Consider the following 57,671-nt stretch of genomic DNA (forward strand, 5'->3'; position numbering starts at 1 on the left):
AATTGGACGTTTCCGTAATTGTCCATCCCTTCCATTTGAAAAGCCGACAAATTGAAACGTGATAACTGAGCAGGATCGCCCCCTGCCATTAACCAGTTTTCTATTGCATGGTAGGTTTCATTATTGCTGTTGAATAAGCGTGGTGATGAATTTTGAATTTCCGTCACTTGACGATTGAAATCTGGCGCATTTATTGGTCGTCCTTGTACGTTAATTTGATTAACTTGTTGCAAGTCGCTGTGCAATTTACCGTCTTTATATTGTTGTCCTTTATCTGTTGGATGAGATTGACACCCAGCCAATAAAGAAAAGAAGACGCCCGCAATTAACCCTTTCTGCCATGAATTCATCTTTATACCACCTAACTCATATCCAATATGAAGCGCACAATAGCAAACCCAAATTGAGAATGAAACGGCTATAAATATTTAGTGAGGTTATTTTTGGGTTAGAAACCTTTAAAGAACAAAAAAACTACATTTTGTGCGATTTTCAAACGCCAATTAATGAAAAATGAAAAAAAAACACGAAAAAACTTGCATCAGATCTCATCCCGAGTATAGTGCCCGCTATCGGACGCGGGGTGGAGCAGCATGGTAGCTCGTCGGGCTCATAACCCGAAGGTCGTTGGTTCAAATCCAGCCCCCGCAACCAATTTCTTGATTTAGTCAAACTTGATTCAGTCAAAGTAATTTAAGCAGTAAAATCAAAGTAGTATCCCAAAGTAGTGAAATATTCAGGCGCGGGATGGAGCAGCATGGTAGCTCGTCGGGCTCATAACCCGAAGGTCGTTGGTTCAAATCCAGCTCCCGCAACCAATTCCTGATATATTTAACCTCTTCAGTCGCGGGGTGGAGCAGCATGGTAGCTCGTCGGGCTCATAACCCGAAGGTCGTTGGTTCAAATCCAGCCCCCGCAACCAATTCTTTTTTCTTTTCTTATATACCCTTTACTTCATTTTCCTTAGCCATATCAATATTTAATCTGATACTTAATTTCTCTATTTCAGCCAATAAAAAAGGCGACTCACATTGCTGTTTGCCACCTTCTTCGACACGCAAAATATCACAATTAATTACGGATAGCTAACTCACCGCCATTACGGAAATAGGCTTTGATCCCTTCAAAAATCGACTCAGCCATCTGCTGTTGGAACTTAGCGGTTTTGAGTTTACGCTCTTCCTCTAAGTTACTGATAAAGGCGGTCTCCACCAAAATAGATGGAATTTCAGGGGCTTTCAGTACCGCAAAGCCCGCTTGGTCCACTCTGTTTTTGTGTAGCCGGTTAACGCGGCCCATGCGTTTTAAAACTTCATCTCCAAACTTCAAGCTGTCATTGATCGTTGCAGTTTGCACCAGATCTAACATGGTGTGATCGAGATACACATCACCGCTTTTACTCACCCCACCAATTAAGTCAGCTTCGTTCTGCGTTTGAGCTAAGTAACGCGCCGTATTACTGGTTGCCCCTTTCGTGGACAGTGCGAAGACCGATGAACCATTCGCTGAACGGTTGGTAAATGCATCCGCATGAATAGAAACAAACAAATCTGCCTGCATTTTTCTTGCTTTCGCCACACGGACTTTTAACGGAATAAAGACATCCTCATTACGCGTCATATATGCCCGCATTTTCGGATCTTTATCAATCAACGTTTTCAAGCGACGAGCGATTTGTAAAACCACATCTTTTTCACGGGTCTTATATTTACCAATCGCACCGGGGTCTTCCCCACCGTGCCCTGGGTCTATCATAATAACAATTGGCCTATCGGTACCCGCTTTCCCCGGTTTTTTCGCCTGTACTGGCATGCTCTCTTCTAAATCACCTTTGTTGTAATCTTCAAGGAGTGCCAATAATGGATCGTCGTTGGTTTCAACACCTTTACCTGGATAGAAATCCATGACTAAGCGGTGTTTAAATTCAGCGACTGGCGGAAGGGTAAAGAATCGAGGAGACACTTTGTTTTTAACTTCAAAAACCAAACGTACCGTTTTAGGATCAAACTGCCCGACTCTCACTAATTTTAAGTAAGGGTCTCGAGACTGAATTTGGCTTCCCATGTTCTTAAGAACGTTATTTAATTGAACACCCTCTAAATCAACAACAATACGCTCAGGATTGTTTAAAACAAACTGGCGATACTTTAAAGGAATGCTGGATTCTAGAGTAATACGGGTATAACTCGAGGCTGGCCAAATACGAACGGCAACAATACTACTACTGGCAGCAAAACCGAATGGGCTGACACTTAATAGCATTACCGCCGCCGCACCTTGCAATAGGCGACGTTTTGATGGGCTGTGGTCTTGATGACTCATCAATAATTCCGAATCTATATCCTGAAAAGTTTAATAATATCTAAGACAAGAGATAATATATTAGCGACTAATTCGCACTCTATCTAGTTCTTCATCCTTTGTCATTACCAATCTATTCTATTTATATCCCAGCACGCATCTACTCAATGCAATATAAACGCCATACTTGCGTAATTTAAATAGTTAATGATGCTCAATTGTCGAATAACATTTATTGGCAATTATCTGATATGCAGATTGTATTGTTATGATTATAACCATTTATATTTAGAGATATGTAAACCTTAAAAATAAATTTGTTACTTTTATTGTCTTAACTTTTACTTGATATTTTCCGCCAAAAAGAATAAAAATACAGTTATTGCGAATAAAAATTCAATTAAGAGGGTAGTTATGAAAGAGCGCAGCACCGAGTTGGTTGATGAATTTCGCCATTCGGTACCTTATATAAACGCCCACCGTGGCAAGACATTTATCATCATGCTTGGCGGCGAAGCAATTGCGCATGATAATTTTCCAAGTATTGTCAATGATATAGGATTACTCCATAGCCTTGGTATTCGTATTGTCGTTGTTTATGGCGCTCGACCTCAAATTGAAGAGATCCTTGCTGAACATAATTATGATGCCATTTATCATAAACATACCCGTGTCACTGATGCGAATACCCTTGAATACGTTAAGCAAGCTTCTGGAGCATTACAGCTCGATATTACAGCTCGTTTATCGATGAGTTTAGGCAATACGCCATTACAAGGGGCACATATTAACGTCGTGAGTGGTAATTTTGTGATTGCACAGCCTTTAGGTATCGATGATGGAATTGATTATTGCCATAGCGGCCGTATTCGTCGCATCAACGAAGATGCTATCAATGCTCAACTCGATAATGGATCTATCGTTTTAATTGGTCCCGTGGCGGTTTCTGTAACAGGTGAAAGCTTTAACCTCACCTCGGAAGAGATCGCAACTCAGCTTGCCGTTAAAATCAAAGCCGAAAAACTGATTGGTTTCTGCTCATCTCAAGGGGTAGCTGATAAGGACGGTAATATTCTGTCTGAGCTCTTCCCGAATGAGGCGGAAACTCGGATCCAGGAATTAGAGTCTGAAGGGGATTATTATTCTGGAACAGTTCGTTTCTTGCGTGGTGCAGCTGCCGCCTGTCGCCGAGGTGTACGCCGTAGCCACCTACTTAGCTATCAAGAAAATGGCTCGCTGATCCAAGAACTCTTCTCCCGTGATGGTATCGGTACACAGATAGTCATGGAAAGCTCAGAAAAGACTCGCCGCGCGAATATCAATGATATTGGTGGGATTTTAGAGCTAATCAGACCCCTTGAGCAACAAGGTATTCTGGTTAGACGCTCACGGGAACAACTCGAAATGGAGATCGATAAGTTCACGATTATTGAACGCGATAATTTGGTGATCGCCTGCGCAGCACTTTACCCATATCCCGAAGAGAAACTAGGAGAAATGGCTTGTGTAGCAGTTCACCCTGATTATCGTAGCTCCTCTCGGGGCGAAGAGCTCCTACAGCGGGTTATGGTGCAAGCTAAGCAACTAGAGCTCGATAAACTGTTTGTCTTAACCACACGGAGCATTCATTGGTTCCAAGAACGTGGTTTTATTCCAGCCGAAATTGAGATGCTTCCTGTCAAAAAGCAGGCACTTTATAACTATCAGCGTAAATCGAAAATCTTAATGCTGGATATTAAAAGCCAAGCTGCTTGAAATCGCCCTGAAAGTTGGCAAACAAATTAGTTCACCACAAGACCTAACGAGCGCCCATAGACCCAGATATTCAAGTAATATTCTGGGTTTTACTTTAATGCGGCTTAATATTAAGTTAAGCGATTTGCACCACTCGGCATTTTTCGCACAGAGGGTTTTGCTCTAATAGTGGGCGTAAAATCGCTTCCATTTCAGCAAAAGAGCTTCCGTAAAAATAGAATGCAGTTTCTGTTGGGCCATCCCAAACACTGTGGATCCCACCGATATCTTCGACCGCTTCATCAAGCTGATCAAAAAGATCGTTAATATCATTATTTTCATAGACTTCATCAGCTAAATCTGTGCCATTGAAATAAATCGCCAGCCCTTCATCCGCCCCAAAATCAATTTTAACGTCTTCACCATGAATAGTTAAACGAGAGCCTTTAGGGGCTAACATCGCCGAAAACATTTGAATAATTAGGCTGATATTCTCATCACTTGCATCGCTTAGTGCCAATTCAATATCACACTCAGCAACTTCGCCATTTTCACCTAATTGGGTACCACCACCACTGATTTGGATTTGCCCTTCTTTACCTAATTTCTCCATGGCTTCATCAAATGCATCTTCCAAATCTGCACGGCGAGCAGGATCAATTTTAGCATTCAATGTTACTGTCACGGCGGTCATTTGTTGCTGGTTTTCCATATTGGTACCTTAAATGTCTAGGAATTAATTTAACTTTTCAAACTGTAGTGCTAAACCACTACGACGTTTAGTGGGGGTTTCTATCGCACGGCGTAACACTTTTTTACTGCCATACAATGAAAGTTCGTTCTTAGCTCGTGTCATCGCGGTATAGACGAGCTCACGGGTGATCACGGGTGAATATACATAAGGTAACACCAAGGCGGTATGAGCAAACTCCGAACCTTGAGATTTATGAACAGTCATCACATATGCCGTTTCATGTGTTGGTAGTCGATTTGGTTGGATCCCGCGGATCGTACCATCAGGAAACTGGAAGTAGGCTCTCATCTGCCGCTCTTCATCTAACAAGATAATGCCAATATCGCCATTAAAGAGACCTAGCGCACTGTCATTGCGACTGATCATGATTGGCCTTCCAACATAATGCTTATGCTGCAAGTTATACGGTTTTGTAATTAACCCTTGGCGATGGAGTAATTTTTCAAGTTTATCATTTAGACCTGAAACCCCGTAAGCCCCTTCCCTCAATGCGGCAAGTAGACGGTATTGATTAAATTTATGTAGGACATCAGCAGGTTTTTCTCCCGCTTTAACGGCTAATAAATAGTGCTGATAGAACCCGACCGCATCTAATAACATGTTAGCGTAACTTTCGCTAATTTCGGCTTCGGCATCGCTTTCATTATCTAAGTTATTGCTAGAGATAGTGCTAGGAATATAGTTATGAATATCCGTGAAACTCTGCGCAAGAATATCATCCACCCGCATCACATTTCCGGCATTGACAGCGAAAGCCAGCTGACCAATTCCTGAATTGGCAGAAAAACGATAACTGTGTCTTAATAGACATAAGCTATCACGGATAGCAGGCCCTTTATTTGAAGTAAATTCACTTAATGAGCATCCTGCCAATAGCTCCAGCTGAGCTGCTCGCTCAGGGCTATAGCCTTTGTTCGCAAAACGGCAGATATCCCCTAAAACAGCCCCCGCTTCAACAGACGCGAGCTGATCTTTATCGCCTAAAAATATCAATTTGGCTGAATCAGGCAGTGCTTCAATGAGCTTACCCATCATGGGTAAATCTACCATTGAGGCTTCATCAACAATCAAGATATCGAGCGCAAGCGGGTTATCACGATGATAACGAAACTGCTGGCTTTCAGGCTGAGCGCCCAATAGTCGATGTAATGTTTTGGCTTGAGTGGGGAGTAATTCACGCTCATCATCATTTAATGGGAGCTGTTTCATCGCATAACCCAATGACTCTGTTAAACGAGCGGCGGCTTTACCTGTTGGGGCGGCTAATTCAATACGCAAACGATGTTGCTGTTGATGGCCTAACTTAATCAGCGCAGCTAAAATTTTCGCTACCGTCGTCGTTTTACCCGTTCCAGGCCCCCCTGAAATAACCGAGACTCGGCTCGTTAAGGCAACAGCGGCAGCTATTTTCTGCCAATCTATCTGCGCTGATTCAGGGAATAGCTCCGTTAAAATCGGCTGAATTTTAGCATTATTAACCGTTTTAGTATTATTAACATCGGCTAATTCAGTCTCTGAAAAGAAGTGAGCTACGCACTGCTCGTATTGCCACATACGCTGAAAATAAAGGAAATCACCTGATAGCAGCAATGGAGCAACAAACTCTTCCCCTACTTCACACACTGATTCGCTCGATAATAATGCAGCTCTGATAGCGGCTTGATTTGGCTCCCCAATCATGTGCCATAATTGCGCTGTAAATTCAGGATGTCTTCCCATAAATAACACGTCTGGGCGAATATCATCCAATGCTAGACAGACATGCCCAGACATGGTTTCTGCACTAAGCAGTGCCGCCACTAACAATAAAATCGAGTTATCTTCATTCGCAATGTTATAGGCAAATTGCACATCAAGAGGCGTAAATATACGTTCTTCAATAGCTTGATTAAATAACGCTTTCATCATTGTGGCTCCTTAAATTGAGCATCATGAAATAGCGCATCAAACTCACTGATAAATTCAATTGTTGGCCGATAAAAGAAGATGCCATTTTGAGAATCTATGCGTTCCGTTCCCCGTAAAAACAGATAATAAACGCCGCCAAAATGGGTCTCATAATCGTAATGTGGCATCCTTTGTTGTAAAAAACGGTGTAATGCCAGCGAATAAAGCTGATATTGCAGATCATATCGATGGTCAATCATCGCTTCTGCCATCGCCTCTTGAGTATAATAAGAGGCATCTTCACCTAAATAGTTGGACTTATAATCCAATAAATAAAACCGTCCTTTCCAACAGAAGGTTAAGTCGATAAAGCCTTTTAAAATACCTTGTACCTGCTCAAAATTAAGCGGAGGACAATGTTTTGATAGGGGGTCATACTTGTGAGTAACGCGGTCAACATCTTTTGCATTGAGCAAGCTATCAATCGGTAAATAGAACTGCATTTCATCCAGTCTATCTTGAGCTGGAATAGCCGACAAACAGAGCCCATCATCGGCTAATGGTACATTAAGAATGGCATTCAACCAGCCTTGTAACATAGTAACCCATTGAGTATCAAAGCCTGCTATTTGCAGTTTTTCTTCTAACCATTCTGATGAAATATCACCTAAAAAATCAATTTCTTCCATCAAACCATGTAAAAATGTACCGGGGGCAGCACCTTTAGGAAACTGGTGGGGGCTCAGTAGGTTTTCTTGTATTTCTTGTGTCTCTACATCATGGCTGACTTCAATATCCATCTTAGGGGCTAATGAGTTAGCAAATTGCTCAGCCGATAAGGCCTGCTCTTCCTCTCCATGGGATGCGCTATAACTCAGACCCGAGTAGCTTGTTACACGCCAGCTATCATCAAAGCGTCGAGAAACCGCTCTTGCGGATAACTCGTCACTGGTCTCTTTGGTTAAATTCAGCCTCACCATTTCAGGGAAATTGATCGGTTGTACATCAATCACTTCATTACTGAGTGTATTGAGCATGCTGCTGAGTAAAGCACTGTCACCTTCTTGACCTTTTTGCAGCAAATATCCCAGAGCCGATAGATGTAAATCCGTATTACCTGCTTTTTTACGGTTACCTTTGATAAGCGGTGCGACTCCAACACTACAATGATAAATAGCGCGCGTGAGTGCCACATACAATAATCGTAAATCCTCAGCTAAGCGCTCTTCATCTGCTAATTCGACATACTCTTGAGAATCATCAAGGTCGAGCTTCGTAATGTAATCATCACGGTCATGGAACAGGCCTTTTGATTGAGGTAAAAAGTTACTCGCAAACGGCAACCAGACAATTTTATATTCTAACCCTTTGGACTTGTGTATGGTGCTGATTTGCACCAAATGTCTATCGCTTTCAAGGCGCATTTGCTGTGCATCAGATTGATGGTCTGGGTGGGCAATCTGCTGCGCTAACCAACGAGTTAGTGTGTGCTCACCTTCAAGTTGGAGAGACATCTCTTGCAGTAATTCTCCAATATGCATGAGATCCATCAAACGGCGTTCACCTTCAGAACCTGATAACAAGGTTTCAGCGATATGTCGCTTGGACATAATCCCACGTAACATGGGTAAAACACCGCGTTTACGCCAAATTACAGCATAGTGAGCGAACTCATCAACGACATTTTCCCACGCTTTTTCATCGTAATTTAGGTTATCAATATCTTCTGCCGTTAAACCCAATAATCCCGTTGCTAAGGCACTGCGCAACACGCGTTCTTTTTCTGGTGTTAATACTGCCAATAATAGCCAGAGAATTTCTTTGGCTTCTTGAGTCGCAAACACACTCTCTCGATTTGATTGGAACACCGATGGGATATTAAGTTGATTCAGTGCATCACGGATTAATGTCGCCTCACGACGACTCCGAACTAATATGGTGATATCGGAAGCTTCTACAGGCGTTTGCTGCTGTTGGTTTTCAAAGTAAGTAGAACCTTGCTGGCCACCAGCAAGATATTGCCCTATTTGTGCCGCACATTGCTGTGCAAGAGCTTGTTCATATTCCGAAACAGAGACCGCCTCAGCTTGCTGCTGCCAGAAAGTGAGCGCTTTCACTTCTTTCCCATCATGGATCAGCTTTTTGTAGCTATTATGAGCCGCAAAATTAACGCTTTGAAATGGAATTTGTTCAAAAATAAATGGTTTTTCAGCATGATGAAAAACTTGATTTACTGCTTCAACCATACGCTGGGATGAGCGATAGTTTGTCTCCAACGTATAGTGAGCACTAACTTGCTTTTTAGCCGCAATATACGTGAAGATATCCGCACCACGGAATGCATAAATGGCTTGTTTCGGGTCTCCGATAAACAGTAATGCGGTATCGTTAGTTTCCCGATAAATACGCTGAAAAATACGATATTGCTGTGGGTCAGTATCTTGAAACTCATCAATCATCGCAACAGGGAAACGCCTAGCAATTGCTTCAGCAAGTAATGCCCCACCATCTTGATGCAGCGCTCTATCTAAGCGAGTCAGTAAATCATCAAAACCTAACTCACCGCGCGTTTGCTTCTCATGAGCAATAGTTTGGCGAACTTCACTAATCGCCTGAGGAATAATCAAATCTTTAATCGTCAGCGCTTGGGCGAGCAACTCATCAACTAATCTAAAGACTGCATGAGAAGGCCCTGAACCGCTTTTGGATTTTTCATCTAATCGAGATTGAGCAAAACGCTCTAAAATATCTCTCGGCAGTTGATAATCATCAGTGCTTTTCTCTGCCCATTCAGTTATTTTTTCTAACCATGTAGGTAAATAACGTGCGCTGTAGCTGCGTTTGTCTACATCAGAATCAGAGATGAGCTTTTCAAAATCAGCGACATTTTTTGCCCATAAGTCTTTTAAATCCTGAATTAAACCAATCAAACGTTGATGGCGATCTTCAAGGGTTTCAGGTAATTCCGGCTGATTGATAATGGTGGGAATATCCCCTTGCAAGAACGGTTTAATATCGTTCAATAGCGCTTCAGGTCCTTTCCACTCGGCATTAACCACTTTGGTAATCGAATAATCCAGAGGATAAAAATGACGACGCCAAAAATCCGCACATGCTTGTTTCTGGATTGGAAATTCATCTTGGATCATGGTTTGTTCAAACAAAATGCCTGATTCAAACGCATTGTGCGCTAACATTCGTTGGCAAAAACCATGAATGGTGTAAATAGCCGCTTCATCCATTTGACGCTCAGCGGCTAATAGCCAATTCGCCGCAAAAGCGCGTTGTTCTTCGCTCGGTAATTCTGTTAACAGAGTGAGATACTCCGGTTCCGATTCGAATCCCAAACCATTACGTAAACACGCCAAACGCATCTTATGGATACGCTCACGAATACGCCCACGTAATTCATTGGTCGCCGCCTCAGTAAAGGTCACAACCAGAATTTCTTCAACACTTAAAGGTCGAGGGAATGCATTTTCATTCCCTAAACCTAATAATAGACGCAGATAGAGGATCCCTATCGTATAGGTTTTGCCTGTACCAGCCGATGCCTCAATTAATCGCTGTCCACGTAACGGAAGTGTATAAGCATCTAACAATTGGGAACTCATCTGCACCTTATTCACTCAACATTTTCCTTGATAGGTAACATTTTCTGAAGATCTGACGCTTGTGGGTACAACACCCAATTTTTCAGTTTTGCATATCCTGATTTTTCATCAACACCCTGGCCAATAACTTGAGATGCCATCGCTAAACCTCGGTGTTTTAAAACCGCATTTTCATAATAAGCAATCACTTCAGCTTGAGTGGCTGCCTCTAATCTCGATAACACTTTATCTCGAGAGTCAAAACTGAAAATATTACGAGAAAAATCGGAACCGTAGCGCCCTACTTCTTCATAGAATGTTTGTGGGGGCTGTTTCATTTCAGTAATAATCGATTGTTTATATTGCTCAAACTCAGCAGAAGGTAATTTTTTCAGCTTACCCAGCGTGACCTGATAAAAGTCTTGATAGCGAGTATTGAGATAATCTGGTGTTTTGGCATTACTTTGCAGCAAGAAACCAATCCCCCACTGATCACCAAGCCCTACTTTGAAAGCAAATACGGCATAACCTAGTTGTTCATTGGTTCGTAATTGGTCATAAAACCACGGCTGAACAATTTTAGATAAAATACCAGACAGAACCGCACCATCGATACGGTCATAACCATCTGGAATAAATAACTCAGCCAATGCGTTATCACTGCTATTACCTTGCTTATGGAAATTTGCCAGATAGGCCTTATTCACCACAACGATGTCACCACTCCACCAATTTTTACCTTTGCTCTTTAACAGCTTACTGACATCTTGGATAGTTTGAACACTTTGCTGCTGGGTAATATTACCCACAACTAATGCTTGTAAGGCGGCTCCTTCAACGACGGAATTACGGTAGTCCGTAATATCTTTCAAAGTGATCGTGTCTAAAGCCGCTAATCGTTGCTCCTGTTCAAAATAAGGAACACTGTTAAGGCGCTGCAATGGCTGCATGGCTAACTCGTATGCTTTCGCATTGTTTGCCACTTCGATTTGTTCTTTGTACCAAGATTTTGCTTGAATCAACTCTCTTTCTGTTGGCTCAAAACTTAAATACTCTTTGGTCATGGATAAAAACAGCTCCGATAAATGCTGAGTATAGCCGCTCGCATTTAACTGTAATCCAACCCCTTGAGAGACAGAGACGGACATCCCAGCAACGGAGGCTTGATACTGTAATTCATCCATTTTTAACGATGAAATATATTGCAGTAAAGAACCTACCACTTGAGATTTTGCTGTTTTGTCTTGATCGTTATAACGCAGGTCTAACGTAATACTTGCCTTCGGCTCATCAGCAAAATACTGACTTGGCATATACAGCACACGTATATTCCCTTCCTGATAAACCATTTCAGGATGTTTATACGCTTTATCCGTTTTAATCAGTGATAAGTTATCGGGAATATAAGGGTTTAATTTTGGTAATTTAAAGGTCATTTTTGACTCTAAATCAGCCCATTCCGTGAACTGTTTTTCACTAATTTTATCGACTTGATAAGGCGCATCGACAAAGTAAGCTTTTTTATTACTCGGTTCGTTCGGGCTAATAAACCAAATACGTGCATTTTTCGCTGTCAGTTCAGAAAGTCTCTGTTTTATCGCTGTAGGATTATATTTGTCCGCAACATAATCAGAATCTAGAACGTGATTAACGGGCATTGTAATCATTTGGTCAGAAAGCCATTCGATATAGTTCATGTCTCTGACAATGGAGCCATAACGAAATGATAAATTAAGCACTTTGGCTATTTCATCAAAATAATCTTCGCTAACCCCTTGGTTTTTAATCAAATCAATATAAGCAAAAATAGCCGCGATAACTTGATCTCGTTCCGCTAACCCTTTATCAGTTAACGTGACATAGATAGAGAATGAACCATAATTACGATCTGCATTTGGCGAGGCAGATGCGCTAATGCCTTCTGCTAATCCTTGAGAAATAAGCCAATCAGATAACGTTCCAGGGCTACGATTTCCAATTAAGTAGCCAATGTACTCATCGCTTTTGCTACGAAAATCGGCCATATTGTTTTTGATGCTAAACTCGATTTGCAATGCTTTTTGTGGCTGAGAAGGAACATAATGGATCACTATCCCCTTTTCTTTATCCGTCACTGCGGGGATCGTAACCTCTGGTACTGAAGCATTAAAATTAGGAATACGGCCAAAAGTTTCATTGGCAATTTTCGCTAATTGTTCAATAGATTGGTCGCCATACAATACGCCATTCATCAAGTTTGCTGAGTAATAACGTTTGTAGAAGCTCACTAACTCATCTTGGAGTTTGCTATTCGGTTTGTCCTTCAACGTTTCCAGATTTCCGCCCGCAAAGCGAGAGTTTGGATGGGCTGGATTTAGCGTTTCAGAACGAATTTGCCAAATACGCATACCATCACGAGCACGAGCCATGGTGAGTTCAGCGTTGACAGCATTACGTTCTTTGTCTGCATTTATGGGGTCAAGTAACGGCTCCGCGAGTGCATCCGCGAGTCTATCCGTGGCAGCCTCAAGCGCCCCATTTTCAACTTCAAAATAGTAAGCGGTGCGATGAGGTGCCGTGCTAGCATTATGGCTTCCGCCGTGTTTTTGTAAAAACTCCGAGAAGCTACTTGGTTCAGGGTATTTTTTAGAGCCCATTAACACCATGTGCTCTAAGTAGTGAGCAAGCCCTAACTGGCTATTCGGGTTCTCAATACTCCCTACGGGTAATGAAACTGCCGCTAACGACTTAGTCGCCTTAGGGTCTGAAACCAGTAAAACCGTCATATCGTTATTGAGTTTGATAGCTTTATATTCTCGCGGATCACTAACGCTTTTATTGATAGTCTCTGGCAAAACTTGCCAAAGTGGCTGCGCAGCAATGGCACTACCTACAAACAGTAGTGATAACAAGAATAAATGAGCGATATGTTTCGATAATCGTAACATTCTTAGATGCTCTCCCTTATTTTAAGTACTCTGCCATCGGCAGTAAGAAGCGCCGAGTATTACTCAGCAGCGATTCAATCAATGAACTATTTATGCTTCTGCAAGCTCTCAATACATAATCATCTTCCATTTCACCCACTTTCATTTGGCTTCCTTGTAGGCTTTGCAGTAGCGCCGATAACGCCTTTTGCTGCACATCTTCTGACGTAAAGTCATATTCCTTTGTTTTTTTATCAAAACACGCAGAAATCCAATTCCAACCACTCTGGTTTAATAGAATTAGCGGCGTATTCATTCCTTCACAATACCCTTCAATAAGCGTATTCAAGTATACTTTTGCACGCTCTGAGGATATGGCAGAAAAATGCCAAATACTGTTTTCTCGCCCTAATGCGATGCTTTCACCTTCACGGACAAAAGCATTAAAAAACAAATGTTCTATCCATAATTGCACACCATCATTGGCGGTAAGGTAAGCAGGCCGATAACGCAATATTCCTGACTCGTGAACATTTCGCAATAAGCCTGTAATTTTGATCTCATGTATTTCACATTCAATCGGGTAGTCAACACGCCGATCGCCATACTCTTTCACTTTTTCAGCTAATGGAGCAATATCATTTAATTGTTTCTCCCAAAATAGCTGACCAAACTGTTTTGCGGGTAACTGCCCCGAGGCTTTTAATGCATGATAAAGGGGGTTTGGATCTTCATCTTTGACTAACAAATCTAATACTTGGTCATTGATTTTATAGCGTTGTAATCCACCTAATACAAAAGGCTCTTCTTCTGGTAGTTCAGTCTCCTCAATCGAGAAATGAACTTTCAAACGCTGCTGGAAAAATCCCCGGATAGGGTGTCGGTAAAAACGTAAAATTTGTTCTAACGATAACACCATAATAGGTTCACGTTGTTTTAATACTGACGTAAACGACTTAGCCGCTTGCGCTGCACTTTTTGCAGCGGGTAACCATTCTTGTGCAAAGCTTTGATAAAGAGAGTCAGAGACAAAATTTTCTTTCGCAAATGGCACTCGATTATGCTCAATGACCAAATACTGTTTTAGCCGCTGTGCACTTTCATCGATATTCAACGATTGGTCGCCCTCTAAGCAAAAACTCTGACAGATATACTCCAATAATTCAGTGACTAATACCGATGGATTGCACTCTTGGTTATCTCGAATGGAACGTCCGATATAACTAATATAAAGCCGTTTCGTCGCTGAATTTAATGCTTCTAAGAATAGATATCGGTCATCATCACGGCGCTTTCTATCCCCTCGCTGGACTTTTTCTGCCATTAAATCAAAACCGAGTGGTGGCACATTACGTGGGTATGCACCATCGTTCATACCCAGTAAACAAACCACTTTAAACGGTACAGAACGCATTGGCATTAGCGTACAAAAATTCACTGCACCAGCGAGGAAACGCTGGCTAATTTTTTCATCATCAAAGCAAACCGATAACTCGTCACGAATTAAACGTAATGGGATAGTTTCTTGGTAGTTGGCGGTCAATGCGTTTTCAATAATTTTATGCCACTGCGTCGTGAGTAATGCTAAGACAACTTCAGTTTCACTATCGACTTTGAAGCAGCTATCGATTAATTGCTGGCAGATCTCTTTCCATTCATCCAGCGTACGCTCTTGCTCTAAGCGTGTTCGCCATTCTCTAAGTGTATCGACGAGTAATGCTAATTTCCCAGCCAGTTGAGCTGCTAGCCCACTACATTCATCGTATGGCAGCACACCATTCCAGGGGCCATTACGGCTATCCATCGCATAGCCAAGCAACATTCGGCTTAAACCAAATTGCCATGTATTTTGCCCAATAACTGGTAACGATAGCGCTCGGACGTTGTCATCATCAAGCCCCCAGCGAATACCGGATTCATTGACCCAACGCCTTAGCAAACTCAATTCACTCTCATCAATATCGAAACGAGCAGCAAACGCTGAAACCTCTAATAACGTCAGTACTTGCTCCGTTGAAAATCGGCTTTGAGGTAAATCCAATAACATAATAAATGCTTGTAAGATTGGGTGTGCTTGTAGCGCTTTTCTGTCCGAAATAGAGAATGGAATATAGTGTGATGAGCTGGTGTTACCGAACACCGCCTGAATATATGGCGCATAACTGTCGATGTCAGCAACCATGACAATCACATCACGGGGAGTTAATGAAGGATCTTCTTCAAATAGAGCCAATAAACGGTCCTGTAAAACTTCAACTTCACGCTGAGCACTATGGCATGAATGAAATGTCACGGATTGATCGCACTGAGGAAGTGAGCGCTTCTGCAAGCTACTTTCATATTCATCTAAAGTCACACCTAGCTGAGCGTGATTTTCAAGGTCGAGAATATCTTGCTGCAAATTTTCGAGAAGGTTATTTCGCCCATTATCAACAAAGGCCGACACTTCATTGGCAGCCTCAATTTGGGAAATAAAATATAAGTTATCGCGACCAAGCTTGCCCCACGATGCTAAGAGTGGGTTTGCTAAATTCTGTTCGCCTTCAGCGTTAAATAAATTGGCAGCATGCTCATCAATTTTAAAGCGGGAAATTTCGTGCTTATCTAAATAGTGGCGCAATTTCCGTTGTTGTAATCGCGCTAAAAAGGCACTGCTTTGAATATCCCCCCAGTAATAGCGGCATGGGTTGGTAAACATTAAGTGAATATCTGAATGTTCTGCAATCGCATTAAGTGCTTGCAAATACACAGGTGGTAAAGATGAAATACCGCAAATAAATAAGCGTGATGGTAAATTTTTAGCTAACTCTGGTGATGCTTTGAGCTTATCAATAAAACTCTGATATAAGTTTGCTCGATGCCAAGGCGATTGACCAAGCTGCTCTGTATACTCCACCAAACATAGCCATAATCTTTTTTGCCATAATTGATTTTCACTAAGCCCATCAATCAACTCATTACGTTGCCATAGCGCAATCCACTCCGGCCGGTAAACCAAATATTGGTCAAATAAATCGGCAATACGCCCAGATAATTGGTGTAATTTACGCTTGTCTGAATCGTCTTGCAGATAGTGGCGTAGAGGCTCAAATTCAGCTTCATTAATAACATTTGGTAAAATCGTCATTAACTTCCACGTCATCGCTTGTTTAGTGTAGGCGCTCTCTTTGGGGATATCAGGAAGCACTCGGCGGAACATATCCCAGATAAACGTAGCGGGTAATGGATAGTTAATATTGGCGGCTATTCCAAAGCGCTTAGCGAGCTCTATCTGTAACCATTGAGACATTCCGGGGCTTTGTACTAATACAATTTCTTGCTCAAAAGGATGAGTAAGGGGGTCATTCTCCATTAAGTGTGCAATTAGCTCTTTGAGCAGATCTAATTGATTAGAATGATAAACCTGAAACATGACTCTCTCCTTTTGCGCACTGCCAACGACTTATCGAATACAGTTTCCCGCCCACGAACAAGGACACCTTAAACTCACCACAGCTCCCAAGGCTTACAGAATGCACGATTTTCATCTGATCTCGTTGGGGATGACCTTCTTGATACTGTTCTTCTAGATACGGTGACTCCATTTCCCATGGAACCTTATCATTAAAAGAATGTTTTCCTTCTAATGTTCCATGTAGAGATCGAATTGCCTGTGAACCTTGGTATATTTGATTAAAATTCAAAGCGATATATTGGCTGTAGTTTAGCAGAGCTATCAGCAAGATAGCAAAAACAACTACCGCAATCATCGACTCTACCAGTGCAAATCCTTGCTGTGAATTCTTCATTGGCAAAATCCTTTAATTGCCACAGGGCAGTAATCTATCCAGCCATTTTCACGGGCTTGTAAACGCCCTTCATTCCATATCGGTACCACCCATCGATATATTGTTAGCGATTGATTTTTCGAGAGTTCACTTTTACCCGATAAAATAAATTGATTGTTTTTATAATGCTTAAGGCAACTTACCCACCCGTGATTTGTTTCTCGTTGGCATACCCAAGGACTCACTTTTTCAGCTTTCAATTTCCAATGTTGAGCGAGTCCCCATGACAATGCTGATTCTGCTAAATTAAACGATTGGTAATATTTTTCTTCGCGAATTAATTCGTGGCTAGCCCGCACTTGATAGTAATGTAATGCCTTTAAAAGTATGAGCCCGACACTCATTAAAACCATCACCATGATTAAGGCAATATTGCCATGCTGCGTATTTTTTGCCCTCATGGCACATTCCTTAGCAGCACAGAGGAATGATAATCAAACGTTTTATTAGGCAATAAAATGCTTTCCACCGCCATAGATATCCCTAAAGTTTTCGTGCTTGGCTGCCAATCAAAAGTCAGCTGATTCACTTTTACCATATTAGAATCAAACAGAGACTGCCAACGGGTTCCATCGCAATTCGTCACATTACGGTTAGATTCGAGCTTATTGTTATTGAGCCTAAACCCAAAAAAATCAGAATGTAATGAATGGCTTTGCCCTATTACCCATTGCCCAGATAAATCCTGATCATAGGCAAAAATAATGCAAGAATTGGCCTGGCGACTTAAGAACTTAGTGCTGATGGTAATTGCCTTTCCTTCACAATGAGGCTTGGAAGGTGACTGGCTACAATGACCAATTCGGCGAAAATCTTTTTCCATATTAATCAACACCTGCCTGACCTCCCTATCCAATTGATATTGAAAAAAAGCCTGAAATAGTTGCTTAAACAACACGGGGATCGTATTCATCGCTGCAATACAGACCAAACAACCAATTAGCATTGCAATCAGTGTTTCTAGCAGAGAAAACCCCTTTTCTGCTTTATGCTTTTTAATGTCATTTAACATTTAGGAACGCCTGCCAACGTTTGCTGGCTGCAACTGCGTACCCGACCAGAGGATGAAATAATCACGGATATTTGGTCATTTTCATTACTGAGTTCAATTCGAAAAGGGCTACTTGTCCCCTGCCTACCGTAAAAATGAATCGATTGTCTCGAGGCATGTTTAAGCTCAATATGCTCAAATTTATCGCCTTTAAATTGACTGATTTCTTGTGCAGTATCTGCATCCGTAACCGCTAAATGCCACTCTTTTGATGTAAAATTTACCGTCATAATTCGGTGCTGATTTAAATAAATACCTTCCATTAGATTGCTGTAGATAAATTCGGCAGTTTGTCTTGCAGCATCAATAAGTTGTAGCCGCTTCACTTGTTGTTGCCATTGATAAAACGCTGGTAGAGCCACTATTGAACAAAGAAACAGAACAACCATAATTTCAATTAAAGTGAACCCCTGCTCATCAACATTGCTCTTTAGCCACTTTACTTTTCCCTGTATCAAACTCGTCTGCTCTGCCATTTCTTTATCCCTGTCTCTCGCTCTTTATGAAGGAGTTTGGACAAGAATTTTACCTAGCTACAGCCTTTATTTGGCTTTCTTCGTAGCGGTTCCCAGCACAATGTAACTTTTGCATTTTCCTTGAATGCTTTTGGAAACGGCTTCGCAAAATTAAGCGTAGAGATAAAAAAGTGTTCCTCAAAAAGGAGAGGGATAGCTCAGAATAGTTTTCGGGGATAAGGTGAAAATTGGAAATAGCGAAAGTAATAAGAGTGGAAGAGAGTAAGCGTTAATAGGGATGCAAGGGTATGGAATAGCTAAAAAAATCGATTGAGTCGTAAAGATAATAAAAAATAAAGGCATAAACCGTATTATTTACAGGGTCTATTCGTGTCTATGCCTTTATATCAATCCACCCGCATTAGACCGTAAATGGATATTTTATTGCTTCGTGGCACTGATAACCGTCTAAGGTGAAATCATCAGTTGTTACCCATGTTTCAAGATCTTCCAAGGTTTTAATTGCAGGGTTAATCATTAAGCTTGGAGATGGATATGGTTCACGTTTTAATTGGACATCACGCATTAAAGGCAGTTGATTTTCATAAATATGTGCGTTCACAATTTTATGATAAGCCTTACCTGCTTTGTGACCTGTAATACGCGCCATTAGTGCCAGTAATACAAAGCATTGAACCTGATTAAAGTTAAGCCCGAGAGGCACGTCGCAGCTACGTTGGTATGACGTCAAATGCAGCGTATCGCCAAGCAATGAAAACGTGTGAGTGTGCATACAAGGGCGTAAGCAGCCCATTTCAAACTCACCAGGGTTATAGAAAGTCACGATTTCCGCGCGGTCATCAATACCGTTTTTCAGGTTATTAACCACTTTCTTTAATTGGTCAAGATGAGAGCCATCAGGGCGCTGCCATGAGCGACCTTGGACGCCATAAACGCGCCCCATATCATCTTCACCTTTACGATGCGGGTTATCTAACCATGCTTGGTTTTCATTAGCATTGGCATTCCAAGTGTTACAACCAATTTCACGGAACTGTGCTGCATTATCATAGCCACGTAAGTACCCTAATAACTCGGCAATAGCCGCTTTATAAAAGCTTTTTCGCGTCGTAATTAAAGGAAATTGATTGTTGCCCACATCATATTCGAGGTCGGCATTAATCACGGTTAAACAGCGAACACCAGTGCGCTTGTTTTCAACCCATTGTCCTTCATCGCTAATACGTTGGCATAACTCAAGATACGGCTTCATAGTGGCTCTCTTACTCCGAAATACAGATGGTTTGTGTTATCGAATATCCCTCAATAACACAAACCGAAAATGACTTAATTTACTGCTTATTAGCGTGATTTACTGTCTACGTGATTTACTGCCTATGTGACAAGCTTTCTTCACCACTTGCTATCGACGCTACTTGCTATCGACGTTTTTAGCGGGCTTATGGGCAGGGATATTTTTACCGTATTTGTAAGCCCAGATAATCATCAATACACCGATAATAATCATCGGAATTGAGAGAATTTGCCCCATACTGATGCCACCAAATAAACCTAACTGCGCATCTGGTTGTCTGAAGAATTCAACGATGATACGGAATGCACCATAACCGATAAGGAACAGACCCGATACGCTCCCCATTGGGCGAGGTTTACGTACAAATAAATTCAAGATCAGGAATAAAACGATACCTTCTAAAACCATCTCATACAACTGGGATGGGTGTCTTGGCAATACACCGTATTGCTCAAGAATAGGCAACAGAGAAGGGTCTTGTGCCGCAAGTTGGATATCTTCACTTCTTGAGTGAGGGAATAGAAATGCCCATGGTGTATCTAGGGTAACGCGTCCCCACAGTTCGCCATTAATAAAGTTACCGATACGCCCCATTCCAAGACCAAAAGGAATCAAAGGTGCAACAAAATCAGAAACTTGTAAGAAATGGCGTTTCGTGCGATAGGCAAACCACATCATGGCACAGATAACCCCAATCAAACCGCCGTGGAAGGACATACCACCATCCCACACTTTGAACAGATACAGAGGATCATCTAAGAAAACAGGCAAGTTATAGAAGAAAACATAGCCAAGTCGTCCACCCACAAATACACCGACAAAGCCAATGTACAATAAGTTCTCGACTTCATTTTTTGTCCAGCCGCTGTTTGGCTTAGAGGCGCGACGCCCGGCTAACCATAGCGCAAAAACGAATCCGACAAGGTACATAAAACCATACCAGTGCAAAGAGACTGGGCCAATCGAGAACATTACGGGATCAATTTCCGGAAATGCTAAGTAGCTGTTACTCATCGTTCCCCACTTTAAAATGATTGAGTCAAAAATTATGCCGCATAATAACACGAGGTTATTGTCAGCATATAATTACATATTAATAACATAGAAGATCAAACTAGATCCCGCCACGTACAAAACCACCCAGTCCATTTCTTTCCATAAACTCACTGATCTTATGTCGGACATTTTCGCTGGTTTCTGCACTGAGCAAATCAGGCACTAGCTCAGCCATCAATTGAGGATCAAGCTGACGAATTAAATACTTCATGCGAGGAACACTGCGCCCACTCATACTCAAACTACGATAACCTAATGCAATCAACACCATAGCACTTAATGGCTGCCCCGCCATTTCGCCGCACACACTAATCGGCAAACCTATACGCTGACATTCTATATGTACCATGGATAGAAAACGCACCACCGCAGGGTGCAGGTTATCATAGAGCGCCGCCACATGAGTGTTATTACGGTCGACAGCGAGTAAATATTGTGTAAAGTCGTTGGTACCTATCGAAATAAAATCAACCCGCTGCTTTAACTCTGGTAGCAAAAACAGGAGTGAAGGCACTTCCAACATCACGCCAATTGGTGGTAAATCAATCGATTTTCCGAGTTGTTGGCTCACTTCATTTTTGGCACGATTAATCAGCCCAATCGCTTCATCTACTTCATTAATACTGGTGATCATCGGCAATAAAATACGTAAATTGCCTGTATCTTGGTTGGCCCTCAGCATAGAGCGCAATTGGATCAAAAATATTTCAGGCTGATCCAGCATGATTCGGATCCCGCGCCACCCCAAGCAAGGATTTTCCTCGCTGATCGGCATATAAGGCAGTTGTTTGTCCGCACCGATATCTAAGGTTCTTAATACCACGGGTTTAGTGGAAAACAGCTGCAATACTTCGCGATATAACTGCTTTTGCTCATCCTCAGATGGGAAACCATTGTGCAGCATAAATGGCAGTTCGGTTCGGTATAGTCCAACACCATCAACACCATCATGAATTTGCTGTTCATAGCGAGGGCTCAATCCGGCATTGAGGCAAATATCCACATGCTCACCGTTTTTGAGCACTGCATCTTGAGAAAGTGAACCTTCCGCTAATCGGCTAAGCACATTTTCTTCTTCAATAATTTGCTGGTATTCCTGAGCAATAAAATTTTCAGGCTCAATAAACACTTCGCCACGGTATCCATCCAAAATCAGATGGCGATTATGTAATAAGGAAGGCTCAATATCCGCCCCCATAATCGCGGGGATCCCCATCGCTCGGATCAAAATCGCAGAGTGAGAGTGCGTTGCACCATCGCGCACAATCACCCCCGCTAATTGCTCAAGTGGTAATTCGGCAAGAACGCTCGCACTCAGCTCATCTGCCACTAAGATAAAACGGTCTGGCCATTGGCTGGTTGGTGTCAGCGAATCATCGAGATGAAATAATAAGCGCTGCCCTAAGGTGCGAAGGTCGGAGCCGCGCTCTCTTAAATAGAGGTCACGTAAACGAGAGAACTGCAAAGCGTAATCTTCAATGACAGTTTTCACTGCCCATTCAGCCACCGCGCCTTGATTGATCGCCGTAAATAATCGTTTTTTCAGTTGGGGATCATTAAGTAAATGGTTATATAGGTCGAAAATAGCCGCGCTTTCTTTAGATGAGCTCGCCATAAACCGCTTACTAATACGACGAAACTCTGCCGCCGCACTTTCCAGCGCTATCACCAAACGCTGACGCTCTTCATCAATATTTAATGTGGTCGCTTGATACACATTGTCTAAAGAAGGCTGGGAGGTATCTTGCCAGCCATAAGCCATCGAAATTCCTTGAGAAACAGGAATAGCTTTGAGGCGATTTTGCCGATATTGCCCGAAAATACCTTTGGTTTGCGCTTGGGATAAAATCACCGCTAACTGCATCGATAGCGTGACCATAAAAGACTCTTCGGTTTCGCTGAATAACCGTTTTTCTCGCTGTTGAACCACAAGTACGCCTAGTAATTGGCGTCGATAAACCACAGGCACACCGAGAAAGGCTTTGAGCTGTTCTTCTTTGAGTTGAGGAAGGTATTTGAATTGCGGGTGTTCGCGAATATCGGCGAGATTCAACATTTCCGATTGCCGACCGACTGCGCCAACAACCCCTTCGTTGAATCCTAAACGAATAGCAATCCCGCTAGGCTTTTTCAGCCCGCGGGTTGCCATTAGGTAATAACATTGGCGAGGATGATCGGCTAAGTAAATCGAGCACACATCGGTACGCATCGCTTTGCACGTCTCATTGACTAAAACTTCAAGAGCTTGAGTCAGACTGGTCGCCATCGCGACCTTTTCAACAATGTCACGTAAACGCGTCAACATAGGCTTACTTAACTCCGCGCCTACGATTATTAAAAACAGGTCGTTGTGGTAATTTCTGTTCCTGCAAAGGCATAACTACGGGAGCGAATTCCTTCATCACACGGCGATAAACTTCGCGCTTAAAAGAGACCACTTGCCTAACAGGATACCAATAACTGACCCACCGCCAGCCGTCAAATTCTGGCGATTTACTGCGCTGCACGTTTATATCGGCGTCATTACATTGGAGTTGAAGTAAAAACCAACGTTGTTTCTGTCCAATACAAACAGGTTTTGTATCCCAACGCACCAAACGCTTAGGTAATTTGTAGCGTAACCAATTACGGGTAGATGCAAGTAACCTTACATCTTTACGCTGTAGTCCGACTTCCTCGTATAACTCACGATACATCGCTTGTTCTGGCGATTCCCCCGGGTTAATCCCACCTTGAGGAAATTGCCAAGAATGCTGACCATAACGGCGAGCCCATAAGACTTGACCTTGCCGATTACAAATTACAATTCCTACATTCGGGCGGTAGCCATCATCATCGATCACTAGACTACCTCAATAACCAAATTTGAAAGATGCCTAATTGTTTCACACATACCCAAACTGGTAAACCTATATCAATACAGTTTGCAGATATGTCTGAAGTAATTACAATAGTCTGCGTCTCAACGGGGTGCCAATTTAGGCTGAGAAATAACCCGTAGAACCTGATCCGGCTAATACCGGCGTAGGGATTTGAGCTACCGCCTACAAATTATTGTACCGGTCCCTCCTCAAATCCTGTGTTTTTTTTATGATTTACGCAGGAATTACAATGACTAAAAAGAAACTCTTTACCTCACTCATTGCTTTAACCACCTTAAGCTTTACCGCATTCGCCTCTGCCGAAAAACCAACGCTGACGGTGTATACCTATGATTCCTTTGCTGCAGAATGGGGCCCTGGTCCACAAATCAAAAAGAATTTCGAAGCTCAATGTGAATGCGAGTTAAAACTGGTTTCACTGGGAGATGGTGTTGCGCTACTGAATCGCCTACGCATGGAAGGGACAAAAAGCAAAGCTGACATTATCTTAGGGTTAGATAACAACTTGCTCGACTCAGCAGAAAAAACTGGCTTATTTGCCCCAGCAGATATCAAAACGGATGCGCTTAAATTACCTATCGAATGGACAAGTAAAACATTCATTCCTTATGATTATGGCTATTTCGCCTTCATCTATGACACCAATAAAATCAAACAGCCACCAAAAAGCATGGATGAACTGCTTGATAGCAAAAATAATTGGAAAATCATTTACCAAGATCCACGCACCAGCACTCCAGGCTTAGGGCTAATGTTATGGGTTGAGAAAATCTACGGCGATAAATCTGCTGATGCATGGAAAAAAATGGCAGCCAAAACACTGACCGTAACCAAAGGTTGGAGTGAATCTTATGGCCTGTTCTTAAAGGGTGAAGGGGATTTTGTACTGAGCTACACCTCCTCGCCGGGTTATCAAATTTTAAATGACAAGAAAGACAACTACGCAGCGGCACTGTTCGATGAAGGGCATTATATGCAAGTCGAAGTGGCGGCAAGATTGAAACACAGCCCGCAGCCAGAGCTGGCAAAACAGTTCTTACAGTTTATGTTAACCCCTGAATTCCAAGGCACATTACCAACCACTAACTGGATGTATCCGGTTATCGATATGCCGTTGCCTGAAGTGTATAACGTGCTACCACTGCCAGCTAAATCCCTGCAATTTAGCGCGGGAGAAGTAGCTAAAGAACGTCAAACGTGGACACGTTTATGGCAAACCGCCGTCAGTCGTTAATCAATTTAACCTTATTACCGGGGGCGATAGCCTCCGGTCTTTTAATCGTCGTTGCCCTGCTCGCTTTTGGGGCGCTGTGGTTTTTCGCACCTGAAATTTCTCTCAGCGAGATAATTGACGATGATTATTTATGGCATGTCATCGGCTTTACATTTTGGCAGGCATTGCTTTCCGCTGTTTTTTCCATTATTCCCGCTATTTTTCTTGCAAGAGCCCTGTATCGCCGGCGATTCTGGGGAAGAACGCTATTGCTCCGCTTGTGTGCAATGACCCTCGTTTTACCTGTTCTAGTCGCCGTTTTCGGCATTTTATCAGTGTATGGACAAACCGGATGGCTGGCAAAACTGTGCCTATGGCTCGGTGTTGACTATCAGTTTTCCCCTTATGGTCTACGTGGCATTTTATTGGCACATATCTTTTTCAATATGCCTCTCGCCACCCGTATGCTATTGCAATCCCTTGAAAATATTGCCATTGAGCAGCGTCAAAGTGCCGCTCAACTGGGGTTCAATGAATGGCAGCAATTTACCCTTTTAGAGTGGCCTTATTTACGCCGTCAGATGTTGCCAACAGGCGCGTTGATTTTCATGCTCTGCTTTGCCAGCTTTGCGACGGTACTGGCTCTGGGTGGCGGTCCTGCAGCGACCACTATCGAACTCGCAATTTACCAAGCACTGAGCTATGACTTTGATTTAGGGCGCGCCACATTGCTTGCGTTGATTCAGTTGGGATGTTGCGTAGGATTAATGCTTATTTGCCAACGCATTAACCATACATTTTCTGTTGGGTTTAGCCACCAAACATCGTGGTTTGATCCCGCCGATAACCTGTTTCGCCGTCTACGTGACTGGCTGGTGATTGCAGCAGCCATTTTATTATTAATTCCGCCGTTATTAGCGGTTATTGTTGATGGACTCAACGGTCAATTACTGGATGTTTTACAGCAACCTGCGTTATGGCAAGCCACATCAACCTCGCTGTTTATTGCTCTGTGTGCGGGGATTTTGTGTGTGATCCTCACGCTAATGCTGCTGTGGAGTAGCCGTGAACTGCGTTTAAGAAATGCATTAAAACTCGGGCAAGCCATTGAGCTAAGCGGGCTGATTATTCTGGCTATGCCGGGTATTGTGCTGGCAACAGGCTTTTTTATCTTTTTCAATGAAACCATTGGAATACCCGAAACGCCTTATCCATTGGTGATCATGACTAACGCCTTGCTCGCTATCCCTTACGCGCTAAAGGTGCTGGATAACCCAATGCGAGATCTGGCTCAACGCTATAACCCGTTATGCCAATCACTCGAAATTACTGGATTTAATCGATTTAAAATCATTGAATTGCGTGCATTACGCAAACCTATTGCACAAGCTTTGGCATTTGCTTGCGTGATTTCGATTGGGGATTTTGGCGTGGTCGCCTTATTCGGGAATGAAGAGTTCCGCACCTTGCCTTACTATCTTTATCAACAGATTGGCGCGTATCGAACCAATGACGGCGCGGTTACCGCGATGTTATTGCTGTTACTCTGTTTCTGCCTGTTTAGCTTACTCGAACGCCTATCGGGGAAAACTCATGATTGAATTACAAAATCTAGATTATCAATACGATAGCCTAAATATGCATTTTGATATTTCGGTAACTTCGGGGGAACGCGTTGCCGTAATGGGTCCCAGTGGCGCAGGTAAAAGCACACTGCTCAGCCTAATCAGTGGGTTTCAATTTCCTCGCAGCGGCACTATCACCTTAAAGGGTGAAAATCATACATTTACGCCCCCTGCTAAGCGCCCTGTTTCCATGTTATTTCAAGAAAACAATCTATTTGCACACCTAACCGTGAGGCAAAATATTGGGCTCGGTTTACAACCCAGTTTGCGCTTAAATACATCAAAAATGGCTGAAGTTGAACAAATGGCGCAGCAGGTCAGTTTAACCGAATGTTTAGACCGAACGCCTGCACAATTGTCAGGAGGACAACGTCAACGAGCCGCCCTTGCCCGCTGTTTAATTCGCAATCAACCGATTTTATTGCTGGATGAGCCGTTTTCCGCCCTTGACCCAGCGCTGCGCAGTGAAATGCTGCAATTACTCAATGACGTGTGCGTGAATAAATCCATCACGTTATTAATGGTATCTCATAGTATTGAAGACTCGCTACAAATCGCCCCTCGTAGCTTAGTGGTTGCCGATGGCGCAATTGTGTATGACGGCGATACCGAAACACTGTTACAAGGCAAAACCGACGCTTCCGCATTATTGGGCATTTCTAATTAGCTCGATAAATAATACTGTATAAATTCCCACTACTCGCGTATATTAATTTGCAGATTATTTACGCGAGTTTCTTTTATGCCTCAGTCAAACACCCCCGCTGAAAAAGGCTTTATTCTTAGCCGCCATTGGCGAGATACCCGCTACGGTGTCGAGGTAAGCTATTGGTTACTCACAGATAATAAACCGCAAAAAGTCATTGTCCCCTATCAACAGGCCGTGGGCTTTTTACCTGAATCCAAGTTTCCGCTCGTACGCCATTTAATTGAAGGGCAAGCTGATATCAGTTATCGCTCCGTTGAACTGCGAGATTTTAAACGCGAAAAAGTCTACGCCATCTATTGCCAGCAATATCGCCAATTACACAATCTGGATAAAAACTGCCAAGCATTAGGCGTTGAGCTTCTGGAAACCGATATTCGCCCTTGTGAGCGTTATTTAATGGAGCGCTTTATTACGGCTCCCGTGTGGTTTTCTCGCAATCATCAGGGGAAGTATCAGCTCAAACCCTGTGAAGGCTATCGCCCAGCACTCCACGCCGTTTCCCTCGATATTGAAACTAGCCAACATGGAGAACTTTACTCGATTGGGTTATCTGGCTGCGGTGACAATGTAGTGTTTATGTTGGGACCCGAGCAAGGCCCTGCCTTGAATAACCTGCACCGACTCGTGTATGCCACCAGCCGCCCTCAATTACTTGAAAGACTGAACGAATGGCTAGAACAGTACGATCCCGATGCCATCATCGGCTGGAATCTGATCCAGTTTGATTTGCAAGTCTTACAAAAGCATGCGGAACGCTACGGCATTCCTCTGTTACTCGGTCGACAAGGGAAAAAACTCGAATGGCGAGAACATGGCTTTAAGCAAGGCGTCTTTTTTGCCTCTGCTGAAGGGCGCTTAATTATCGATGGTATTGATGCGTTAAAATCGGCAACGTGGAGTTTTAGCTCATTCAGTTTGGAGTCCGTTGCCCAGCAGTTACTTGGTGAAGGGAAAGCGATTGATACGCCCTATGATCGCATGGATGAAATTAATCGCCGCTTTGCTCACGATAAACCCGCCCTCGCCCATTACAATATTCAAGACTGTATTTTGGTGCATCGCATCTTTGAGAAAACCGATTTAATGGCGTTCTTGCAAGAGCGCTCGACGGTCACGGGGTTAGCTGCCGATCGCATGGGAGGCTCAGTAGCCGCCTTTTCCCATTTATATATTCCTCGGCTACACCGTTTAGGGTTTGTTGCCCCAACGCTCTGCGAGCAAAAGTTTCAGCTCAATCCCGGCGGTTTTGTCATGGATTCTCAGCCGGGTTTGTATGACTCTGTTTTGGTGCTTGATTACAAAAGCCTGTATCCCTCTATTATTCGTACCTTTTTAATAGACCCTGCAGGCATGATTGAAGGGCTTGCACGCCCAGAAACTGAACACTCTGTTGAAGGGTTTCGCGGTGCTTGGTTTTCCCGTACTACCCATTGCTTGCCAGATATTGTCAGCCATATTTGGCAAGGTCGTGATAAAGCCAAACAGCAAAAAAACGCCCCACTTTCTCAAGCCCTCAAAATTATTATGAATGCCTTTGCTGGGGTTCTGGGTGCCGATGGATGCCGCTTTTTTGATCCGCGATTAACCGCGTCAATCACCATGCGCGGCCATGAAATCATGCGAATTACCAAACAATTGATTGAATCCCAAGGGTATCAGGTGATTTATGGGGATACCGACTCCACCTTTGTTTGGCTGCGAGATCCCCACACCGATGAACAAGCCCAAAAAGTGGGTTATCAACTGCGTGACCATGTGAATAATTGGTGGAAACAACATCTTAAAGAAGAGTGGCAACTTGATGGTGTGCTCGAACTTGAGTATGAAACCCATTATCGGCGCTTTTTGATGCCAACAATTAGAGGCACAGACCAAGGTAGTAAAAAACGCTATGCCGGTTTAAGCCAAGATACGATGGTTTTTAAAGGGTTAGAAACTATTCGCTCCGACTGGACGCCTCTCGCTCAAAACTTCCAAAAAGATCTGTATACGCGCATTTTTTATCGCCAGCCTTATCGAGAATTTATTCGCGATTATATTCATGCCATCCGTTCAGGCGAATATGACGATCGCTTGATTTATCGCAAGCGCCTACGGCGTAAATTGTCAGATTATCAACGTAATGTACCGCCTCACGTACGAGCTGCACGTCAAGCCGATGAGTACAATTTGCAATTACAGCGCCCATTGCAATATCAAAATGGGGGTTGGATCAGTTATATCATCACTCAAGCAGGTCCCGAGCCATTAGAGACAGTGACTGCTAAACCTGACTATGAACACTATATTCTTAAGCAAATCAAACCTATCGCCGATGGAATTCTGCCATTTCTGCAAGATGATTTCGACGCCATTTTGACTGGACAAATTAATCTTTTGTTTTAAAGCCTAACGAACAGCGAGAATTGTACAATTCTTATTACAATTGCCGCATTTTTAACAGGTGACGATAAGCGAATGTTGAATTAATATAACGCCCCTTCGATATCTCGACCTGTTATACGCACAGTTTGGCGAGAAAATCGGCTATACTCATCATAATTCGAGCAGCGCGACTCGAACGAGAAAAGAGCTATAATTGCCAAACGGCAAAACGATTAAAAAAATTTCGCATCACCCTTGGTATATAACCATTATATCAACACTGGGCAAAGACACCGGTTAGTTGTCTTAAACATCTAAAAATAAACAATCAAAATTATGGAATTAAATTAAACCTATGCCATTTACTCTTGGTCAACGCTGGATCAGCGACACAGAAAGCGAACTTGGGTTAGGCGCCGTCGTGGCTATTGATGCCCGTATGGTGACGTTGCTTTTCCCTGCCACTGGGGAAAACCGACTGTACTCACGTAGTGATGCCCCAATTACCCGAGTGATGTTCAACGAAGGTGATACCATCACCAGTCACGAAGGTTGGCAGCTACAAGTTGAAAGTATTCAAGAAGATAAAGGGTTATTGACCTACACAGGAACGCGTTTAGACACCCAAGAAGCGGATGTCAGCCTGAGAGAAGTGTTCCTTGATAGCAAGCTGACGTTTAATAAGCCACAAGATAGACTTTTCGCTGGTCAAATCGACCGTATGGACCGTTTTGCTCTGCGTTTTCGCGCACGTAAATTCCAAAGCGAACAAGTTAAACACCAATCTACGGGTCTGCGTGGTATCCGCGCGAGTTTGATTCCGCACCAATTGCATATTGCTAACGAAGTCGGTAAACGCCACAACCCGCGAGTTTTACTGGCCGATGAAGTGGGCTTAGGAAAAACCATCGAAGCGGGTATGATAATCCATCAACAATTGATGGCGGGCCGTGCTGAGCGTGTCTTGGTCATTGTCCCAGATAGCCTACAGCACCAATGGCTGGTGGAAATGCTGCGCCGTTTTAACCTGCGTTTCTCCCTGTTTGATGATAGCCGTTACAGCGAAGCCCAACACGACAGCGATAACCCGTTTGAAACTGAGCAATTAGTCCTGTGTTCTCTGGATTTTGTTCGTCGTAATAAACAGCGTTTTGACCAACTTGTCGAAGCTGGCTGGGACATGATGGTGGTCGATGAAGCTCACCATCTGCAATGGAGCGAAACAGCCCCAAGCCGTGAATATCAAGTGATTGAAACCTTAGCAGAGCATGTTCCTTCCGTTTTACTGCTAACGGCAACACCGGAGCAATTAGGTCAAGAGAGCCACTTTGCGCGTTTACGCCTCCTCGACCCAAGCCGCTTCCATGACTACCAAGAGTTTTTAGCCGAGCAAGAAAATTATCGCCCTGTCGCCGATGCCGTTTCACTGCTACTTTCAGGTGATAAGCTGACAAATGATCAGCAAAACCTGCTCAGCGAGCTTATCAAAGAACAAGATATTGAGCCGTTATTAAAAGCTGCGAATCTTGAAGGCGATGACAGCCAAGCCGCTCGCCAAGAACTGATCCATATGCTGATGGACAGACACGGTACTAGCCGCCTGTTATTTAGAAACACCCGTAATGGTGTGAAAGGCTTCCCACACCGTGAATTGCATTCTTTAAAAATGCCACTGCCAACTCAATACCAAACGGCAATCAAAGTCGCTGGCATTATGGGCACGAAAAAGGATGTAGAAACGCGCGCGAAAGAGATGCTGTATCCAGAACAAATCTACCAAGAATTTGAAGGCGAAAATGCGACTTGGTGGAACTTCGACCCGCGCGTTGAATGGCTGATGGGCTTCTTAACCGCGAATCGCCACGAAAAGGTACTGGTTATTTGTGCTAAAGCCGCCACGGCACTGCAACTTGAGCAAGTTCTGCGTGAACGTGAAGGGATCCGCGCAGCAGTATTCCACGAAGGTTTATCCCTGTTAGAGCGTGACCGTGCTGCGGCATACTTTGCTTCACAGGAAGAAGGTGCACAGGTATTACTGTGTTCTGAAATTGGTTCCGAAGGCCGTAACTTCCAATTTGCTAATCAATTAGTGATGTTCGACCTACCATTCAACCCTGACCTGCTTGAGCAGCGTATTGGTCGCTTGGATCGTATTGGTCAAAACCGCGATATCGTGATCAACGTGCCTTACTTGGAAAATACGGCACAAGCCGTGTTGATCCGTTGGTTCCACGAAGGTTTGGACGCTTTCGAACATACTTGCCCAACTGGCCGTACTATTTACGATAAATATTACCAACAATTGCTGCAATTTATGGCAGAGCCAACCATCACTGACGGGTTTGATGAATTTATTAAAACCTGCCGCGAAGAGCACGATGCACTCAAAGCACAGTTAGAGCAAGGTCGTGACCGTTTGCTCGAAATGCACTCAAATGGCGGTGAATCCGGTAATAAATTAGCCGAGGAGATTGGCGAAGGCGATAACGAAACTGAGCTGGTTAACTTTGCGTTGAACCTGTTTGATATCGTTGGGATCAACCAAGAAGATAAGAGTGATAACTTAATTATCCTCACGCCATCTGACCATATGTTAGTGCCTGATTTCCCAGGATTACCACAAGATGGCTGCACGATCACCTTTGACCGTGAACAAGCGCTTTCCCGCGAAGATACGCAGTTTATTAGCTGGGAACATCCGATTATTCGTAACGGTTTGGATTTAGTGTTATCCAGCGATACGGGTAGCTGCGCGGTTTCAGTGTTGAAAAACAAAGCGTTGCCAGTGGGAACCTTGCTGACCGAACTGATTTATGTGGTAGAAGCTCAGGCACCGAAACAGCTGCAAATCAGCCGTTTCCTACCTGCAACTCCAGTTCGTCTATTAATTGATTTAAAAGGTAATAATCTCTCTTCACAAGTGGAGTTTGAAAGTTTTAACCGCCAATTAAATGCCATCAACCGCCATATGGCGAGCAAGTTGGTCAATGCGGTACAAAACGAGGTGCATTCAGTATTACGCCTCTCTGAGCCAATGGTCGAGAAAGAAGCGAAATCCATTATTGAGAATGCCAAAGAAGCGGCGGATAGGGCCCTGACTCTGGAGTTGTCTCGCTTGGAAGCGCTAAAAGCGGTTAACCCAAATATCCGTGATGAAGAACTCGAGATTATCGAAGAAGAGCGTCGCCAATTGATGACCAATATCGACCAAGCTTCATGGCGTCTCGACGCTATCCGCTTAGTGGTTGTCACGCATCAGTAGTGAGTGTTTTTTCTTTGCTTGCACTCGATATTCGCCTGAATATGCTTGCACTCGACATTCCCCTAGATAATTCGAGTTACAGGTAGGCGGCAAACGAAGATATCCCTAGGAGCATACACAAGTATGTGACTAGGGTAGCTAAGAGCAGCCAACACCCCTGTAGCGCGAAGTATGACGGGGAATCAGTAAGCGGCAAGCGAAGATATCCCTAGGAGCATACGCGAGTATGTGACTAGGGTAGCTAAGAGCAGCCAACAACGCTACAGCGTGAAGAATGAAGGATAAAAGAAATGTTACCCTACAACCCGCCAACTGAACCATGGCTACACATACTCTACCAAGATGACCACATCATCGTGGTCAACAAACCTAGCGGCTTACTCTCAGTGCCGGGGAAAGCCCCTGAGCACCATGACAGCATCATGAGCCGTGTTCAGCGGGATTATCCTGCGGCTGAGTCCGTTCACCGTTTAGATATGGCAACCAGTGGTGTTATGGTGGTGGCGCTGCATAAAGCGGCTGAGCGTGAACTCAAGCGTCAGTTTAGAGAGCGTGAGCCGAAAAAACACTATGTGGCTCGCGTGTGGGGGCATTTAGAAAAGCCTGAAGGCTTGGTGGATTTACCGCTGATTTGTGACTGGCCGAATCGCCCTAAGCAAAAAGTCTGTTTTGAAACAGGGAAATCGGCGCAAACCGAATATCAAGTTTTAGAATATGAAGAGCAAGCAACGCGAGTCAAACTTTCGCCAATTACGGGACGTTCTCATCAACTACGTGTGCATATGCTCGCGTTAGGGCACCCTATTCTTGGTGACCGGTTTTATGCCCATGAAGAAGCATTAGCATTGGCACCACGTTTGCAGCTGCATGCTCAAGAGTTGTATATCACTCACCCTGAGTATGGCACACCAATGCATTTTACTTGTCCGCCCGATTTTTAATCTTATTGAAGCGCTTAGGCATTAAGCGCTTCAATTATTTAAAAGCTTAAGTTATTTAAAACCCTTCTCTTTTTTAACCAGATCATAAGCTGCCTGAATTGACTGCGCTTTTTGCTTAGCAATTTCCATCATCTCTGGCGGTAACCCTTTCGCGACTAGCTTATCTGGGTGATGTTCGCTCATCAGCTTACGGTACGCTCGCTTAATTTTAGTTGGGTCATCATCGACAGCAACCCCAAGTACCTTGCAGGCATCTTCCAGTGTTGGTCCATTATTTTGTTGATAATAGCCCCCGGACTGCTGCTGGGAGTAGCCATGACCAAACTGGCGACCGCTTTGGATCATATCTAAGAATTGCTCAAACTGAATTTTGGAGATACCCAGCTCTTCCGCGATGATAAATAGTACTTTTCTTTCGTTAGGATGTAGGGTTCCATCCGCAAAAGCCGCTTGTAATTGAATTTCCAGAAACATCTGAACAAGGTCAAAACGGCCATAACAAGCCATACGTAATTGTTTAAGAACATCACGCAGTGGAAAGTCAGGGGATTTCCCCTCTCTAAAGGCTTGTTGAGCGGCTTTGCGAGTTTCTCCGTGCAATTGCATTCTGTCCATCAGGTTCGATGCTAACTGGATGTCCGTCTCGGTGACACGCCCTTTTGACTTGGTTAAATGCCCTAATATTTGAAAGGTACTTGCGAAGAAAATAATTTGTCTGTCGCGCTTATTGAAGGCACCAGCGAACTTACGTTGAGCCGAAGCCTTATCAAAACCGTGCCCAATCAGTAAGCCTGCTAATGCTCCCCAAAACCCTAAACCAGAGACAATAGCGAGTATCACCCCAATAATTTTACCCCAATAGTGCATATATCCCTCAATTCTTCAATGCTCAGAATGCAATTTTGCATTATCATACTATCCATTCTGCTTTTGTGCATAACGATAAAGAGCCTAACAAGTTGCTAACCACGTTTACTCCAGTTTTGATATTATACTGGCGAAAACGGGTTGGCTAAGATAGTCTTTGAGCGTTTGCCGACTGTGCCCATTTGACGGACTCCCTATTTAATGATGAAGAAAAGTTATCCCACAATAATCGCCACCATGGTATGGGCGGCTATTTATAGCCAGCAAGCACATGCTGATCTTGCAGCACAATGTATGCTTGGGGTGCCTGTTTATGACAAGCCTATTATCTCTGGTGATCAAAATAGCTTACCGATTGAGATTCAAGCTGACGACGTCACAGGGGAATACCCTAATTTTGTCGAATATACTGGTAACGTTGATATTCAGCAGGGCAACCAGACTCTCACAGCAGATAACGTTAAGCTGACACAAACCCAAAAAGCGGGTGAAGTGCCAGTTCGTGAAGTGACGGCGACGGGGAATGTTCATTACGATGACCCTCAAATTATCCTGAAAGGCCCTTCAGCGTGGTCAAACTTAGATAATAAAAACACTGACGTTGATGACGGTAACTACATGATGGTAGGTCGTCAAGGTCGCGGTGATGCGAAAAAAATGAAAATGCGAGGTGAAAACCGCTATTCCATTATGGAAAACGGGACTTTCACCAGTTGCTTACCGGGCAGTAATACGTGGAGCGTTGCAGGCTCTGAAGTGATTATTGACCGTGAAGAAGAAGTCGCAGAAATTTGGCATGCACGCTTTAAGATAGCGGATATTCCGGTATTTTACAGCCCGTATATGCAGTTACCAATTGGTAGTAAACGCCGTTCCGGTTTCTTAATCCCAATGGGAAGCTATTCCAACAATGACGGGTTAGAGTTCACCCTACCCTATTATTGGAACATCGCACCAAATTACGATGCGACGATTACGCCACAATTTATGACCCACCGAGGCGTTAAATTAAATAACGAATTCCGTTATTTAATCACTCCAGGTACGGGCACCATGGCATTTGACTTTATTAACCACGATCGTGCTTATATTAAAGATAAAGAAAATGGTAAGCGTGATGCTCGTGACAGTGATGACCGTTGGTTATTCTATTGGAACCACTCAGGTACTTTTGCTCAGCACTGGAACTTTGGTGCCGACTACACCAAGGTAAGTGACCGCCAATACTTTACTGACTTTAGCTCTCAGTACGGTAGCACCACTGATGGTTATGCTACCCAGAAATTTAACGTCGGTTATTCTGATACCAATTGGAACATGAAAGTGTCTCACAAACAGTTCCAAATCTTTGTTGATGACCCGAACCGTCGTGCTTATAAAGCTGAACCGCAAATCGATTTTAACTATTACCAAAATGACGTCGGTATGTTGGATTTCCATACCTACGCCCAAGCCGCTCGTTTTACCAGTGTAGGTGAAAATAACCCTGATGCGACCCGTTTGCATATTGAGCCCGAAGTCAGCATGCCGCTGTCTAACGGTTGGGCGCAGATGAATAACAGCATCAAACTAATGGCGACGCATTACGACCAAGATATTCCTGATGTAAAACAAAATAGTGGCTTAGATAAAAATGTCACCCGAGTGCTACCAATGTTTAAGAGCGATGCGAAAGTGGTATTTGAGCGCGACTTATTCCAAGGTAGTGATTTTGTTCAAACACTAGAGCCGCGAGTTCAGTATTTATATATTCCGTATAAAGATCAGGACAATATCAATAACTACGACTCCGCACTATTACAGTCTGACTATACTGGCCTGTTCCGCGACCGTATTTACAGCGGTTTAGACCGTATCGCTTCTGCGAACCAGTTCACCACTGGTTTAACCACCCGTATTTATGATGAAAATTTAGCTGAGCGCTTCAATTTCTCCGTCGGGCAAATTTACTATTTTGAGCGCCCACGAGCAGGTAACTCAAGCCTGAAAATCGATGATAAGAGTGATACGGGCTCATTAATGTGGGCAACCGATGCCATGTGGCACATTGATGAAAACTGGGGTGTTCGTGGTGGATTACAATATGACCGTCGCCTTGGTAGTGTCACCATGGGGAATGCGGTCACCGAATATCGCTTTGATGCCGATAGACTGATTCAACTGAATTACCGTTTTGTTGACCGAGACTATATTCAAGCAACGTTCCGCCGTGAAGATACTGATGGTGGTTATACCTACACATTACCTGAATACCAACAAGGTATTTCACAAGTAGGTACCGTGGTAAGTTGGCCATTAAGTGATAACTGGGGCTTTGTCGGCTCGTATTATTACGATACCAAACAGCAACAATCCGCCAGCCAGCTTGTCGGATTACAGTACAATGCCTGCTGCTGGGCGGTGAATTTAGGGTATGAACGTAAGATTGTGGGTTGGCAAAAAGAGAAGTTCAACAGCGAATATGACAATAAATGGTCTATCAACGTGGAACTTAGAGGCCTAAATAACAATCATAGTTTAGGTAGTCAGGAGATGTTGAAACAAGGTATTATTCCTTATCAACGTGCTTTCTGATAACAAACAACATAACGATCACGATTAGCCCGCATATGCGGAATAAAAGTCAATTTTATAGGACCATTATGAAGAATTGGAGAACACTTATTCTGGGACTGATGTTCGCAAGCTCTGCAAGTTTAGCTGCGCCACAGCAAATGGATAAAGTGGCTGCGGTTGTCAACAACGGAGTTGTACTTGAAAGCGACGTCCAGAATATGATCAACACAGTGAAGTTGAATGCACGTAATGCAAATCAACAAGTTCCTGATGATCAAGCCCTGCGCCAGCAAATCATCGACCGTTTGGTTATGGATAACATCATGTTGCAGATGGCTAACCAAATGCAGATTAATATCCCTGAAGAAGCAGTGAATGCGACTATCGCGGATATTGCTCGCCAAAATAATTTAACCTTACCGCAGATGGAAAAACGTCTGACTGCGGACGGCGTCAATATGGGTAAATACCGCAGCGAAATCCGTAAAGAAATGCTGTTAGCGGAAGTGCGTAACAACGAAGTTCGCCGCCGTATCACAATTTTACCTCAAGAAGTTGATGCATTAGCTGAGCAAATGGATTCGCAAATGAGCGCTCAAAAAGGCGTGAATTTAAGCCACATTCTGATCCCACTGCCAGAGAACCCAACGCCAGAACAGTTATCAAAAGCAGAGTCGTTAGTTGATAAAATCTTAACTGACCTGAAAAAAGGCTCTGATTTCGGTAAGTTAGCGATTGCTTACTCTGCTGACCCTCAAGCACTGAAAGGTGGAAACATGGGTTGGTCACGTCTACAAGAGCTGCCAGTGGTCTTTTCTGATCAACTGAAAAACTCGAATAAAGGCGATATCGTTGGTCCAATTCGTTCCGGTGTAGGCTTCCATATTTTACGTGTTAATGACGTCACCGGTGAAACTCACCAGCCAATTTCCGTCACCGAAGTGAAAGCACGTCATATCTTACTGAAATCATCACCAATTATGGATGATGCAACAGCAAGACAAAAACTAACTCAACTTGCTCAAGAGATCCGTAACGGCAGAATTTCATTTGAAGAAGCCGCTAAAGAGAACTCCGAAGACCCAGGTAGCGCATTAAAAGGTGGGGAATTAGGCTGGAATATGCCTGATGTTTACGACCCTGCATTCCGTGATGCGCTGATGAAACTGAAAAAAGGTGAAATCAGCCAACCTGTACCTTCAAGTTTCGGCTGGCACTTAATTCAGTTAGAAGATACTCGTAGTGTCGATAAAACTGATGCCGCGAAGAAAGATCAAGCGTACCGTTTACTGTTCAATCGTAAATTTAACGAAGAAGCGCAGACTTGGATGCAAGAGCAACGCGCTGCAGCTTATGTGAATATCGTTGATGGTCGCCAAAGCCAATCTAATGATGAACAAGCAAAATAAGCCAATCATCATCACCCCCGGTGAACCTGCCGGGGTAGGTCCAGATCTTCTGATCCAACTTGCTCAGCAGGCATGGCCTGTCGAGCTTGTGGCTTGTGCAGATCCAGATCTACTTATTCAACGTGCTAAAGCACTCAATTTACCACTAACATTACGTGAATATGATGCAAAACAGCCACAGACATCTGTCGCAGGGCAATTGTCGATTGTTCCCGTTTCACTGAGTGTGCTGGCAGAAGCTGGAAAACTCGATGTTCGTAATGGTGAATATGTTACCGAAACTTTAGCGCGTGCTTGTGATGGCTGTTTGAATGGTGAATTTTCTGCCATCGTAACGGGGCCTGTTCACAAAGGCATTATTAATGACGCAGGTATTCCATTTAGTGGACATACCGAATTTTTCGCAGATAGAAGCCACTGTGACCGCGTTGTGATGATGCTCGCAACACAAGAATTACGTGTCGCTTTAGCGACTACGCACCTGCCGCTAAAAGATGTCTCCGAGGCAATTACCCAACAAAGCTTGCATGAAGTGATCACCATTTTGCATCATGACCTGCAAACCAAGTTTGGTATTGAAAACCCGCACATTTATGTTTGTGGGCTTAACCCTCATGCAGGAGAAGGCGGACATATGGGAATGGAAGAGATTGAAACCATCATTCCAGCCCTAGAATCCTTGCGTAAACAAGGTATTACCTTAATCGGACCTTTACCCGCAGACACGCTTTTCCAACCAAAGTATTTAACCGATGCAGATGCAGTATTAGCGATGTATCACGATCAGGGACTACCTGTGTTAAAATATCAAGGTTTCGGCAGAGCGGTAAACATTACCCTTGGTCTGCCATTTATCCGTACTTCCGTCGATCACGGCACAGCGCTTGAATTAGCAGGTACGGGTCAAGCCGATGCGGGCAGTTTCATCACCGCATTGAAATTAGCTATCCAAATGACACAAAAGAATTCATGAATAATAGAGTCCATCAGGGGCACCTTGCCCGCAAACGTTTCGGGCAGAACTTTTTAACTGACCAATTTATTATCGACAGTATTGTCGATGCTATGCATCCACAACCAGGACAAGCGATCGTTGAAATCGGTCCCGGTCTCGGCGCGTTAACCGAGCCTGTTGGTAGCAGAATGGATAAAATGACCGTAGTCGAGTTAGACCGCGACCTTGCGGCACGCCTACACGTCCATCCTCAGCTCAAAGATAAACTGACGATTATCCAACAAGATGCGATGACTGTCGATTTTGGTGAACTGGCGAAACAAGCTGGACAGCCAATACGCGTATTTGGTAATTTGCCTTATAACATCTCAACACCGTTGATGTTCCACCTGTTTACATTCACCAACCAAATTTCTGACATGAATTTCATGTTGCAAAAAGAAGTGGTTAATCGATTAGTGGCAGGCCCGGGAAGCAAAGCTTTCGGTCGTTTAAGTGTAATGGCGCAATATTACTGTAATGTTGTTCCTGTGCTTGAAGTCCCTCCTACCGCCTTTGCGCCACCACCAAAAGTGGACTCTGCGGTAGTAAGATTGATCCCTCACAAGGAAAATCCACACCCAGTGAAGGATATTAAAGTATTGAGCCGTATTACGACTCAAGCATTTAACCAACGTCGTAAAACTATCCGCAATAGTCTTGGGGACTTATTCAGCGTTGAGCAGTTAACCGAACTGGGTATCGACCCAGGAACGCGCGCTGAAAATATCTCCGTTGAGCACTATTGTAAGATGGCAAACTATCTGTGTAATTTATCGGAATAGAGAATCTGAGGAGGCACTATGCTGAATGATCCCAATGTGAGCATCCAAGTTCAAAGTGTCTACATAGAAAGCCAATCCCAGCCCGACATTGCCCGTTTTGTCTTTGCGTATACTATTTGTATCCGCAATTTAGGGCGAATTCCTATACAGCTAATGAGCCGTTACTGGCTCATTACCAATAGCGATGGCCGTAAAACTGAAGTGCAAGGTGAAGGTGTGGTTGGTGAACAACCGGTGATCCTACCGGGCAAAGAATATCGCTATACCAGTGGTGCTATCTTAGAAACGCCAATGGGTACGATGGAAGGCTATTACGTTATGCTGAGCGATCAAGGAAATCAATTCCATGTTGATATTCCTGCATTTCGTCTCGCTATCCCAACACTGATTAATTAATTATGTCCACATATATTGTAGGTGATATACACGGTTGTTATCGTGAGCTACGGGAACTTCTCGATAGCGTGAATTTCGATCCACAACAAGATACATTGTGGCTAACAGGCGACCTTGTTGCTCGTGGACCCGATTCATTACAAGTCTTACGTTATGTGAAAAGTTTAGGCTCATCAGCACGCTTAGTGTTAGGCAACCATGACCTACATTTGATTGGCATCTACTGCAAAATCAGTCGCAATAAGCCTAAAGACCATCTTGATGAACTACTCAATGCGCCCGATATCGATGAGCTAATCAATTGGTTACGCCGTCAGCCACTGTTACAAGTCGATGAAGAGCAAAAAATGGTCATGACTCACGCCGGTATTACGCCGCAGTGGGATCTTGAAACCGCAAAAATGTGCGCTCGCGAAGTGGAAGCCGTGCTTTCTAGTGATGCATATCCGCTGTTTATTGACTCTATGTATGGCGACATGCCAAACAATTGGTCTGAAAGTTTGATGGGGTTAGCGCGTTTACGCTACAGCACCAATGCCCTCACCCGCCTGCGTTATTGTTTTCCAAATGGGCAACTGGATATGATCTGCAAAGAGAGCCCAGCTAAGGCCCCTGCGCCACTGAAGCCATGGTTCTCTCTACCAAGCCAATTCCCTGAAGATTACGCCATTTTCTTTGGTCATTGGGCATCACTGGAAGGCAAATTTACACCCGAACATGTGTATGCGATGGATACGGGTTGCTGCTGGGGAGGGGATTTAACGCTACTTCACTGGGAAACTAAAACATTCCATAGACAGAAATCCCACCAGAAACGTCGTAAAGAGTGAGCGTTTTCTCTAGATACCAAATGACAAATAGCAAAATGGCACCTAACAGTGCCATTTTTATTGACTAGACCAACAGAGGTTAAACGCGGCGAGTCAGAACTTCAATGCAGAAACCGTGGCTATTCGCTTCATCTGCTTCATGATATTCAGTGAAAATAGAGTCCCATTCATCAGGCTCATAAGCCGGGAAATGTGTATCCCCAATCACTTCGGCATCCACATGAGTCAAATAGAGTTTATTCGCCATTGGTAGGAATTGTTGGTAAACCTTACCACCACCAATCACCATAATCTCATCAGCACCTTCAACTGCCTTCGCGGCTTCTAATGCTTCTTCAACTGATTTAACCCAGATAACGCCAGTTTCTGTGCCTGCTTGGCTGCTTAAAACAATGTTGACACGCTGCGGTAAAGGACGACCTAAAGATTCATAAGTCACGCGTCCCATAATCACAGGTTTATTCAATGTTTGACGTTTAAACCACGCCAAATCACCTGATAAATTCCAAGGCATCGCATTTTCCATGCCGATAACCTGATCGAACGCCATTGCTGCGATTAAGCTAATATTCATCTAACCACCTTAGAAACGAAATATAAAAATTGTGCACACTATACGGAAACAGACATACTTCGTCGACTAAATTTAATCTTCCTTAAATACCACTCAATCCCTTATACTCGAACGACTCAAGTCAATGCACTAAACGATGTTTACAACGCTTTTAGTCCCTTATTACTCAGTTTAGTTCAACCTAAAATAAAGAGATTACATTATGTATCAGACCAGTATCATGGTCGCGACGATTGCCGCCCTTGGCATGATCTCACCGGGTCCAGATTTCTTTTTAATTATCAAGAATGCAGCGCGTTACCAACGTTCCGCAGCCATGATGACCGCCCTCGGTATTATCGTTGCTATTGCACTTCATATGTCTTACTGCGTAGCAGGGCTTGCCGTGTTGATTACCACAACACCATGGTTATTTAACATTCTTAAATATGCAGGAGCGGCTTATTTAATCTGGATTGGGATTAAAAGCCTAATGCCGCAAAAAGCATCAAAAATGGACTTAACAGCCAGTCAACATGAGCATGTCACATTCAAAAAAGCGTTCATGCAAGGTTTCTTGTGTAATGTCTTAAATCCTAAAGCAACTTTATTCTTCTTAGCTATTTTTACTCAAGTGCTTAATGTGGATTCTACATTCTCAGAAAAGCTTTGGTTTGCCTTTATTATCTGGGGTCTGGCGGTGATTTACTGGCCAATTTTAGTGTGCTTAATTCAAAGTGCGCCCGTTAGAAAAGGGCTAGCGAAAGTACAAAAATATGTGGATAAAGTCCTTGGCGTAGTGCTAGTGGCATTCGGTATACGCGTAGCATTAAGCTAATCGTTAAAGTAAAAAAGCCCGCTAATTGCGGGCTTTTTCGAGACATTCAATTAGTTACTACCATCTTCTGGTGTAATCACCAACTGTCCCGCCGAGCCTAAATCTGCTTTTTCGAGGTTTTGGCTATAAAACAGGAATGGGAAATGGTTGTAAGACGGCTGCAGCATCTGTACAAGTAGCTCGCAGCGCCCATCAATCCAAACGGTATCTTTCCATCCAAAGTTATCAGGCTGAGCCGGCTGCCCATTACAGTTGATCACTTTAAAGCGAACCCCTTCTATGTGGAAGGATTGAGGCTGCTCGCTGCTCACATTCCAACGCTCCCAACTGCCTTGACGAGAAGTGATATCCACACGCCCTGTATCCAATTTCATGCCATTGATACCAACTGGATCATTTAGCTGGATATCACGGTTAGTAATCGAGGAGGTAATTTGTGTCGTATCCAAGACTAATTGTTTTGGGACATCATCTGTCACTAATGACATTAATCCCGTCGCTTTGATGGTTAATACATTGGTGGAAATTAAATTATTCGACGGTTCAAATAACCCTTTAACACGATCCATCAACGAGGCAGATTCCCCTGCTGTAATGGTCAGCTCAGCAGTTTTCGCCATATCAATCAGAACTTCACGACGTTCTCCCGGCGCAAGTGAAAGTTCTTGAACGCTGGCAGGCACCGTGAGCAATCCTTGGTCAGACGCTATCATCACGAAAGGACGGCCATCACTGATTTTCATCACATAGCGTCTGGAGTTAGATGCATTTAGTAATCTTAAACGTACCCAACCTCGAGAAACTTCGATATAGGGATCTTGTACACCGTTAACCACTAATGTATCCCCGAGGAATCCATTCTCATCAGTGTGATATTCAGGAACACCAAAGTTATCCAAACGTTTGTCTTGAATAATAATCGGGAAATCATCTACACCATAATGTTTTGGTAAACGTAACTCTTTTGTGGAATCATCATCAATGATCCACATTCCCAGTAAACCATTGTAGATTTGCTCCCCCATTTTACCTTTGGTATTCGCATGATACCAAAGCGTTGCTGCATTTTGGCGAATAGGGATCACCGGTGACCAATCTGCATTTGGCGAAATTTGTCTCGCTGCACCGCCAATTTGCGTGCCGGGGATCTGCAACCCGCTAATAGTCATTGAAACAGCATCGGGTAATCTATTGCTATAGATTAGTTTGAGATCATCTCCATTTTTGACGCGAATAGTGGGTCCTGGATAAGAACCATTAATACCTAAAACTTCCGCAGAATATTTACCATCGAAAGACCAATGGATTTTTTGTAATGTTAAAAAGAGGGGCTGTCCCGAACGGGATTCTAGCAAGGGTGGAACAGGGAGTGCGGTCGTTCCTTCTGCACTCGCATAAGTTGATACCTGTAATAAGCACACAGCCAACCCGCTAATCAGCAATGATCGGCAACGACTGAATAACATAGATTCTCCGCTAAATAAAAAACCAGCAAGTTATTTTAATAAATCATTATAAATTAGTGATTTATACGAGTATTTTTAGGTATATGCTGGTGATACCACTATTTGGAATTCAATAATTTATCTTGCGACAAATTTGCGAGCCATCATATCGCGAAAGGACATGGAATTCTAAAAATATATGTATCAATAATTAAAATATAATAAATTTGAATGGCAATAATTACGGATGGGATTAAATAACAGAGGGAATCGTGTAGTAAAAGTCTCACAGTGAAAATGGCATAGCCAAAATAATACAGTGGGAAGTTCTGAATGAACCTCCCACTATCGATACGAATTAACTTAGTAAAATCATTGAACTTAATAAAATTATTGAGATTAGCGTTTATTCAGCTCTTCAACTTCTTTATCTAACTCTTTGATTTTAGCTTCCATCAAGCCATGACAATACTCCGCCAGCTCGCGAACCTGCTCTTTAGAGTATTTCGAGGTATCAATCGGCTCTAACATCTCAATGATCACATGGCCATTATTCCAACGGTTCAAGCTGATTTTGTTCTGTGTGGTAGACACACACACAGGAACAATTGGCACGCCAGCAGCAATCGCAGCATGGAATGCGCCCGTTTTAAATGGCAGTAAGCCACGACCACGGCTACGTGTTCCTTCAGGAAACATCCAGACTGAAATCTTACGAGATTTAATCTGCTCAGCAACTTGGGAAATGGTGTTATGCGCTTTCGAACGGTTACCACGGTCAATTAAAATATTTCCCGTGATCCAATACAAGAAACCAAAGAATGGGATCAAAACAAGGCTCTTTTTACCCACTGTAACGGTTCTTGGTTGAACACCATTCGACATAGTGACCATATCATAGTTATTTTGGTGGTTACCGATATAAATACTTGGACCGTAATCCTTAGCTTTTGCTGGAACGCGGTCAATCATTTTAATACCGAGCACACAGGACAAGCGCCCAAACAAATGGCCAAACGTCATCACATGTCTTGGATTACGAGGGCTAAATAGGCAGTAGATACTGCCGCCAACACACACAAAAATCGTAAATATGATCACAATGATAGCTCTAATTAGCGCTAGCATATTATTCCTTAACTTATGAAAAGGGCCTTAACTAAGCCCTTGAATTATTGTTATTTTTATTCTGTATCCGCAGAATCAACATCAATACGTTCAATGTTATGTAAACCACGCGGTAACGATGTTCCTTTGCGTCCACGCTCTGCACGGTATTTCTGTAAGTCTTCTGATTTAAATTTCAGTTTACGCTTACCAAAATAAAGTGTGATCGAGGCTTGCGGTGGGACCACCATTAACCAAACCAGTAAGTCTTCACCACTTGCAGCTTGCGCCCCCGTGATGTTAATAATTTTATTTCCCTTCCCTTTGGATAATTGAGGGAGGTCAGACACAGGGAATAATAACATGCGACCGGCTTTCGTGATGGCTAATAACAAATCTTCTTTTTCGTTATTTAGCTCAATCGGTGCCATTACTTTTGCATTTTCAGGTAACGACATCAACGCCTTACCGGTTTTATTCTTCGTCACCAAATCATTAAAGGTGCAAATAAAACCATAACCCGCATCAGATGCCATTAAGTATTTTTGCTCTTCCGGTGCCATCAGCACATGCTCAATAGTCGCGCCCGGTGGAAGTGTTAATCTCCCCGTTAACGGCTCGCCTTGACTACGTGCAGAAGGTAATTCCAGCGGGTCGACAGAATAGCTACGTCCCGTGGTATCAAGGAATACCGCCGCTTGATTAGACTTACCACGGGCAGCACCTTTGAAGCTATCCCCCGCTTTGAAGCTCAAATTACTTGGCTCGATATCATGCCCTTTCGCACTACGCACCCAGCCCATGTCAGACAAGACAACAGTGATCGGCTCCGATGGCAAAATTTCATGCTCGCTAAGTGCTTTGGCTTCTTCACGCTCTTGCAGCGGCGAACGGCGATCATCACCGTAAGCTTTAGCATCTGCCTGAATTTCTTTTTTAATCAACGTATTCAGACGAGCTTCTGAGCCTAAAATAGCTTGTAACTCATCACGCTCTTTGGCTAGTTCATCCTGTTCACCGCGAATTTTTATCTCTTCGAGTTTCGCTAAGTGACGCAGTTTTAATTCTAAAATTGCTTCGGCTTGGGTATCGCTAATATTAAAGCGCGACATTAAGACGGCTTTTGGCTCATCTTCATTACGAATGATTTCAATGACTTCATCGATATTCAAATAAGCGATGAGTAAACCATCCAAAATATGTAGGCGTCTTAATACTTTTTCTAAACGGTGGTTTAAGCGATTACGTACCGTTTGACGACGATAAGTGATCCACTCAGTGAGGATCTCCACCAGCCCTTTCACTGCCGGACGGTTATCTAAGCCAATCATGTTTAAGTTAACACGGTAGCTTCTTTCAAGATCTGTCGTTGCAAACAAGTGGGTCATTACTTGATCAAGATCCACGCGGTTACTGCGCGGAACGATCACTAAACGCGTTGGATTTTCATGATCCGATTCATCACGCAGATCTTCGACCATTGGCAGCTTTTTCGCGCGCATCTGGTTCGCAATCTGCTCAAGAATTTTAGCGCCAGAAACTTGGTGAGGCAGCGCGGTGATTACCGCATTACCATCTTCTTTTTCCCATACCGCACGCATACGCACTGAGCCACGACCGTTTTGATAAACCTTACGGATATCTTCCGGTGACGAGATAATTTCAGCTTCCGTTGGATAATCAGGCCCCGGAATAAACTGCATGATCTCATCAAGATTTAACTTTGGTTTTTCCAGCAGAGCCACCAGCGCACTTGCCACTTCGCGGGCATTGTGAGGTGGAATATCCGTTGCCATACCCACCGCTATCCCTGTAGTGCCATTTAATAAAATATTTGGCAGACGGGCAGGCAGCATTTTCGGTTCATTTAATGTACCGTCAAAGTTAGGTACCCAATCAACGGTTCCATGTGCTAATTCGCTGAGTAATACTTCCGCATATTTGGATAAACGAGATTCGGTATAACGCATCGCAGCGAAGGATTTCGGATCATCCGGTGCTCCCCAGTTTCCTTGACCGTCAACCAAAGGATAACGATAAGAGAATGGCTGCGCCATTAACACCATCGCTTCATAGCAGGCGCTATCGCCGTGTGGGTGATACTTACCTAATACGTCACCGACGGTTCTGGCTGATTTTTTATATTTTGCCGTGTTGCTCAGCCCCAATTCAGACATGGCATACACAATTCGGCGCTGAACGGGTTTAAGCCCATCACCGATAAATGGCAACGCTCTATCCATGATGACGTACATCGAGTAGTTCAGATAGGCGTTTTCAGTAAAGGTATGAAGCGGTAAACGCTCCACACCGTCATGAGTAATTTCACTCATTCAATACGTTCCTTACTCTTATTCATCCGATTATGATCAGACATCAATTTCTGCCGTATCGCCTTTTTCTTGCAGCCAGTTACGACGATCTTCCGAGCGTTTTTTAGCGAGAAGCATGTCCATCTTCGACATGGTTTCTGTGTAATTATCATCATCGATAGTTAACTGAACAAGGCGGCGAGTATTTGGATCTAACGTCGTTTCACGCAATTGTGGCGGGTTCATTTCACCCAATCCTTTAAAGCGTTGAACGTTAGGTTTGCCCCTTTTACGGCTTAATCTCTCTAGCACCGCATCTTTTTCACTTTCATCTAAAGCGTAGTGAATTTCTTTTCCTAAATCGATACGATAAAGTGGGGGCATCGCCATATAAACGTGCCCTTCTCTTACTAATTTAGGGAAATGGCGAACAAATAAGGCGCACAGCAATGTGGCAATGTGCAGCCCATCGGAGTCCGCATCCGCGAGGATACATACTTTACCGTAGCGGAGCTGAGAAATATCTTCGCTATCAGGATCCATACCAATCGCGACAGAAATATCGTGAACTTCTTGAGAGGCTAAAACCTCGTCAGAAGAGACTTCCCACGTATTGAGGATCTTACCGCGCAGCGGCATGATGGCTTGATATTCACGATCACGAGCTTGCTTCGCCGAGCCCCCCGCTGAGTCCCCTTCCACTAAGAACAGTTCTGTCATGGAGAGGTCTTGAGAGCTACAATCCGCTAATTTACCCGGCAGAGCTGGGCCGCTAGTAAGCTTTTTACGCACGACTTTTTTTGCCGCACGCAAGCGACGCTGGGCGCTAGAAATCGCCATTTCAGCCAATTGCTCAGCAACTTGGACATTCTGATTTAGCCATAAGCTAAAGGCATCTTTCACCACACCGGAAACAAACGCTGCACATTGACGAGAAGAAAGACGCTCTTTCGTCTGCCCTGCAAATTGTGGATCTTGCATTTTCACAGATAAAACATAGGCGCAGCGATCCCAAATATCATCCGCAGATAACTTCACTCCACGCGGCAAAATATTACGGAATTCACAGAATTCTCGCATCGCATCGAGTAAGCCTTGACGTAACCCATTAACGTGAGTACCGCCCTGCGCTGTTGGGATCAAGTTAACGTAGCTTTCAGTTAGTAGCTCGCCACCTTCAGGCAACCATAATAGCGCCCATTGAGCGGCTTCAATTTCAGCAGAGAATTCACCTGTAAATGGCTTGGCAGGCAGTACTTCAAAACCATCTACCGATTCCATTAAGTAGTCGGTTAACCCATCGCTATAGCACCAGTTTTGCTCAGTTTCATTGAGCAGATCCTTAAACGTAATTTGTACGCCAGGGCATAAAACGGCTTTTGCTTTTAAGTTATGAGTTAAACGGGAAACGGAGAAACGCGGGCTATCAAAATAGCTTTCATCAGGCCAGAAATGGACACTGGTTCCGGTGTTGCGTTTGCCACAAGTACCAATGACTTGTAATTCTTCGACTTTTTCGCCATTTTCAAACGCAATTTGATAAACCTGACCATCACGGCGTACTGTGACTTCAATACGCTTTGATAACGCATTGACCACGGAGATACCAACACCGTGCAAACCACCCGAAAATTGATAGTTTTTATTGGAGAATTTTCCCCCAGCATGCAGTTGCCCTAAAATCAGCTCAACTGCGGAGACTTTCATTTCTGGGTGGATATCAACAGGCATACCACGCCCATCATCAATCACTTCGAGGGATTGATCGGGGTATAAAATCACTTGGATGTGTCCGGCATGTCCAGCTAAGGCTTCATCGACACTGTTATCAATTACTTCTTGAGCCAAATGGTTCGGTCGGCTGGTGTCGGTATACATGCCAGGACGACGGCGAACAGGCTCCAAACCACTGAGAACTTCAATGTCCTCTGCGTTATAACTAGATTGAGTCATGTTGTCATTCTGCGGTAATAGATGATTAATTGAACTATACCCTAAATAATTCAAGAAGATTGGGTATATTCAATCAGTGAATTACTGTTGATAATAACAGTGTATTGGCGTTTTCGCACTATTTCTCTGCGTTATCAACCAGAGACAAAAAGCGAATGATCTGCGGGAAATAACGTTCAAACCCAACAAATGCATGATCCCCATCCGGTTCCACCGTTTGCTTACACTCTGAAAGATAGGCAACAGCTTGACGATAATCAAGTACCTCGTCCCCCATTTGCTGCAATAGCCAAAGTAAGTTTGGTGAACGTATCTTTTCGAGATGCAGAGCCTTCAACTCATGCATATGTTTGGGTTCTAACACATACGTTTCATGGGTATATGGATTCGTATTTTCCCCAAGATAATCGCTGAGTAAATCAAACGGACGTACCGCCGGGTTCACTAATACTGCGGGAATTTGGTAGCGCTCAGAAAAATAAATGGAAAAATAACCACCCAATGAGGAACCCACTAAACCGATTGTGTCATGCTGATGTTCGGCAAGGATATCATCGAGTAATTTTGTCGCTTGCTGTGGAAAATTAGGCAATTGCGGAACAATCATGTTGATCTGAGGATAATGCACTGCCAACCACTGTTTCAGATTATTCGCTTTCTCAGACAGTGGAGAACTATTAAACCCGTGAATATACAGTAACGTTACCATTAGTAACCATCTGAATCAAAGTCAGGGCTAAATTCCTGAGTATTTAAACGATAAACTTGGGTTTCAATCACTTTTTCCCCTTGTTCATTCACCATTAGTTCCAGATAGCGCCAGCCCGGTGCGACCGAATCTAAAGCAAAATTGGTGCAGTGTGGCTTAAACTGTACACAGGTCGATGGCGTTGCTAACAGGCGGATACCATGCCAGTTTTCATCCATTTCTTGGTGAATATGTCCGCATAGCATCGCTTTCACATTGGGGTAGTTTTTAAGATAGTCCGCCAAAATATGTGAATTTCGTAAACTGTGCTGATCTAGCCAAGTGCAGCCAGAAGGTAGTGGATGATGATGCAGCATAATCAGTGTCGTGCGTGTCGGCTGCTCATCTAAACACTGTTTCATCCATTCCAGTTGCTGCTCAGAAAGCTCACCGTGAGCAACATCTTGTAATTGGCTATCTAGCATTAAAATTTGCCAATCATCACCAACAAAGACCTGCTTAGCACTCGAAATACCGGCAATTTTTAAGGTGCCTACCATCGCGGGGGGATAATCGTGATTTCCCGGTAGCCAAACGCAAGGTGCAGGAATACGCTCAATCCCAGCCGCAAAATGTTGATAGGCTTTAGGTGATTGGTCTTGAACGAGATCCCCTGTGGCGACAATTAAATCGACAGGTAAGTTTTGTTCTGCAATCGCATCAAGTACCGCCTGATAGCTTCGGTAAGTATTGATCCCTAAAAGGGTGTTTTCCGTATCAGCAAAAAGATGCGTATCAGTAACTTGTAATATTCTAATAACTTTAGGGTTATTAGCAGTCACTTTAAGCTGGCTGTCCAAAGTCTTCCTTTATCCTTAAAAATAGCGCTAAGTATTATCACCTAACCTGTAAAGTGCGTAGGTTACTGATTTTAACCTAACTATCGACTCAATATCTGCTAATCAGCACACACTTCACTAGATTAATGGTTATTTAAATCAGTTTCACCCATTTTTCATGCAGCTTTTGGTGATTCAGTTGTAGCCATTGAATGGCAATCACGGTTGCCGCATTATCAATTTTACCCTCTTCAACCCACTGATAAGCTTGCTCTCGGCTCACTACATGCACTCGAATATCTTCATTTTCCGAAGCCAAGCCATGAATACCTTTTGCCAACGAGCTATCGACCTCTCCAACAAAAACATGAATCCGTTCGCTGGTGCCTCCTGGGCTAGATAAATAGCTAATCGGTTTTTCTATTCGTCCAATGGTGAGGCCTGCTTCTTCCGTTGATTCCCGGCGAACCACCTCTTCGGGGGATTCATTCTCTTCTATCATTCCCGCGACTATCTCTAACAACCATGGCGTTTCGCTTGATTCAAAAGCAGGAAAACGAATTTGCTCGATTAACACGACCTTATCGGTTTGTGGATCATAAGGCAGTATTGCCCCCGCATGCCCTCTTTCAAATACTTCGCGAACAATTTCTTTGCTCCACCCACCTTCAAATAATCGATGTTTAAATCGATATTCAATCATTTGAAAAAAACCGTTAAATAATTTACGCTTAGATATAATTTCAATATCATTTTTACTGTATTTAATCGGGTTTTCGATTTTATTATTCATTGATAGTCTCCTAATCCCTTCATTTTTATACTAACAAAGATGGAAGGATGAAATCAGTTTTTAAGGTTTTTTAACCTTAGATGAGGTAATGTTTAAACAAATTGAGACTAAATGGCACAAAAGGCTACCGTTTTCCGTGCCACACCTCTGTTACAATGTGCGCCATTATTCAAATTTATGAGCAACAATAGGGTCTGTTTTGAGAACGGTCTCTCTTTTCAGAGTTCCAACAGCCTATCATCGTCCTTAACATGATAAGTTTTAGACAACAGGCTCCATATAATTTGCTGTTTAATCAAGGAATCAAAATGAAGAAACTGCTTCCCCTTTTTATTGCGATGAGTTTTGTGGGTCTCAGTGCTAATAGTTACGCAGAAGATTTACTTCAGGTTTACCAAAAATCCAAAGACAGTAACCCGGAACTCAGAAAGTCATTTGCTGAGCGTAATCAGGCTTTTGAGAAAATCAACGAAGCACGTAGCCCGCTGTTACCGCAATTAGGTTTAGGCGCTGGAGCAACCTATGGCAGCGGTTACCGTGATGCAAGCAACACCGAAAGCACGGGTCTTAATGCGTCATTAAAATTGACCCAGACTGTGTTTGACATGTCAAAATGGCGTCAGTTGGATCTTCAAGAAAAAACCGCAGGAATTTCTGATGTTACCTATCAGACAAGCCAGCAACAGCTTATTTTAGATACCGCAACGGCTTATTTTAACGTATTGAAAGCCATTGATGCGTTATCTTACATCCAAGCCAACAAAGAAGCGGTTTACCGCCAGTTAGACCAAACAACACAACGTTTTAACGTCGGCTTAGTCGCAATCACTGACGTACAAAACGCCCGTGCAAATTACGATAGCGTGATTGCACAAGAAGTCGCTGGTCGCAATGATTTAGTTAACGCGGTTGAAAAACTTCGCCAAGTCAGCGGTGTTTACTATAGCCAGTTAGCTTCTTTAAATATTGACCGTTTCAAAACTGCTAATCCAGAAGATGTTGAGTCTATCTTAAAAGAAGCTGAACAGCGTAACCTGAGCTTACTGAGTGCCCGTTTAGCGCAAGACGTTTCTCGTGAAAACATCCGTTTAGCGGAAACTGGCCATATGCCGACCGTAGGCCTAGATGCATCCACTAGCGTTGCAAACTCTTACCAGCATGGTAGTGGTTATGATCGTTCTGGTGGCGCAAATAACAGCTACAATGGTCAAAACAGTATTGGCTTAACATTAAGCCTGCCTTTATATTCTGGCGGAGCAGTAAGTTCACAAGTTGAACAAGCTCAATATGGTTTCCAAAGTGCTAGCGAACAACTGGAAAGCGTTTACCGTAACGTAATCCAATTAGTTCGTTCATCGTATAACAACGTGACATCATCAATCAGTAGCATCAACGCTTATAAACAAGTTGTTGTTTCAGCGCAAAGCTCATTAGATGCAATGGAAGCTGGCTACCAAGTGGGAACTCGTACCATCGTTGATGTGTTAACAGCAACAACTGCGCTGTATCAAGCGAAGCAAAACCTGTCTAACGCCCGTTACGATTATATGATCAACCAACTGAATATCGAATTTGCACGTGGTACGTTAAACGAAGATGATATTGCTCGTTTAAATGCCAGCTTAGGTAAAGAGATCCAAACTTCACCTGACAGCATTATTCGCAACTCGACTGCACCAAAAATTAAATAATCATTTAATTTAGTCGATGAAAATAGCTCGCTCAAATGGCGGGCTATTTTTTTAGCTCTATCACCCAAGCGCTTATTTTGAAATAACGCGAATTTGTCTGTTCTCTAAATAATGAATAACTTACCGTATTATTTGTTCACCTAATTCTTAAAATTCAGTCAATTCTGACTAAGGTTAATTGCAACCATAGTCAAAAAATCATCATAATTAATTTATTGATATCAAAGAAAAATAGGAATTACTCGGTATTAGATTTCACCAACAACATGTAAAAATGGAATCAATTTCGCTAAATCCATCATTTCCCATTATTTGTGCAGCATTTGTACTTTAATTTTTATCCTATATCCCCTATTCTAAGGGCAACATCTCGAACCTCTTACTTATTATTCATTCAAGGTAATTACCATGACCATGAAGCGTACCAAAAATATTAATCAGAACGCCTTCCGTAAGTCTTGGCGCTCATACCGTTTAGCCCCTGTCGCTGTTGCGGTCAGTGCTGTATTTATGCTGTCTGCGTGTGAAGAGAGCGATGAAACCGTATCTCTGTACACTAACGCGCAAGACTGTAGCCAAGCAAATCCATCTCAAGCAGAGCAATGCACCCTTGCGTATAACAACGCATTGAATGAGGCCGCTAAAACGGCTCCAAAATACGCAACTCAAGAAGATTGTGTAGCGGAATTTGGTGAAGCAATGTGTACTCAGGCACCAGCTCAGGCAGGCATTGCAGGTACAAGCACACCAGCAGCCGGCGAGCCAGCAGCTCAACCACAAAGCAGTGGTAGCATGTGGATGCCATTAATGATGGGCTACATGATGGGCCGTATGATGGGCGGTGGTGCGCCATCTCAACCATTGTTTAGCTCTAAAAACCCAGCAAGCCCAGCAAATGGTAAATTTGTTGATTCGACGGGTAAAAGTTATGGTCCAGCCGTTGCTGGCGGTCGTTCAATGAGCGTACCAAAAACCGCTATGGCACCAAAACCAGCCACCACCTCTACCATTACTCGTGGCGGCTTCGGTGATACAGTCAACAAACAAGCGACAGCACAACGTTCATCTTCGTCCGCGAAATCTAGCTCATCCTCTTCCCGTTCAATGGGTGGTTGATAAGTAATGAAACGTGTTCCTATTGTAGAGCGCCCTAACTGGCGTGAAAAAGCGGATGAGTTTGGTTTTCACTTCCACACTATGTACGGCGAACCGTACTGGTCTGAAGATGCCTATTACCAATTCACGCTAGCGCAAGTTGAAGAAATTGAAGAAGCTACCTCTGAAATTCACCAAATGTGCTTAAAAGTGGTTGAGCGCGTTGTTGAAAGCGATGAGTTACTCGCTCGCTTTCAAATTCCTAAACATTGTTGGGAATTTGTCCGTAGTTCGTGGAAAAGTGAGCAACCTTCATTATATTCCCGTCTCGACTTAGCTTACGATGGTGTCAATCCACCTAAGTTACTGGAAAATAATGCAGATACACCAACGTCACTGTATGAATCAGCGTTCTTCCAATGGATTTGGTTAGAAGATCAAATCGAGGCTGGAAAACTGCCAGAAAATGCTGACCAGTTTAACAGCATTCAAGAGCAACTGATTGAACGTTTTGGTGAGCTTAAAGATCAATACGGTTTCCGCTTGCTACATATGGCTTGTTGCCAAGATACCGAAGAAGATCGTGGTACAGTACAATATCTGCAAGACTGTGCGAATGAAGCTGGCGTAGCGACCGAATTCCTGTATATGGATGAAATCGGGCTGGGTGAAAAAGGTGAATTCACCGATACACAAGATCAGGTCATTAGTAACCTGTTCAAACTGTATCCATGGGAATTTATGCTCAGAGAAATTTTCTCAACCAAGCTGCAAGATGCGGGTGTACGTTGGTTAGAGCCTGCATGGAAAAGCATTATTTCCAACAAGGCGTTGCTACCAATGTTATGGGAAATGTTCCCTGACCATCCAAACTTGTTACCAGCCTACTTTGCGGATGGTAATAAACCAGAGCTTGAAAGCTATGTGATTAAACCGCTATTTTCTCGTGAAGGTGCGAATATTCGTGTCATCGAAAATGGCAAAGAAATCGCCTCTGCGGATGGCCCTTATGGTGAAGAAGGGATGATTATCCAGCAATTCCACTCACTGCCAAAATTTGAAGGCAGCTATACATTAGTGGGAAGCTGGTTAGTTAACGACCAACCTGCGGGCATCTGTATTCGCGAAGATAAAGAGCTGATTACTCAGGATTTATCTCGTTTCTACCCCCATATCATTATCGACTAGTATTTCGTAGTTTGATAAAAACAGGGTATCTGACAAAAAGAAAGCGGCAACGAACTATTTCGTGCCGCTTTCTTATTTTCTGTTTTAAGTATTAACCAATTTGAAAGTATTAACCGATTTGCACTGACAACATGCTCAGCGATGCGGAAACAATGCCCTCTACAGGCGTACTTATCCCTTCTTCACCATCCCAAGTTCCTAAAATAGGCAAGATAGGTAAAAAGTGTTCCGGTGATGGGTTCGATAACTTACCATCTTCACGATCTAACCCTTTAGTGAGTGGATGCGGCTGCTCGTGACTGCGTAAATTGTCATACACAAACTGCTCAAAAGAGGTCGCCCAAGGATAAGGCACTGCATTTGCATTTTGCCAATCCATTGCTCTTAAATTATGAACCACGTTACCGCTGCCCATAATCAATACCCCTTCATCTCGTAATACCGCCAGCTTTTTACCCAACTCATAATGCCAAGCAGCTGGCTTCGTACCATCAATACTGAGCTGAACCACAGGGATATCCGCTTGAGGATACATACGGACTAAAATTTCCCATGTACCGTGATCAAGTCCCCACTCCTCTTTATCTTGATAAATTGGCTCTGGAGACAATAATTCAGCTACCTGTTTAGCCAGTTCTGGAGAGCCCGGTGCTGGATATTCAATTTGGTATAAAGCTTCAGGGAAACCACCAAAATCATGGATAGTTTTCGGTTTAACCATCGCGGTGATAGCCGTTCCACGGGTATACCAATGTGCTGAGATCACTAAAATCGCACGCGGTCTAGGCAAGGTTTTACCCAGTTTTTCCCATGCTTCAGTATACGAATTATGGTTAATCGCGTTCATCGGGCTACCATGACCGATAAATACCGCAGGCATTCGATGGGTTAAGTGTTGGTTATTTGTCGACATGATGACCTCAATTCCACTAAAAGGATAATGAATATCAGCATACCCTTTTTTAGAAAAAACACAGTGGGGGAATTATGAGAATGATCATCAAAAAATTTGAATAGGCCACAAAGGTGTGCAACTTTGTGGCCGATGACTCTGTATGCAAAACGTTTTAAAAACCTAGCAAATTAGCTGGCTTTTTTTTCCAACTGAAGGCGATAGTTAACTAAGTCTTCGATAGTCACAACGGTCATATTGTGCTCGCGAGCAAACTTCACCACATCTGGCGCACGCGCCATGCTGCCATCATCATTGGTTAACTCACACAGTACTCCAGCGGGTTTGAAACCTGCCAGTACAGCTAAATCAATTGTCGCTTCGGTATGACCACGGCGAGTTAATACACCACCCTCACGAGCGCGCAGAGGGAATACGTGACCTGGACGGTTAATATCCGCAGGTACTGCGTTATCCGCAATTGCGGTTTTAATTGTCGTGATACGGTCAGCCGCAGAAACGCCTGTCGTCACGCCTTTTGCCGCTTCGATAGTGACCGTAAAAC

General features: G+C 43.4%; 43 protein-coding genes, 3 tRNA genes and 1 riboswitch (2 of these 47 cut by a window edge). Of the genes, 20 read left to right on the forward strand and 26 right to left on the reverse strand.

Going from position 1 to position 57,671, the window contains the following annotated elements:
- Window positions 1-350: the 5' end (the start) of a murein transglycosylase A gene (gene mltA / locus LDO73_RS14170; protein ID WP_224058818.1), read on the reverse strand. The gene continues 742 nt to the left of window position 1, outside the view; 350 of the gene's 1,092 nt are visible here — the first part of the coding sequence; it begins with the start codon at window positions 348-350; its stop codon lies off the left edge, out of view.
- A gap of 227 nt (window positions 351-577) precedes the next feature.
- Here mltA and LDO73_RS14175 point away from each other — a divergent pair.
- From LDO73_RS14175 to LDO73_RS14185, 3 genes are all read left to right on the forward strand, one after another.
- Window positions 578-654: transfer RNA gene (locus LDO73_RS14175), tRNA-Met, on the forward strand.
- Window positions 655-741: 87 nt separating this feature from the next.
- Window positions 742-818, forward strand: a tRNA-Met gene (locus LDO73_RS14180).
- A gap of 27 nt (window positions 819-845) precedes the next feature.
- A tRNA-Met gene (locus tag LDO73_RS14185) sits at window positions 846-922 on the forward strand.
- A gap of 149 nt (window positions 923-1,071) precedes the next feature.
- Here the strand turns inward: LDO73_RS14185 and amiC are convergent.
- Complete coding sequence (amiC, locus tag LDO73_RS14190; RefSeq protein ID WP_224058821.1) at window positions 1,072-2,322, reverse strand: N-acetylmuramoyl-L-alanine amidase AmiC; 1,251 nt, start codon at window positions 2,320-2,322, stop codon at window positions 1,072-1,074.
- Between the two features lie 393 nt (window positions 2,323-2,715).
- Between amiC and argA the strand changes: the two genes are divergently transcribed.
- A complete protein-coding gene (argA, locus tag LDO73_RS14195) occupies window positions 2,716-4,056 on the forward strand; it encodes an amino-acid N-acetyltransferase (protein ID WP_224058824.1) in 1,341 nt (446 codons plus the stop codon).
- Window positions 4,057-4,171: 115 nt separating this feature from the next.
- Here the strand turns inward: argA and LDO73_RS14200 are convergent, their stop codons facing one another.
- The 13 genes from LDO73_RS14200 to rppH all read right to left on the reverse strand — a co-directional run bounded on the left by LDO73_RS14200 (window position 4,172) and on the right by rppH (window position 23,722).
- On the reverse strand, window positions 4,172-4,747 hold the full coding sequence (locus LDO73_RS14200; RefSeq protein ID WP_224058827.1) for a hypothetical protein: 576 nt from the start codon (window positions 4,745-4,747) through the stop codon (window positions 4,172-4,174).
- Window positions 4,748-4,771: 24 nt separating this feature from the next.
- Window positions 4,772-6,694: an exodeoxyribonuclease V subunit alpha gene (gene recD / locus LDO73_RS14205; RefSeq protein WP_224061191.1), complete on the reverse strand. Its 1,923-nt coding sequence runs from the start codon at window positions 6,692-6,694 to the stop codon at window positions 4,772-4,774.
- Window positions 6,694-10,305 (reverse strand): exodeoxyribonuclease V subunit beta, encoded by a 3,612-nt coding sequence (gene recB, locus LDO73_RS14210; RefSeq protein ID WP_224058841.1) that lies wholly within the window; start codon window positions 10,303-10,305, stop codon window positions 6,694-6,696. Before recB ends, recD begins: the two co-directional genes overlap by 1 nt.
- Complete coding sequence (gene ptrA / locus LDO73_RS14215) at window positions 10,302-13,196, reverse strand: pitrilysin (RefSeq protein WP_224058844.1); 2,895 nt, start codon at window positions 13,194-13,196, stop codon at window positions 10,302-10,304. The genes recB and ptrA overlap by 4 nt, the downstream gene beginning before the upstream one ends.
- Before the next feature lie 16 nt (window positions 13,197-13,212).
- Window positions 13,213-16,587 carry an exodeoxyribonuclease V subunit gamma gene (gene recC / locus LDO73_RS14220; protein ID WP_224058845.1) on the reverse strand — a complete coding sequence of 1,125 codons (3,375 nt, stop codon included), beginning with the start codon at window positions 16,585-16,587 and terminating at the stop codon, window positions 13,213-13,215.
- A complete protein-coding gene (locus LDO73_RS14225; RefSeq protein WP_224058847.1) occupies window positions 16,565-16,963 on the reverse strand; it encodes a type IV pilus modification PilV family protein in 399 nt (132 codons plus the stop codon). Before LDO73_RS14225 ends, recC begins: the two co-directional genes overlap by 23 nt.
- A complete protein-coding gene (locus LDO73_RS14230) occupies window positions 16,960-17,403 on the reverse strand; it encodes a DUF2509 family protein (protein WP_224058849.1) in 444 nt (147 codons plus the stop codon). Before LDO73_RS14230 ends, LDO73_RS14225 begins: the two co-directional genes overlap by 4 nt.
- Complete coding sequence (locus LDO73_RS14235) at window positions 17,400-18,014, reverse strand: prepilin peptidase-dependent protein (RefSeq protein ID WP_224058851.1); 615 nt, start codon at window positions 18,012-18,014, stop codon at window positions 17,400-17,402. The genes LDO73_RS14230 and LDO73_RS14235 overlap by 4 nt, the downstream gene beginning before the upstream one ends.
- Window positions 18,008-18,529, reverse strand: a complete 522-nt coding sequence (locus LDO73_RS14240; RefSeq protein ID WP_224058853.1) for a prepilin-type N-terminal cleavage/methylation domain-containing protein — start codon at window positions 18,527-18,529, stop codon at window positions 18,008-18,010. The genes LDO73_RS14235 and LDO73_RS14240 overlap by 7 nt, the downstream gene beginning before the upstream one ends.
- A gap of 400 nt (window positions 18,530-18,929) precedes the next feature.
- Window positions 18,930-19,781 carry a thymidylate synthase gene (locus LDO73_RS14245; protein ID WP_224058854.1) on the reverse strand — a complete coding sequence of 284 codons (852 nt, stop codon included), beginning with the start codon at window positions 19,779-19,781 and terminating at the stop codon, window positions 18,930-18,932.
- A gap of 159 nt (window positions 19,782-19,940) precedes the next feature.
- The gene (lgt, locus tag LDO73_RS14250) at window positions 19,941-20,837 is read right to left on the reverse strand and encodes a prolipoprotein diacylglyceryl transferase (RefSeq protein ID WP_224058855.1); all 897 of its coding nucleotides are present in this window, start codon (window positions 20,835-20,837) and stop codon (window positions 19,941-19,943) included.
- 100 nt (window positions 20,838-20,937) lie between these two features.
- Window positions 20,938-23,184, reverse strand: coding sequence for a phosphoenolpyruvate--protein phosphotransferase (gene ptsP, locus LDO73_RS14255; protein WP_224058857.1), 2,247 nt, complete (start codon window positions 23,182-23,184; stop codon window positions 20,938-20,940).
- 4 nt (window positions 23,185-23,188) lie between these two features.
- A complete protein-coding gene (gene rppH, locus LDO73_RS14260; protein ID WP_006659219.1) occupies window positions 23,189-23,722 on the reverse strand; it encodes an RNA pyrophosphohydrolase in 534 nt (177 codons plus the stop codon).
- A gap of 113 nt (window positions 23,723-23,835) precedes the next feature.
- Window positions 23,836-23,928: riboswitch (TPP riboswitch) on the forward strand.
- A 62-nt stretch (window positions 23,929-23,990) separates the two neighbouring features.
- On the opposite strand from rppH, the gene thiB reads away from it, so the two are divergent.
- The 6 genes from thiB (at window position 23,991) to rluA (ending at window position 33,875) form a co-directional block, all read left to right on the forward strand.
- The gene (gene thiB / locus LDO73_RS14265; protein ID WP_224058858.1) at window positions 23,991-24,995 is read left to right on the forward strand and encodes a thiamine ABC transporter substrate binding subunit; all 1,005 of its coding nucleotides are present in this window, start codon (window positions 23,991-23,993) and stop codon (window positions 24,993-24,995) included.
- Window positions 24,971-26,575, forward strand: a complete 1,605-nt coding sequence (gene thiP, locus LDO73_RS14270) for a thiamine/thiamine pyrophosphate ABC transporter permease ThiP (protein WP_224058860.1) — start codon at window positions 24,971-24,973, stop codon at window positions 26,573-26,575. Before thiB ends, thiP begins: the two co-directional genes overlap by 25 nt.
- Entirely contained in the window at window positions 26,568-27,266 is a 699-nt protein-coding gene (gene thiQ, locus LDO73_RS14275; RefSeq protein ID WP_224058861.1) for a thiamine ABC transporter ATP-binding protein ThiQ, read from the forward strand. Before thiP ends, thiQ begins: the two co-directional genes overlap by 8 nt.
- A 75-nt stretch (window positions 27,267-27,341) precedes the next feature.
- Entirely contained in the window at window positions 27,342-29,693 is a 2,352-nt protein-coding gene (locus tag LDO73_RS14280) for a DNA polymerase II (RefSeq protein ID WP_224058863.1), read from the forward strand.
- A 334-nt stretch (window positions 29,694-30,027) separates the two neighbouring features.
- Window positions 30,028-32,934 carry an RNA polymerase-associated protein RapA gene (gene rapA / locus LDO73_RS14285; RefSeq protein WP_224058865.1) on the forward strand — a complete coding sequence of 969 codons (2,907 nt, stop codon included), beginning with the start codon at window positions 30,028-30,030 and terminating at the stop codon, window positions 32,932-32,934.
- 290 nt (window positions 32,935-33,224) lie between these two features.
- Entirely contained in the window at window positions 33,225-33,875 is a 651-nt protein-coding gene (gene rluA, locus LDO73_RS14290; RefSeq protein ID WP_224058867.1) for a bifunctional tRNA pseudouridine(32) synthase/23S rRNA pseudouridine(746) synthase RluA, read from the forward strand.
- Between the two features lie 51 nt (window positions 33,876-33,926).
- Here the strand turns inward: rluA and djlA are convergent, their stop codons facing one another.
- A complete protein-coding gene (djlA, locus tag LDO73_RS14295) occupies window positions 33,927-34,742 on the reverse strand; it encodes a co-chaperone DjlA (protein WP_154627675.1) in 816 nt (271 codons plus the stop codon).
- A 204-nt stretch (window positions 34,743-34,946) separates the two neighbouring features.
- Between djlA and lptD the strand changes: the two genes are divergently transcribed.
- The 6 genes from lptD (at window position 34,947) to apaH (ending at window position 41,712) form a co-directional block, all read left to right on the forward strand.
- Window positions 34,947-37,316: an LPS assembly protein LptD gene (gene lptD, locus LDO73_RS14300; RefSeq protein ID WP_224061192.1), complete on the forward strand. Its 2,370-nt coding sequence runs from the start codon at window positions 34,947-34,949 to the stop codon at window positions 37,314-37,316.
- A 68-nt stretch (window positions 37,317-37,384) separates the two neighbouring features.
- The gene (gene surA / locus LDO73_RS14305) at window positions 37,385-38,707 is read left to right on the forward strand and encodes a peptidylprolyl isomerase SurA (RefSeq protein ID WP_224058868.1); all 1,323 of its coding nucleotides are present in this window, start codon (window positions 37,385-37,387) and stop codon (window positions 38,705-38,707) included.
- Window positions 38,688-39,680 (forward strand): 4-hydroxythreonine-4-phosphate dehydrogenase PdxA, encoded by a 993-nt coding sequence (gene pdxA / locus LDO73_RS14310; protein ID WP_224058870.1) that lies wholly within the window; start codon window positions 38,688-38,690, stop codon window positions 39,678-39,680. Before surA ends, pdxA begins: the two co-directional genes overlap by 20 nt.
- A complete protein-coding gene (gene rsmA, locus LDO73_RS14315) occupies window positions 39,677-40,486 on the forward strand; it encodes a 16S rRNA (adenine(1518)-N(6)/adenine(1519)-N(6))-dimethyltransferase RsmA (RefSeq protein WP_224058871.1) in 810 nt (269 codons plus the stop codon). The genes pdxA and rsmA overlap by 4 nt, the downstream gene beginning before the upstream one ends.
- Window positions 40,487-40,504: 18 nt before the next feature.
- Complete coding sequence (gene apaG, locus LDO73_RS14320; RefSeq protein ID WP_224058873.1) at window positions 40,505-40,882, forward strand: Co2+/Mg2+ efflux protein ApaG; 378 nt, start codon at window positions 40,505-40,507, stop codon at window positions 40,880-40,882.
- 2 nt (window positions 40,883-40,884) lie between these two features.
- Window positions 40,885-41,712 carry a bis(5'-nucleosyl)-tetraphosphatase (symmetrical) ApaH gene (gene apaH, locus LDO73_RS14325; protein WP_154627679.1) on the forward strand — a complete coding sequence of 276 codons (828 nt, stop codon included), beginning with the start codon at window positions 40,885-40,887 and terminating at the stop codon, window positions 41,710-41,712.
- A gap of 79 nt (window positions 41,713-41,791) precedes the next feature.
- Here apaH and folA read toward each other — a convergent pair whose 3' ends face one another.
- On the reverse strand, window positions 41,792-42,286 hold the full coding sequence (gene folA, locus LDO73_RS14330; protein WP_224058875.1) for a type 3 dihydrofolate reductase: 495 nt from the start codon (window positions 42,284-42,286) through the stop codon (window positions 41,792-41,794).
- Between the two features lie 202 nt (window positions 42,287-42,488).
- Here folA and LDO73_RS14335 point away from each other — a divergent pair, with 202 nt between their 5' ends.
- Complete coding sequence (locus LDO73_RS14335; RefSeq protein WP_224058877.1) at window positions 42,489-43,103, forward strand: LysE family translocator; 615 nt, start codon at window positions 42,489-42,491, stop codon at window positions 43,101-43,103.
- A gap of 50 nt (window positions 43,104-43,153) precedes the next feature.
- Here the strand turns inward: LDO73_RS14335 and ftsP are convergent, their stop codons facing one another.
- The 7 genes from ftsP to nudF form a co-directional block, all read right to left on the reverse strand.
- Entirely contained in the window at window positions 43,154-44,569 is a 1,416-nt protein-coding gene (ftsP, locus tag LDO73_RS14340; RefSeq protein WP_224058879.1) for a cell division protein FtsP, read from the reverse strand.
- A gap of 378 nt (window positions 44,570-44,947) precedes the next feature.
- Window positions 44,948-45,676 (reverse strand): 1-acylglycerol-3-phosphate O-acyltransferase, encoded by a 729-nt coding sequence (locus tag LDO73_RS14345; RefSeq protein WP_224058881.1) that lies wholly within the window; start codon window positions 45,674-45,676, stop codon window positions 44,948-44,950.
- Between the two features lie 56 nt (window positions 45,677-45,732).
- Complete coding sequence (gene parC / locus LDO73_RS14350) at window positions 45,733-47,988, reverse strand: DNA topoisomerase IV subunit A (protein WP_224058883.1); 2,256 nt, start codon at window positions 47,986-47,988, stop codon at window positions 45,733-45,735.
- Window positions 47,989-48,024: 36 nt separating this feature from the next.
- Window positions 48,025-49,920 (reverse strand): DNA topoisomerase IV subunit B, encoded by a 1,896-nt coding sequence (parE, locus tag LDO73_RS14355; protein WP_224058885.1) that lies wholly within the window; start codon window positions 49,918-49,920, stop codon window positions 48,025-48,027.
- A gap of 118 nt (window positions 49,921-50,038) precedes the next feature.
- Window positions 50,039-50,629 (reverse strand): esterase YqiA, encoded by a 591-nt coding sequence (yqiA, locus tag LDO73_RS14360; RefSeq protein ID WP_224058886.1) that lies wholly within the window; start codon window positions 50,627-50,629, stop codon window positions 50,039-50,041.
- The gene (cpdA, locus tag LDO73_RS14365; protein ID WP_224058888.1) at window positions 50,629-51,468 is read right to left on the reverse strand and encodes a 3',5'-cyclic-AMP phosphodiesterase; all 840 of its coding nucleotides are present in this window, start codon (window positions 51,466-51,468) and stop codon (window positions 50,629-50,631) included. Before cpdA ends, yqiA begins: the two co-directional genes overlap by 1 nt.
- Window positions 51,469-51,601: 133 nt before the next feature.
- Window positions 51,602-52,240 carry an ADP-ribose diphosphatase gene (gene nudF, locus LDO73_RS14370; RefSeq protein WP_224058889.1) on the reverse strand — a complete coding sequence of 213 codons (639 nt, stop codon included), beginning with the start codon at window positions 52,238-52,240 and terminating at the stop codon, window positions 51,602-51,604.
- Between the two features lie 308 nt (window positions 52,241-52,548).
- On the opposite strand from nudF, the gene tolC reads away from it, so the two are divergent.
- From tolC to LDO73_RS14385, 3 genes are all read left to right on the forward strand, one after another.
- Window positions 52,549-53,931 carry an outer membrane channel protein TolC gene (gene tolC / locus LDO73_RS14375; protein WP_224058890.1) on the forward strand — a complete coding sequence of 461 codons (1,383 nt, stop codon included), beginning with the start codon at window positions 52,549-52,551 and terminating at the stop codon, window positions 53,929-53,931.
- A 408-nt stretch (window positions 53,932-54,339) separates the two neighbouring features.
- Window positions 54,340-55,047: a DUF1190 family protein gene (locus LDO73_RS14380; RefSeq protein WP_224058891.1), complete on the forward strand. Its 708-nt coding sequence runs from the start codon at window positions 54,340-54,342 to the stop codon at window positions 55,045-55,047.
- A gap of 6 nt (window positions 55,048-55,053) precedes the next feature.
- On the forward strand, window positions 55,054-56,214 hold the full coding sequence (locus LDO73_RS14385) for a glutathionylspermidine synthase family protein (protein WP_224058892.1): 1,161 nt from the start codon (window positions 55,054-55,056) through the stop codon (window positions 56,212-56,214).
- Window positions 56,215-56,323: 109 nt separating this feature from the next.
- Here the strand turns inward: LDO73_RS14385 and ygiD are convergent, their stop codons facing one another.
- Window positions 56,324-57,127, reverse strand: coding sequence for a 4,5-DOPA dioxygenase extradiol (gene ygiD, locus LDO73_RS14390; RefSeq protein WP_224058893.1), 804 nt, complete (start codon window positions 57,125-57,127; stop codon window positions 56,324-56,326).
- 170 nt (window positions 57,128-57,297) lie between these two features.
- Window positions 57,298-57,671: the 3' portion of a 3,4-dihydroxy-2-butanone-4-phosphate synthase gene (gene ribB / locus LDO73_RS14395; protein WP_224058894.1), read on the reverse strand. 280 nt of this gene lie beyond the right edge of the window; 374 of the gene's 654 nt are visible here — the last part of the coding sequence; the start codon falls outside the window, past its right edge; the stop codon is at window positions 57,298-57,300.

Source organism: Providencia alcalifaciens (assembly GCF_915403165.1).
Lineage (GTDB): Bacteria > Pseudomonadota > Gammaproteobacteria > Enterobacterales > Enterobacteriaceae > Providencia > Providencia alcalifaciens_C.

What these genes read in the sequence shown, in the direction of transcription:
- LDO73_RS14380 (WP_224058891.1), top strand. Translation starts at nt 54,340, where the DNA reads ATGACCATGAAGCGTACCAAAAATATTAATCAGAACGCCTTCCGTAAG.
- pdxA (WP_224058870.1), top strand. Translation starts at nt 38,688, where the DNA reads ATGATGAACAAGCAAAATAAGCCAATCATCATCACCCCCGGTGAACCT.
- surA (WP_224058868.1), top strand. Translation starts at nt 37,385, where the DNA reads ATGAAGAATTGGAGAACACTTATTCTGGGACTGATGTTCGCAAGCTCT.
- ygiD (WP_224058893.1), bottom strand. Translation starts at nt 57,127, where the DNA reads ATGTCGACAAATAACCAACACTTAACCCATCGAATGCCTGCGGTATTT.
- djlA (WP_154627675.1), bottom strand. Translation starts at nt 34,742, where the DNA reads ATGCACTATTGGGGTAAAATTATTGGGGTGATACTCGCTATTGTCTCT.
- LDO73_RS14230 (WP_224058849.1), bottom strand. Translation starts at nt 17,403, where the DNA reads ATGAGGGCAAAAAATACGCAGCATGGCAATATTGCCTTAATCATGGTG.
- LDO73_RS14335 (WP_224058877.1), top strand. Translation starts at nt 42,489, where the DNA reads ATGTATCAGACCAGTATCATGGTCGCGACGATTGCCGCCCTTGGCATG.
- LDO73_RS14280 (WP_224058863.1), top strand. Translation starts at nt 27,342, where the DNA reads ATGCCTCAGTCAAACACCCCCGCTGAAAAAGGCTTTATTCTTAGCCGC.
- apaH (WP_154627679.1), top strand. Translation starts at nt 40,885, where the DNA reads ATGTCCACATATATTGTAGGTGATATACACGGTTGTTATCGTGAGCTA.
- LDO73_RS14245 (WP_224058854.1), bottom strand. Translation starts at nt 19,781, where the DNA reads ATGAAGCCGTATCTTGAGTTATGCCAACGTATTAGCGATGAAGGACAA.
- amiC (WP_224058821.1), bottom strand. Translation starts at nt 2,322, where the DNA reads ATGAGTCATCAAGACCACAGCCCATCAAAACGTCGCCTATTGCAAGGT.
- rsmA (WP_224058871.1), top strand. Translation starts at nt 39,677, where the DNA reads ATGAATAATAGAGTCCATCAGGGGCACCTTGCCCGCAAACGTTTCGGG.
- rluA (WP_224058867.1), top strand. Translation starts at nt 33,225, where the DNA reads ATGTTACCCTACAACCCGCCAACTGAACCATGGCTACACATACTCTAC.
- parE (WP_224058885.1), bottom strand. Translation starts at nt 49,920, where the DNA reads ATGACTCAATCTAGTTATAACGCAGAGGACATTGAAGTTCTCAGTGGT.
- ftsP (WP_224058879.1), bottom strand. Translation starts at nt 44,569, where the DNA reads ATGTTATTCAGTCGTTGCCGATCATTGCTGATTAGCGGGTTGGCTGTG.
- folA (WP_224058875.1), bottom strand. Translation starts at nt 42,286, where the DNA reads ATGAATATTAGCTTAATCGCAGCAATGGCGTTCGATCAGGTTATCGGC.
- lptD (WP_224061192.1), top strand. Translation starts at nt 34,947, where the DNA reads ATGAAGAAAAGTTATCCCACAATAATCGCCACCATGGTATGGGCGGCT.
- LDO73_RS14200 (WP_224058827.1), bottom strand. Translation starts at nt 4,747, where the DNA reads ATGGAAAACCAGCAACAAATGACCGCCGTGACAGTAACATTGAATGCT.
- argA (WP_224058824.1), top strand. Translation starts at nt 2,716, where the DNA reads ATGAAAGAGCGCAGCACCGAGTTGGTTGATGAATTTCGCCATTCGGTA.
- recC (WP_224058845.1), bottom strand. Translation starts at nt 16,587, where the DNA reads ATGTTTCAGGTTTATCATTCTAATCAATTAGATCTGCTCAAAGAGCTA.
- rapA (WP_224058865.1), top strand. Translation starts at nt 30,028, where the DNA reads ATGCCATTTACTCTTGGTCAACGCTGGATCAGCGACACAGAAAGCGAA.
- lgt (WP_224058855.1), bottom strand. Translation starts at nt 20,837, where the DNA reads ATGAGTAACAGCTACTTAGCATTTCCGGAAATTGATCCCGTAATGTTC.
- tolC (WP_224058890.1), top strand. Translation starts at nt 52,549, where the DNA reads ATGAAGAAACTGCTTCCCCTTTTTATTGCGATGAGTTTTGTGGGTCTC.
- ptrA (WP_224058844.1), bottom strand. Translation starts at nt 13,196, where the DNA reads ATGTTACGATTATCGAAACATATCGCTCATTTATTCTTGTTATCACTA.
- nudF (WP_224058889.1), bottom strand. Translation starts at nt 52,240, where the DNA reads ATGAATAATAAAATCGAAAACCCGATTAAATACAGTAAAAATGATATT.
- thiQ (WP_224058861.1), top strand. Translation starts at nt 26,568, where the DNA reads ATGATTGAATTACAAAATCTAGATTATCAATACGATAGCCTAAATATG.
- apaG (WP_224058873.1), top strand. Translation starts at nt 40,505, where the DNA reads ATGCTGAATGATCCCAATGTGAGCATCCAAGTTCAAAGTGTCTACATA.
- ptsP (WP_224058857.1), bottom strand. Translation starts at nt 23,184, where the DNA reads ATGTTGACGCGTTTACGTGACATTGTTGAAAAGGTCGCGATGGCGACC.
- LDO73_RS14225 (WP_224058847.1), bottom strand. Translation starts at nt 16,963, where the DNA reads ATGAAGAATTCACAGCAAGGATTTGCACTGGTAGAGTCGATGATTGCG.
- thiP (WP_224058860.1), top strand. Translation starts at nt 24,971, where the DNA reads ATGGCAAACCGCCGTCAGTCGTTAATCAATTTAACCTTATTACCGGGG.
- recD (WP_224061191.1), bottom strand. Translation starts at nt 6,694, where the DNA reads ATGAAAGCGTTATTTAATCAAGCTATTGAAGAACGTATATTTACGCCT.
- thiB (WP_224058858.1), top strand. Translation starts at nt 23,991, where the DNA reads ATGACTAAAAAGAAACTCTTTACCTCACTCATTGCTTTAACCACCTTA.
- parC (WP_224058883.1), bottom strand. Translation starts at nt 47,988, where the DNA reads ATGAGTGAAATTACTCATGACGGTGTGGAGCGTTTACCGCTTCATACC.
- yqiA (WP_224058886.1), bottom strand. Translation starts at nt 50,629, where the DNA reads ATGGTAACGTTACTGTATATTCACGGGTTTAATAGTTCTCCACTGTCT.
- LDO73_RS14240 (WP_224058853.1), bottom strand. Translation starts at nt 18,529, where the DNA reads ATGGCAGAGCAGACGAGTTTGATACAGGGAAAAGTAAAGTGGCTAAAG.
- LDO73_RS14235 (WP_224058851.1), bottom strand. Translation starts at nt 18,014, where the DNA reads ATGTTAAATGACATTAAAAAGCATAAAGCAGAAAAGGGGTTTTCTCTG.
- LDO73_RS14345 (WP_224058881.1), bottom strand. Translation starts at nt 45,676, where the DNA reads ATGCTAGCGCTAATTAGAGCTATCATTGTGATCATATTTACGATTTTT.
- LDO73_RS14385 (WP_224058892.1), top strand. Translation starts at nt 55,054, where the DNA reads ATGAAACGTGTTCCTATTGTAGAGCGCCCTAACTGGCGTGAAAAAGCG.